The following is a 57,671-nucleotide window of genomic DNA, read 5'->3' as shown; positions in this document are numbered from 1 at the left end:
TCTTGTTCAGGATCACCACGCGCGGGCGGTCCTCGAAGTTGCCGCCGAGCGACGGGGTGTACTCCGCCAGCTCGTTCTCCAGCGCGTCGATGTCCGCGATCGGGTCGCGGCCGGGCTCGTACGTCGCGCAGTCGACGACGTGGGCGAGCACGGCGGTGCGCTCGATGTGACGCAGGAAGTCGAGGCCGAGGCCCTTGCCCTGCGACGCGCCGGGAATCAGGCCGGGCACGTCGGCCATCGTGAAGATGGTCTCGCCCGCGGTGATCACGCCGAGGTTCGGCACCAGCGTGGTGAACGGGTAGTCGGCGATCTTCGGCTTCGCGGCGGAGAGCACCGAGATCAGCGACGACTTGCCGGCGGACGGGAACCCGAGCAGGCCGACATCCGCGACGGACTTGAGCTCCAGCACCAGGTCACGCGTCTCGCCCGGCTCACCGAGCAACGCGAAACCGGGCGCCTTGCGGGCCTTGGACGCGAGCGAGGCGTTGCCCAGACCGCCACGGCCACCGGCGGCGGCGATGAGCTGCGTGCCCTCGCCGACCAGGTCAGCGACGACCTCGCCGTCCTCGGTCAGCACCACGGTGCCGTCCGGGACGCGCAGGATCAGGTCCTCGCCGTTCGCGCCGTCGCGGTTCGCACCCGCACCCGCCTTGCCGCTGGTCGCGGAGGCGTGCGGGCGGAAGTGGAAGTCCAGCAGGGTGTGCACCTGCGAGTCGACGACGAGGACGACGTTGCCGCCGCTGCCCCCGTTGCCGCCGTCCGGGCCGCCGAGCGGCTTGAACTTCTCGCGGTGCACTGAAGCACACCCGTTGCCCCCGTTGCCGGCGGCAGCGTGGATCACCACCCGGTCTACGAAGCGGGCCACGGAACTACTTCCTCTCAAAAGTTCTGAACAAGCAACGAGGGGCGGTGCCGGAAGACCGGTCCCGCCCCTCGCTGAGGTCTAACTACGTCGCGGAACGGTCTCTCAGACCGCAACCGGGACGATGTTGACGGTCTTGCGACCGCGCTTCATGCCGAACTCCACCGCACCGGGCAGCAGGGCGAACAACGTGTCGTCCTTGCCGATGCCGACGCCGACGCCGGGGTGGAACTTGGTGCCGCGCTGGCGGATCAGGATCTCGCCGGCCTTGACGACCTGACCGCCGAACCGCTTCACACCCAGGTACTGGGGGTTGGAGTCACGGCCGTTGCGGGAACTGGACGCACCCTTTTTGTGTGCCATGAGAAGTCAGGTCCTCACTTACCGGTGATGCCGGTGACCTCGACGCGGGTCAGCTTCTGCCTGTGACCCTGGCGCTTGTGGTAGCCGGTCTTGTTCTTGAACTTGTGGATGCGAATCTTCGGGCCCTTGGTGTGCTCGACCAGCTTGCCGGTCACCGAGAACTTCTCCAGGGCCGCCGCGTCAGCGGTGACGTTGGTGCCGTCGACCACGAGCAGCGCCTGGAGGGAGATTTCGGTGCCCGGCTCGCCCTCGAGCTTCTCGACCTCGACGATGTCGCCGACAGCGACCTTGTACTGCTTGCCGCCGGTCTTGACGATCGCGTACATCAGGACGGAAGTCTCCTGCTACTCGATGGTGACGGGCCATGCGCCAACCCACCTGCGAAACAGTGATTGAACAACTGCAGTCAGCAGAGGGGGCACACGACAGGACCCGTCGGATGGCGGGCCGTCGACAAGGTTACGGGAGTGGGTACAGCACAAGCAAACCGGGGTGACCTGATCACGTTTGCGCAGGCTGTGCCCTCCCTCACACAGCAAAACCGGGGCCGCCCCTGAAGGCGACCCCGGTCTCACTTTTCTCGCGTCAGCCCTCGTTGACCGGCGGTCCCGCGGGCCGCGACACGGCGCGGCGCCTGCGGGTGGTGGTGACCACCGGTGCGGGCATCTGGACCTCGGGCTGCTTCGGCACCTCGACGACCACCGGAGCGGGCACCTCGATCGCGGCGGGCGCACCGGCGGCACGCTTGGCGGCACGACGGCGCGGACGGGCCGCAGGAGCTTCCGCGACGGGCGCGGCAGCCTCCTCGACGGGCGCGGGAGCCTCCTCGGCCGCCTCCACCTCGGCAACGACCTCAGCGGCGACCTCGGCCACCTCAGCGGCCTCCTGCGCGACCTCGGCGGCCTCTTCGGCGACCAGTTCGGCGACCGTGACCGGCTCGACGAGCTCCTCGGCGGCTTCCTCGATCACCTCGGCCACCTCGGCGGCAGGCTCCTCCACCGGGGTCTCGGCCTCCGCGACCGGCTCTTCCGCGGCCTCGTGCGGCACGTGCCCGTTGAGCGCCTGCTCCTCGACCACGACCGCGTCGACGACCGCCTGCGGCTCCTTGTCGCGGCCACGACGACGGCGACGACGGCGACCGCCGTGGCTCTCGTGGTCCTGGTCGGCCGCGACCACGTCCTCCGACGTGTCCTCCGGCTCACCCGGCTCCGCCGCGACAGGTTCCACGACCGGCTCGGCGACCTCGGGCTCGGCCACCGCGGTGGCCTCGACGACCTCGGTCACCTCGGCGGCCTGCTCACCACCGCCCTTGTTGCGGCGCGACTTGCGGCCACCGCCCTGCTGCTGCGGTTGCTGCTGCTGGCCGCCACCGTTGCCACCGCCGTGCGAGTGCACGGGCTCGGTGGACACGATCACGCCACGGCCGCGGCAGTGCTCACACGTCTGGCTGAAGGCCTCGAGCAGACCGGTGCCGACCCGCTTGCGGGTCATCTGCACCAGGCCGAGCGAGGTGACCTCGGCGACCTGGTGACGCGTGCGGTCGCGGCCCAGGCACTCGGTCAGCCGGCGCAGCACCAGGTCGCGGTTCGACTCCAGGACCATGTCGATGAAGTCGATGACGATGATGCCGCCGATGTCGCGCAGCCGGAGCTGGCGGACGATCTCCTCGGCCGACTCCAGGTTGTTGCGCGTCACCGTCTCTTCGAGGTTGCCGCCCGACCCGGTGAACTTGCCGGTGTTGACGTCGATGACCGTCATCGCCTCGGTGCGGTCGATGATCAGGTAACCACCCGACGGCAGCCACACCTTGCGGTCCAGCGCCTTGAGCAGCTGCTCGTCGATGCGGTACTCGACGAACGCGTCGTTGTTGCCGACGTGCTTCTTCAGGCGGTCCTGCAGGTCCGGCGCCACGTGGCGGACGTAGGAGTCGATGACCTCCCACGCCTCGTCGCCCTGGACGACGAGCTGGGCGAAGTCCTCGGTGAACAGGTCGCGGACGACCTTCACCAGGAGGTCCGGCTCTTCGTAGAGCAGCGCCGGAGCCTTCGTGGAGCTGCTCGCGGACTTCTCCTTGATGACCTTCCACTGCGCCTGCAGACGCGTGACGTCGCGGCCCAGCTCCTCTTCGGCGATGCCCTCGGAGGCGGTGCGGATGATCACGCCCGCGTCCTCGGGGACGACCCTCTTGAGGATGTCCTTGAGGCGCTTGCGCTCGTTGTCCGGCAGCTTGCGGCTGATGCCCGTCGCGCCACCGCCCGGCACGTAGACCAGGAAGCGGCCGGGCAGGCTGATCTGGGTGGTGAGGCGCGCGCCCTTGTGGCCGACCGGGTCCTTGGTGACCTGGACGAGCACCGAGTCGCCGCTGCTCAGAGCCTGCTCGATCTTGCGGGACTTGCCCTCGAGACCGGCGGCGTCCCAGTCGACCTCACCGGCGTACAGCACGGCGTTGCGGCCGCGGCCGATGTCGATGAACGCGGCTTCCATGCTCGGCAGCACGTTCTGCACGCGGCCGAGGTAGACGTTGCCCACGATCGAGCCGCTGCCCGACGCCGTGACGAAGTGCTCGACCAGCACGCCGTCTTCCAGCACGCCGATCTGGGTGCGGTCACCGCGCTCGCGGACGACCATCGTGCGGGCCACTGCCTCGCGGCGGGCCAGGAACTCGGCCTCGGTCAGCACCGGGGCACGGCGGCGGCCGGCCTCGCGACCGTCACGACGGCGCTGGCGCTTGGCCTCCAGACGCGTCGAGCCGCGGATGCTGCGGACCTCGCTCTGGGCAGCCTCGGAGTCGGCCTTGTCGTCACGCGCGTCGCGGGACTCGCGGACGTGCACGACCGTGTTGGGCGGGTCGTCCTCGGTCACGGCGGGTTCGTCGTCCGCGCCGGTCTTGCGGCGACGGCGACGGCGGCGACGCCGGGTCGAACCCTCGTCACCCTCGTCGTCGGTCTCGTCGGCGGCGTCGGCCTCCGCAGCGGTGGCCTCGGCCTCGTCGGCCTGCCCCTCCTCGGACTCGTCGCCGCCCTGCTCACCCTCGGCGCCCTTGCCACGACCGCGGCCACGACGGCCACGACGGCGCCGGCGGCGGCCTTCGCTCTCGTCGTCACCATCGGCGTCGGCGTCCGCCTCGGCTTCGGCCTCCGCGGCGTCGAGCTCGTCGGCGGCGAGCTCGCCGACCGACTTCTCCTCGACGACGGGCTCCTCGGGCACCACGAACGGCGAGACGGCCGCCTTGGGCCGTTCGACCGGCTGAGGCGGCAGGAACACCGCGCTCGGGGCCGCGAAGATCGGCGCGAGCGCCGGTGCCTCGAACGCCGGCACGGCCGGGGCCTCGTAGTCCTCGGTGACCTCACCGGTGACCACGTCGTCCCAGTCCAGCAGCGTCTCGGCCACCTTCAGCGCGACGTCGCGGCTCACGCTCGACTGCGCGCTGCGGGCGACCTCACCGAGGTCGGCCAGCGCCGTCATCACGTCCTTGCTGGAGACGTCCAGCAACTTCGCCAGGGCGTGCACCCTCAGCTTGTCCGGCAGATCTGCCAGCTCGGGGCGTGCGGATACCACGCCCTGCCCGCCGGCCCGGCCGGCAGGCTTGTCCTTGTTCGACATGCAGCTCCTCCACCCCCGGGCGCGTCCCGTGAGGACGCGGCCGCGCAGGGGCCTCTCTTGTCTCTCTCCACCGCTGCTCGCGGCGGGAATCCTTGCCTCGCGCGCAGTGGCGTGGCGCCTCACCGGGCGCACGCTTGCGCAGGTCCCACGACGACGCTGCTGTCAGCGCCGCTCCTCCTGATGCGTTGCAGCTGAACGTTCCAGCGCTCCCCGTCAGGACTCTCTGTCCTGTTGGAGCGGGTCCACCAGCCTGCCTTCGTCGTCGAGCCGTCCCTGCGCCATCCGGGTTGCTCTCGCAGGTACCGGCGGCACGAGATCGGCGACGACACGAAGCGCATTCAGCACGTCGTCGGGTCGGACGGTAGGCGTTACCTGCCGAACGACCGTCATGAGTATCCCACACGGTTGTGACAATCCGGCCCCATCGTGTCCGGCATCGCTCGAACGGGGTTCGACCAGTGCCGACACGACCGCCGGCCGCACGTCGATGATCCTCTTGCCGTCTTTGGTCAGACGCTCGACTTCCACCCGCTCCTGCGCGAGGAAAGCCCTGACCGCGCCGGCCAGCGTCGCGGGCTCGATCCCGTCGAGCTCGATCCGCCACTCGCTCGCGTCGATGCGCTCGGTGAGGTTGCCACCGTTCGCCTGGACGATGTCGACGACGTCGATGCCGGGCGGCAACGCCTCGTCGAGCGCGATCTTCAGCGCCGCCGGGTCGACCCGTTCGACCACGGACACCTCGACGTACTCCGCCTCGCTGGCGACACCGGTCGGCGCGGCGCCGACCCATGACACCTTCGGGTGAGGGCTGAAGCCCTGCGAGTACGCCATGGGCACGCCTGCCCGGCGCAGCGCACGTTCGAACGTGCGTGCGATGTCGCGGTGCGAAGTGAAACGCAACCTCCCCCGCTTGGTGTAGCGGAGGCGCAGTTTCTGCACAGCTGCGGCAGACGGGTTGTTGGGCTGATGGCGGCTCAGGGGTGCTCCCATGGGTGTTCCGACGGGTGAGCGGTCCCATCGGCGCAGGCTGTTCGTCCAGTAGGACGGTACCGTGAACCCGATTCAGAACGTTCAGCTTGTCTAGATCGTTGCGCGTGGCTACGGTCCGGCTGTCTGGACGCCTTGCCGATCTGGAGGTCCCTGGTGCCTCTGCTCCACCGCGCACGGGCTGCGGCGATGACCGCCCTGCTCGCGGCCGGGTGCTTGGCGGTGTCCCTGCCGGCGGGTGCCGAGCCCACCGAGTCCTCGTGCATCCAGCCGGGGCCGAACCTGCGCTATCTCGTGGTGTTCTCGCAGCTCACGCCCGCTGCGGCGGCTGACGCGGAGATCACCGCGGCCTGTGGCACCACGACCGTCTACTACCCGGAGATCGGGGTCGCCGTCGCCACCTCGCCGGACCCGTCGTTCCTCAAGCTGATCGGCCCGCAGCGCGCCTACAGCGCCCAAGCCGAGAGCATCGCCAAGCGTTCGGTGAAGCGCAAGAAGGACGACACGGAGCTGTTCCGGCCATCGGGACAGCGCTCCGGCGAGCAGTGGGACATGGATCTCATCAAGGCCCCGGCGGCCCACGAGATCTCGACGGGCTCGAAGTCGGTCGTCGTGGGCGTGCTGGACTCCGGCGTCGACCCGCACCACCCCGACCTGGTCCAGGCACTGGCTCCGGAGCTGTCCGCGGGGTGTTTGACCGGTAAGCCCGATACGTCACCTTCCGCGTGGGTGCCGACGACTTCCGCGCACGGCACGCACGTCGCGGGCACGATCGCCGCCGCTGACGACGGCCGCGGCACCACGGGCGTCGCACCCGGCGTGCGCATCGCGTCCGTGAAGGTCGTGGACGACGACGGGTTCATCTACCCCGAGTACGCGGTGTGCGGGTTCATGTGGGCGGCCTCGCAGCGCATGACCATCACCAACAACAGCTACTTCATCGACCCGTACCTGTTCACGTGCCAGAGCGAGCCCGGTCAGCGCGTGATCTACGAGGCCGTGCGTCGTGCCGTCGACTACGCCACCTCTCGCAACGTGCTGACGGTCGCGGCGGCGGGCAACAACGCGGCGGACCTGTCGCGGCCCGGACGTGACTCGGTGTCGCCGACGAACGGCGAAGCGCAGACCCGGCCCGTCGACCCGACGTGCGCGGTGTTGCCGGCGCAGCTCAAGAACGTGGTCGGGGTGTCGGCGGTGGAGTCGACCGGGACCAAGGCCGGGTACAGCTCCTACGGCCTCGGCGCGATCGACGTGACCGCGCCGGGTGGCGACACGCGCACGCAGTCCGGCTGTGTGCTGTCCACCGTGCCGTCGGGCTACGACTACTCGTGCGGCACGTCGATGGCGACTCCGCACGCGTCCGGGGTGGCGGCGCTGATCGCGTCGACGCATCCGGACACCGACGCGGTGTCGTTGGGGCGCATGCTGAACGCGCAGGCGCAGACGCTGCCGTGCCCGGCGGACTACGACCTGAACGGGACCGGCGTGCAGGACGCGTTCTGCACGGGCTACTCGGAGTACAACTCCTTCTACGGCCACGGTTTGGTCGACGCGCTGGCCGCCGTCACCAAGTGATCGTCAACGCCTGCCTGCGAAACGGTCGCGGAGGCAGTCCGACCGCTGTGCTGTCCGATGGAGATTTCAGCGAGTCCGAACGCCGGGCGATGCCGGGGCGGTACGGCACTTCGCACGTGGTCTTCATCGGACCTCGTGGTTCGTTGAGGTTCTTCACGGCGGAGGGTGAGCTGCCGGGCTGCGGGCACGGAACCGTTGCGGCGCTTGCCGTTCTGGGCCGTGGCGAGCACACGCTCCGAGCTGGTGGACGCACGTTCAGCGGCTCGGCCGTCGAGGTTCCCGGTGGTGTCGAGGCCGTCTTCGATCCGGGACCGGTGCGGGTTCGACCGGCTGGCACGGCGGAGCGGGACGCGGTGGTGGCCGCGCTCGGTGCCGGTGGTTCGTGCGTGATCGCGACGCTCGGACGGCCGCGGATGCTCGTCGAGGTGCCCGACGTTGCCGGGCTGGCACCTGATTTTCGCCTGCTGCGGGCGGCGACCGACTCGTTGGGCCTGCTGGGTTGTTACGCCTACAGCCCCGGTGAACGTTTCACGGCACGGATGTTCGCGCCGTCGATCGGCGTGCCGGAGGACATCGCGAACGCCAACAGCACGGCGTGCCTCGCGGCTCACCTGGGCGCGGACATCACCGTCGACATGGGTGACTCGCTGGGCCAGCCCGCCACCGTCGTCGCCAGGGCGGGACGAGTGGGCGGGCTGGCAGCCGTTACGAGCTGAGCGCCGGGTTCTTCACCGGCGAACCGACACCGACCGGCGAGATCGGCAGCAGCTTGCGACCGGTCGGGCCGACCTCGATGTCCGTGCCCATCGCCGGGCAGACACCGCAGTCGAAGCACGGGGTCCAGCGGCAGTCGTCCTGCTCGCGCTCGTCCAGCGCGTCCTGCCAGTCGGCCCAGAGCCATTCCTTGTCGAGGCCGGAGTCGAGGTGGTCCCAGGGCAGGACCTCCAGCTCCTCGCGCTCGCGGGTGGTGAACCAGGCGAGGTCGACGCCGAGCGGCTCCAGCTGTTCCGCGGCCTTGGTGGTCCAGCGGTCGTAGCTGAAGTGCTCGGACCAGCCGTCGAACCGGCCGCCGTCGCGCCACACCGCCTCGATGACCTTGCCGATGCGCCGGTCACCCCGGCTGAGCAGGCCTTCGATCAGGCTGGGCTTGCCGTCGTGGTAGCGCATGCCGATGTTGCGGCCGAGGCTGCGGTCCGAGTTCACGGCCTCGCGGAGCTTGCGGAGCCGGTCGTCGACGGTGTCCGGGTCGCACTGCGGAGCCCACTGGAACGGCGTGTGCGGCTTGGGCACGAACCCGCCGATCGAGATGGTGCAGCGGACGTCGTTGCGGCCGCTCGCCTGCCGGCCCGCGCGGATGACGTTCTTGGCCATCTCGGCGATCTGCAGGACGTCCTCGTCCTCCTCGGTGGGCAGGCCGCACATGAAGTACAGCTTGACCTGCCGCCAGCCGTTGGAGAACGCGGCCGACACCGTCCGGATGAGGTCCTCTTCGGACACCATCTTGTTGATGACGCGCCGCATCCGCTCGCTGCCGCCCTCGGGCGCGAAGGTGAGACCCGAGCGCCGTCCGTTGCGGGACAGCTCGTTCGCGAGGTCGATGTTGAACGCGTCGACGCGCGTGCTCGGCAGGCTCAGGCCCGTGTTGGTGCCCTCGTAGCGGTCCGCGAGGCCCTTGGTGATCTCGGCGATCTCGCTGTGGTCGGCACTCGACAGCGACAGCAGGCCGACCTCCTCGAAGCCGGTCGCCTCCAGTCCCTTCTGGACCATGGCGCCGATGCCCTCGATGGACCGCTCGCGCACCGGGCGAGTGATCATGCCCGCCTGGCAGAACCGGCAGCCGCGGGTGCAGCCGCGGAAGATCTCGACGCTCATCCGCTCGTGCACGCTCTCGGCGAGCGGCACCAGCGGCTGCTTCGGGTACGGCCACGCGTCGAGGTCCATCGTGGTCCGCTTGAAGACGCGGTACGGCACCCGGTCGCGGTTCGGCACGACGCGCTGGATGCGGCCGTCCGGCAGGTACTCCACGTCGTAGAAGCGCGGGATGTACACGCCGCCGGTCTCGGCGAGCCTGGTCAGCACCTCGTCGCGGCCGCCGGGGCAGCCCTCGGCCTTCCAGTTCTTCACGATCTCGGTGATCTCGAGGACGGCCTCTTCGCCGTCGCCGAGCACCGCCGCGTCCACGAAGTCCGCGATCGGCTCCGGGTTGAACGCCGCGTGCCCACCGGCGACCACGATCGGGTCGTCCTCGGTGCGGTCCGCGGCGTGCAGCGGGATGCCCGCGAGGTCGAGCGCCGTGAGCATGTTCGTGTAGCCCAGCTCCGTGGCGAAGCTGATGCCCATCAGGTCGAACGCCTTCACCGGACGGTGCCCGTCGACCGTGAACTGCGGGACGCCGTGCTCACGCATGAGCGCCTCGAGGTCCGGCCACACCGCGTAGGTGCGCTCGGCGAGGACGTCCGGCAGCTCGTTGAGGATCTCGTAGAGGATCATGACGCCCTGGTTGGGCAGCCCGACCTCGTACGCGTCGGGATACATCAAAGCCCAGCGCACGGACGCCGCGTCCCAGTCCTTGACAGTCGCGTTGAGCTCCCCGCCGACGTACTGCACCGGCTTGGAGATCCGCGGCAGCAGTGGCTCCAACCTGGGGAAAACAGACTCGGCACTCACACGACCAGAGTAACGGCCCTCATAGCGCACGGCCGAATCGCGTGCCAGGACGGTTTTTGATCAGTCCAGCAACAACTTCCCCAGGCGCCTCGCCGCCACCACCGTTCCCGCGGCCGCCATCACCGCGAAGTACGCGACGTGGCCGAGCATCCCCCACCCGACGACGCCCAGCGTGAGCCCGCGCATGAGCTCGATCGCGTGGTAGAGCGGCGTCCACGTGACCACCACCTGCAGCCAGCCCGGGTAGACCGACAGCGGGTAGAACGTCGTCGAGAACAGGAACAACGGCAGCACCGCCAGCTGCACGAGGTCGAAGTCCTGCCACGACCTCATGAACGTCGTCGCCGCCATCCCCACCGCCGCGAACGCGAACGCGACCAGCAACGCCGACGGCAACGCGAGCAACGCCCACGGCGAGCTGATGAGCCCCATCCCGAGCATCACGCCGAGGAACCCCGCCGAGTACAACCCGCCGCGCAGCAACGCCCAGGCGATCTCACCCATCGCGATGTCCATCGGCCCCATCGGAGTCGTCAGCATCGCGTCGTAGACCTTGGCGTACTTGTACTTGAAGAACACGTTGAACGTCGCGTCGTACACCGCACCGTTCATCGCCGACGCCGCCAGCAACGCGGGCGCCACGAACGCCGCGTAACTGACCGGCCGCCCGTCCGGCCCCGCCACCGCGCTCACCATCTGCCCGAACCCGAGCCCCAGCGACCACAGGAACAACATGGGCTCGAACGCCCCGCCCACCAGCACGAACCAGGCTCGCCGGTTGACCAGCGCGGCGCGTTCCACCAGCATGCCGGCCCGCCGCCCGTACAACCCGGGCGGGATGATCCGCCACAACAACCCGACGCTCGCGGGCGCGGCCTTGGCGCGATCGAGGGTCTGCGTCATACCGCCAGCCTCCGGTGGAAGAACTTCACGCCGAGCGCGACACCGCCGGCGGTCAACGCCACGAGGTAGGCGATGTGCCCCAACGCCGGCAGGAGATCCAACGTCCCGAACGCCGTACCTCGCGCGAGCTCGATGCCGTGCCACGACGGCGTCAGCCACACGAGCGGCAACAGCCACTGCGGCAACTGGCTGACCGGGAAGAACGCCCCGGTGAACAGCGTCATCGGCATCAACACGAACCGGAAGATGGTCGTGAAGCTGTCCGGCTTGTCCAACCGGGCGCTGTAGGCCACCAACGGCGCGCTGAACGCCAACGCCGCCAACGTCGCGAACACGACGGACCACAAGATCCCAGGCCCGGCAGTGGCGCCAAGGGCCGCCGCGATGCCCACGAACACCGCGGACTTCACGAACAGCGTCGACCCGACCCACAACATCTGCCCGTAGAGCACCTGCGCCGGAGTGATCGGCGTCGCCACCATCGCGAAGTACGACTTCTGCCACATGAACTGCGACATGACCGGGTACGTCGACTCGAACGTGGCCCCTTGAATCGCCGTGACCACCACCAACGCGGGCGCGAGGTACTCCAGGTACGACACGCCCCCGATCAACGCCGTCGACTGGACCTGCGACCCGAAGCCGAACCCGAGGGCCACCAGGAACAACACCGGCGTCAGAAAACTCGACACCGCCGTGGCCCGCCAGTTGCGCCGGTACCACGTCCACGACTTCTCCAGGGCGAACCAAGACCCCCGCAACGTCGGCATCAGTCCACCAACGTCCGGCCGGTGAGCCTCAGGAACACGTCCTCCAACGAGCTCCGCCGCACCAAACTCTGCACCGGCTGCACACCGTGCTCATGCACCTTCGCCAGCGTGTGCTCACCGTCCTGCGTGTACAACAACAACCGGTCCGGCAACACCTCGACCCGCTCCGCGAACCGCTCCAGATCCGGCTTCTCAACCCCAGGCTGAAACCTCAGCTCCAACACTTCCCGAGTCGAGTACCGCCGGATCAGCTCACTCGGCGACCCCTCAGCCGCGATCCGCCCGCCGTCCATCACCACCAGCCGATCGCACAACTGCTCGGCCTCGTCCATGTAGTGGGTGGTGATGATGAGGGTCACCCCGTCCTGCTTCAACCGGAACAGCCTGTCCCACAACAGATGCCGCGCCTGCGGGTCCAACCCGGTGGTCGGTTCGTCCAGCAACAGCAGCTCCGGGTCGTTGACCAACGACCGCGCGATCGTCAGCCGCCGCTTCATCCCCCCGGACAGCGGCTCGACCTCGTGGTCCGCCCGATCCGAGAGCTGCGCGAACTCCAGCAGCTCATCGGCCTTCTCACGACACCGCTGCCGCGACATCCCGAAGTAGCGCCCGTAGATCTGGAGGTTCTGCCGGACCGTCAGTTCCGTGTCGAGATTGTCCAGCTGCGGCACCACCCCGACCCGCGCCCGAATCTTGGGCCCGTCCCGCTCGGGATCCATCCCCAGGACCTTCAGATCCCCACCGGTCCGCCCGGACACGCACGAGATCATCCGCATGGTCGACGACTTGCCCGCCCCGTTGGGCCCCAGGAACCCGAACGCCTCCCCGCGGCGCACCTCGACGTCGATGCCGCGCACGGCCTCGAACGACCCGAAGTGCTTGGTCAGAGCCTTGGCCTCGACGAGGTTCTCCACCCGCCCGACGTTAACGAACAGGTCCGACAATTTTCGACGCATTTACGATCAGCCCATGCCCGAGACGGAACTCCGCTGGCTGACCGAGGCCGACGACACCCTCCGCGCCGAAATCCACACAGTCGTGCACGACGTAGTGGCCGCAGGCGGTGCCGTCGGCTACCACGAGCCACCGACCTTCGACCGGATCTCGGCCTGGCTGGACGGCGTCCTCAAGCAGGTCCGCGACAACGACGCCGCCTTCGTCACCGCTCTGGTCGACGGCGTGGTCAAGGCCGTGGGCCTCTGGCGCCGCGGCTCCACCGCCGTCTTCCAGCACCGCGTGGAAATCCAGCAGATCATGGCCCACCCCTCGGCGCGCGGCCTGGGCTTGGGCAAGCGAGTCGTGCAAGGCCTGATCGACCACGCCCGCGAGCACGGCATCGAAATCGTCATGCTCGGCACCCGCGGCAACAACCACGGCGCGATCGAACTCTACGAATCGCTCGGCTTCCGCGAGTGCGGCCGCATGCCCAACGCCATCGCGGTGGGCACCGAACGCTGGGACGACGTCTGGATGTACCTGCCACTCGGCTACCCGGAGGGCACCATCCTCAACGGCGCCAACGCAGGCGGCCTCGGCTCGAGCCCACGGCGGCACGGCGCGCCCTGATCAGGCCGAAACGGCACCGCCCGAAAACAACGAGTGGCCCTGACCGATTCACCGGTCAGGGCCACTCACAGAACGAGAAAGCCGGAACAGCGCCAGATCAGAGGTTCGGGAACCAGATCTTGATCTCACGCTCAGCCGACTCGGCGGAGTCGGACCCGTGCACCAGGTTGTACTGGACCTCAAGCCCGAAGTCGCCGCGGATCGTGCCGGGGGTCGCCTTCTCGACAGGGTCAGTACCACCAGCGAGCTGACGGAACGCCGGGATCGCCCGCACGCCCTCGACCACCAGAGCGACCAACGGCCCACCGGTGATGAAGTCGACGAGGTCGTTGTAGAACGACTTGCCGTCGTGCTCCGCGTAGTGCTGCTCGGCAGTCGCGCGGTCAGCGGTGCGAAGCTCCAGAGCAGCGAGCTTGAGCCCCTTGCGCTCGATCCGGGCGATCACCTCGCCCACCAGACCACGCTCGACGCCATCGGGCTTAACCAGGACCAGGGTGCGCTCGGACACGACGGTGTGACTCCTCAAACAGGTCAAACAGGTACGGGAAGTGCCGACAGGGTATCGAACGCCACACCGCACGAGTCCGAGCGCCCGCGTGGGACCGGATCAGTGCACCAGCACGGGCTGCGATTCGTCCCGCGAGACCGTGACCTGCCGCAGCACGAACACCGCCAGCCCGAGAGCTACCGCCACGAGCCCGGCCGAGATCCAGAACGCCAGGTGGAACCCGGAAGTCAGCGCTTCCAGCCGGCCAACTCCGGAAGCCACCAACGACGACGTGTACGCGGTGGAGGTGGTGGCCAGAACAGCCAGCCCCAAAGCCCCGCCCACCTGCGCGGTCGTGTTGACCAGCCCGGACGCCAGCCCGGCCTCGTCGTGCGAGGCACCGGACATCGCCAGCGTCATGAGAGCCGGGAACGACAACCCGAGCCCGATCCCCAGCGGCGCCACCGCGGGCAGGATGTCCGGCAGGTACGAGCCGTCAACCGGCACCTGCGTGAACACGATCATCCCGGCCAGCATGAACAAGAGCCCGACGATCAGCATGTTCCGCTCGCCGAACCGCGAGTTCAGGCGCGCCGACAGCGACACCGAGAACACCGCGATCGCACCGGCCACCGGCATGAACGCCAGACCGATCTCCAGCGGCGAGTAGGCCAGCACCAGCTGCATGTAGAGCGTGCCCAGGAAGAACAGGCCGAACATGCCCGCGACCATCGAGATCTGCACGAGGTTCGCGCCGGTCACGTTGCGAGACCGGAACACCCGCAACGGCAGCAACGGCTTGGCAGCAGTCCGTTGGCGCACAACGAATCCGACGAGCAGTGCCAATGCGACGGCACCCAGTCCGAGCGTCTGCACCGAACCGAAGCCGTAGTGCTCCGCCTTGACGATGGTGTACACGCCGAGCATCACCGCGGCCACGATCAGCAGCGCACCGAGCACGTCCGCACCCTCGCGCAGGCCCAGGCCCTCGGACGAAGGCACCAGACGAACAGCGGCGATGGCGGCCACGATGCCGATCGGGAGGTTCACGAAGAAGATCCAGTGCCACGACATGGTGTCCGTCAGCACGCCGCCGAGCAACAGGCCGATGGACGCGCCCGCAGCAGCGACGAAGCTGAAGATGCCGATGGCACGCCTCTGCTCGTCGGGCTTCGGGAACATCGTCACGACCATGCCCAGCGTCACGGACGTGGCCAGCGCACCGCCGGCACCCTGCACGAAACGAGCAATGATCAGCATTTCGGAGCTGAAGGACACGCCGCACAGCAGCGACGCGACCGTGAAGACGCCGAGGCCGATCAGGAACACCTTCTTGTGCCCGATCAGGTCGCCCAGGCGCCCGGCGAGCAGCAGCAGACCGCCATAAGCGATCAAGTACGCGTTGACGACCCAGGCCAGGCCGGCCTGGCCGAACTTGAGGTCTTCCTCGATCGCGGGCAGCGCGACGTTCACGATCGTCTGATCGAGAACGATCATCAGCATGCCCGCGCACAGCACGATCAGCGCCAGCCAGCGCGAGTCCGTCTTCGGTCCCCCTGATGTCATAAGAGGAACCGTAGCAGATAGTTTTGTACGGGACTATCTTTTATCCAACGGCATGACGCAGGGCACGCTTGCGCGGCGGCTTCTCGCACGGCATCGGCGTGCCCAGGCGGCCTTCCAGCAGTCGCGTCAAGCCCTTGACCAGGCCGTCCCGCTCATCGGCCGGCAGCGAACCGAGGACGCTCTCGTAGACGTCGGCCACGACCTGATCGGCCTTCTCGCAGATCTCCCGGCCGAGGTCGGTCACGACGACGACGCGCGCACGACGATCCGTGGGCGACGGCTTGCGTTCGGCGTACCCGGCCAGTTCCAGGGCGTCCAGCGTCACGACCATGGTCGTCTTGTCGATGCTGACGTTCTCGGCGATCTCGGACTGGGTGCTCTCCGCGTCCAGCGCGCTCGACAGAACGCAGCGGGCCCGCGGAGTCAGTCCGATCTCCGCGAGCCTCGCCGTCAGCTCTGTCTCGAGCGCGTGCCCGGTCAGATGCAACAGCATCATCAGGTCAGTACACCCCGTCGTGCCCATGAGCACTACGGTACCAAATAATCTAGACGCAAAACTATCTGCGCTCGGAACTACCGCTCCAGCACCACGACCGAACGTGCGGCGCCCACCCTCTTCTCGCTGGTCAACGGCTTCCAGTCGCCAGGCGGCAGCGCAACGGCCTGGTCCGTCGGGTACGGGTTGATCACCACGACCAGGCCGCGCCGGCCAGGATCAACATCCGGCCCGACCGTGTCGTCGACGTGCATGACGATCACACCGGACTGCGCGGCCGGGAACGACACCTTCTGCTGCACCAGGTCGGCGGAACCCAGCGAGAACAGCGGCGACGACTTGCGGATCCGCAGCAGTTCCAAGGTCGCGTCCAGCGAGGCCTTCATGTCCGCGGACGACGGTTTAACCATGCCCAGCAACGGCTTCGCGTACGGCCACTTCGACTCGTTGTCGGCCTTGGGCGGCAACCCACGACCGAAACCGTTGTCGCGCAACGACGGGTCGTAGGAGTTGAACCAGTCGCCTGAGTCGAAGCTGTTGCGGTCCAACGACTTCGAGCGCAGGAACTCGGTACCCGCGTGCACGAACGGCCGCCCCTGCCCGAGCAACACCGGAGCCAGTGCCACCGTCTGCATCTTCACGCGATCGGCCATGGACGTCTCGGGCTTCAGCTTGTACGCCAACGCGTCGAACAACGTCTCGTTGTCGTGCGCGTCGACGTACGTGATGGCCTCCAACGGCTGCCCGGTGTACCCAGCAGACGTCCCGTTGTACTTCACGTCCCGACCCGCGACCACTGGTCCGGCCGTCGACTGGAAGCGGTACGAGGCCATGTTCCCGGCCATGCCCAGCTTCACCAGGTCGCTGTAGTTCTCCAGCCGCGCGGCCACATCTCCGTTGGCGGGCGAGGAGTTCACGTCACCGGCCAGTCCGGAGCCAAGCCCCTGCACGCGCGGGTCGTCGTCGAACGGCCCGCCACCACGAACGGCATCGCGCAACCTGTCGCTGAACGTCCCTACGCCGGTGCCGGCCATGTTCGCCTGCGTGGCCTGCTCGAACCGGGCGTTGCCGCCGACCTCGCCGAAGTCCCAGCCCTCGCCGTAGACGCCGATCTTGCGCCCGTCCACGCCGTCGCGCTCGACGGTCAGCGCGTCCAGAGCCGCCCGCACCGCCAGGATGTTCGCCTTCGGGTGGTGACCCATCAGGTCGAACCGGAACCCGTCGACCTTGTAGTTGCGCGCCCACCGCACGACGGAGTCGACTACGAGTTTGCCCATCATGGCGTTCTCGGTCGCGGTGTTCGCGCAGCACGTCGAGTTCGCGACCGAACCGTCGAGGTTGAGCCGCTGGTAGTAGCCCGGCACGACCTTGTCCAGCACCGAGGTCGGTGCGTCGCCGGACGCCGCCGTGTGGTTGTAGACCACGTCCACCACCACGCGGTTGCCGTTGTCGTGCAACGACTTCACCATCTCGCGGTACTGCTTCGACCGCGCCACGCCGTTCTGCGCGTCGGCCGTCGCGTACGAACCCTCCGGCACGTCGTAGTGGAACGGGTCGTAGCCCCAGTTGAAGCCGTCCTTCGCCGCGACCGCGCCGACACAGGCCTGCTGCTGGTCCGAGTCCGCGGGCAGCGAGCGCAGGTCACAAGCCGGAGTGGCCTGGTCGGAGCGCTTCTCGGGGATCGTCGCGATGTCGAACGTCGGCAGCAGATGCACGGTGTCCATGCCCGCGGCGGCCAACGTCTTGAGGTGCTTCATGCCCGTCGAACCCTGGTGCGTGAACGCCTTGTACGTGCCGCGCTCGGCAGCCGGGACGGACTGGTCGTTGATCGAGAAGTCCCGCACGTGCAGCTCGGTGATCGCGCCGCCAATGCCCTTCGCGACGTCGCGAGACCAGCCCTGAGGCATCGAACGGACGTCCTTGAGGTCGGCGAACTGCGAGTGCGTCGAGTTCACCGACAGCGCCACCGAGTACGGGTCGGTGACCACAACTGTGCGCTGCCAGTTGGTGACCTCGAACTGGTAGTACTTGTTCTTCCAGTCGCCCGAACCGGACCACGAGCCCGAGGCGTCGTCGCGCTTGAGCTGCACGACCTTCTTCGGTTCGCCCGTGGGTTCGTCGAACAGCCGCAGCTTCACGTTCGTCGCGGTCGGCGCCCACAACCGGATCGACGCGCGATCGTGGTCGAACGTCGGCCCGAACGTCAGTTTCGTCGCCGCGGCGGCGAAACGGTCGTCCAGCACACCCGCGATCTGCACTCCGGTTCGGTGCCTGATCGCACCGCCCGCGTCGACGTGCACGGCGGAGAGCTTGTCCCGCAACGCCTCGTCGACGAACCCGCGCACCGCGAACACCGGCTTGCCCTTGAGGTGCGGGAACTGCGCCGGCACCTCTTCAGTGGTCGGCGTCAACCGCAGCACACGGGAGCCGTATTCGATCCGGTAGCCGTCGGACTGGATGGCCGGCACGTCCCAGACGACCTTGTCGCGCGAGATCCAGATCGCCTTGGCCTTGGTCAGGTCGTCATCGGCGGCGGGACCGGCGTTGGGCGGCAGCAGGTAGGTCTCGTTGCCCTGCAACTGCCACACCTCGTTCCCCTTCTGGCCCAGGTCGAGGAACTGGTCGGGCCCGGGATCCTTGGTGTCACCGCGGTGGATGATGTAGCTCAGCCCGGCGGCACCGGCGGCGAGCGGCACCGACCAGTAGACGCCGTATGCGTCCCGTCCGTCCGGCACGCGCGACTGGTTCCAGCCCGGCGACGGCTCAGCGGAACCCGTCCAGTGGTACATCGCCCAGTCGGTGTAGTCGCCGTCCGCGCGGTTGTAGTGGATCACCGCCCGGTTCTCCGCGGCGGCCTTCGAAGCGTGCACCTTGCCGCCCGCGACCCACGAGTGGCCACTCGTGAACCTGCCGGACGCCTCGACGGTCGTCCCGCGCACCACCGAGAAATCAGTGGTGGGCGGCAACTCGGCTATCCCGTTGGAGAACGGCACGTCAGCCCGTCCGGCAACGCGCACCACAGCTCCGGTGGCGTCACCGACGTAGTGCACGACCGCCTTGCCGGTGGCGGCCTGTTCTGAGGCGTACACGGGCGTCTGGCCCTGTTTCAGCCACACTTCAGGCGTCACGCTCGGATCGACGAACCGGTCGACCGACGTGTCCTTCTCGTCGCCCTTGTGCGCGATGATCCCGACGGACTTGGCACCCGGCTTCAGCTTGATCCACGCGAACCGCCCGTAGGCGTCCTCCCCCGCGAACGGCAGCGGCGCGTTCCAGTCGACCGGCGTCTCGATGTCGCCCCAGGCGTGCAAACCCCAGCCGTCGTAGTTGTCCCGCTGGTAGTGCACGACCAGCCAGTCCGGGTTCTTCGTGCCGGGGTCGGGAATCGGCGGCGCGGCCACGAGCGTCACGAACGCACCGTCCGCACCGATCTCGCCGGACTTCGCCACTACCCGCAGCTCGACGCGCTTCCCCGCGGCAGCACCCGGAAGTGCCGACAGGTCAGCGAAAACGCGGTAAGGAGCAGCGTCATCAGTGCCGAGCACGGTCCAGTCGGAGGTCCCTTCAACGCGTGCCGCGAACGTGGCTGCCGCGTTGGGCGCGCCGATGCCGTCCGCACGGAGCTCAACGCGCTTGTCCAGCACGGTTCCGGCAGCCGGAGCGACCAGCACCGGTGCCGGCTTCGCGGCCGCGACGTTGCCGGTTCCCTTGAGCACCAACGACGACAGCGCCGGCACGGTCACCGTGACGCGACCGTTCACCACCTGCGCGTTCTCAAAAGCCGAAGAAGACACCGGCACGGTCACGGTCGCGGGCGAGGTTCCGGCGTTGGCCACGACGAGGCTCTCCCGGCCGAGAATCCGGCTGAACGCGAACACGTCCCCGTCGGCGTACCGGAGCACCTGGTTGCCGTCCCGCCACACCGGATCCTGGTCGACCTGCGCCGCCAGCGCCTTGAGCTGCTGGTACAGCGGATGGGAGGTGTTGTAGTTGTCGACCGCGCCGGTGCGGTCGGAGCCGATCAGCTTCTCCGCAATGTACTCGGGCGTCTTGGAGGCGAACATGTCCTGGCGCGCCAGCTTGTCGCCACCCGTACCCGCGAAGCCCTGCTCGTCGCCGTAGTAGACGACCGGGTTGCCGCGCCACAGGTACATCAGGGTGTTGCCGAGCTTGAGCCGCCGCAACAACTCGTCGTCGGAGATGCCCGGCCGGTCGTTGCGGATCATCCACGCGACGCGGCCCATGTCGTGGTTGCCCAGGAACGTCGGCAACGACGAAGCGTTGGAGTCGGCGTCGGTGTAGCGGTCGTCGTCGAGCAGCACCTCGCCCAGCCGCTGCGAACCCTTGCCGGACAGGAAGCTCAGCGCGCTGCTCTGGAACGGGAAGTCAAGCGTGGCCTGCATGCGCCCGGTCGTCGTGTACTTGGACGTGTTCTCCGGCGAGGAGTCGAAGACCTCGCCGAACACGAAGAAGTCCTTCTTGCCCTTGCGGTTCGCGTACTGCTTCACGTGCGGCGCCAGCGCCTGCCAGAACTCGATGTTGACGTGCTTGACCGTGTCGACCCGGTAGCCGTCGATGTCGAGCGTGTCGATCCAGCTGGTGAAGATGTCCTTCATGCCGTTGACCACGCGCGGGTGCTCGGTCATCAGGTCGTCGAGGCCGGAGAAGTCACCCTGCTCGCTCGACTCGCCGGAGAACGTCGAGTCGCCGCGGTTGTGGTAGAGCGTGGAGTCGTTGAGCCACAACGGGAACTTCGTCGGGCCGTCCTTGACCGGTGTGTACGGGAAGGACTTCTTCGCGTCGAGCTTCGGGAAGTCCTTGCTGCCCGCGTAGTCCGCGAGGTTGAACGGCTTCCCGTCGGCGTCCAGGTACGGCTGCGCACCCGTGCTGACATAGGCGTTCTTGCCTTCGGCGTACTTGATCACGTCGGCGGTGTGGTTCGCGACGATGTCGAAGAACACCTTGATGCCACGCCGGTGCGCGTCCCGGATCAGGTCGCGCATCTCCTGCGTGGTGCCGAAGTGCGGGTCCAGCTTGGTGAAGTCGACCGTCCAGTACCCGTGGTAACCGGCGGAATCGCCCTGCACCCAGCGGTTGAGGAACATCGGCGTCATCCAGATCGCCGTGATGCCCATGCCGTCGAGGTAGTCGAGCTTCCCGCGCAGGCCCTTGAGGTCGCCGCCGTGGTAAAAGCCCTTGTCAGCGGGGTTGAACCCGTTCTCGGCCGCGTTCGAACGCCCGCGGTCGTTGGTGGGATCCCCGTTCGCGAACCGGTCGGGCATCACGAAGTAGAAGCGCTCACCCCGCAGGTCGTCGCGCTTCGGTGGCAACGCGAGTTTCGCGTCCCCCTCGCGCACACCGGGCGCTATGTCCACCACCTCCCCCACGGCCAGCCGTTGCTTTGGTGCGGCAACGGCGTGGACCGGTGTCAGGGGAAGCAGAACCAGTGCAGCGAGCGCGGCGACGACCCGACGCATCGCGACCTCCTTGTCGCAACTTCTTGCAGGGTTGCTGCACGAAACCACGGCAAACAGCCGGAAACAATACGTCGGGTCTTGCAAATATTTGCGATCAGCCTGCCGGACGCTTGTAAGTGATCGCGATGCGCAGCGGGTGCGAGCGCCACTCGTTGACCGCCATGCCGGCGATCACGCCGATGCCCTCGACGGATTCCGGAGTCGCCGGCGCACTGCGGCTCGGCGACCCCGCCAGCGGCCCTCCGACCGGCGGTGGCGAGAACTGGGCGACGACCGTCTGCTGCCCCTCGTGCGGCTGCACCGCCAGCAGGACGTGCGGGTTCGCCTGCTCGCCCTGGCTCTCGATCGGTTCGAGGGAGAGGTACTCACCGCGTTCCGCCGCCTCGCCGCACATCCGGCCCGCCCACCTGAACGCGTCCATGACGTCGTCGTCGGAGAGCTCGGCGTCGGCTTCCGGCAGCGAGACCTGCACCAGGTGCGTGCCGTGCGCCGTCATGTTGCCGTTGGTGGTGTAGCGGTCGGGGATCATCGCCTCGCCGGTCTCGAGGTCGATCATGAGCATGTCGCGGAACCGGGTGTCGGCGAGCGGCGAGCGGCCCATCAGACCGCGTCCGAGCATCTCCTTGAGCTTCGGGTCGGTCATCCGCCAGTACGTGGTCAGCTCACCGATCTGCAGGCCGATGAAGTCCTTGACCGGCAGGCTCGGCAACGCCGTCATGAGGCTCTGACCGGGCGAGACCGGTGGTTGCGGCGGCGCCTGGACCTGGAACGGCGGGAGAGCCGCGAACTGCGGGTCGACCCGTGCCGTGCGCACGACGTGGTGAGCCCACGCGCGCACACGGGACAACGGGTGGTCCGGGAACCTCGCGTCGTAGCGGGGATCGTCGCCGGCGTGGAACGGCAGCACGCCCTGCAGCTCAGGCGCGTACGGGTGCGGCCTGATCCAGTTCTGGAACCCGATCTCCGCCGCCAGCACGCCCTCGCGCATGCCCGTCGTGCCGCGCTCGATCGCGCCGTACTGCAGCACGGCACTGCAGTTCGCCTTCGGGATCGTGAAGGAGCAGACGAAGATCTGCCCGCTCGCCTGGTTCCGCAACGGCATCTTGATGATCCGCAGCAACGCGGGCACGCCGGCGAGCTGGACCAGCTGCGCCTCGACCAGGCAGCCGCTCTCCCCGTGCAGCAGGGCGAGGTCGTGCCTGAGCTTCTGCAGGTCGTCCAGCCCGGCCGGCAGGTCCGGGACCAGGTTGTAGTAGGCCAGTTCTGCCTGGTCACCGTTGGGGTGCTGCCAGGAGTTCTGGTCGAGCTGGCGGAATCCGGTGGTGTCGAACGAGATGGGCACGCACCGACCCTATTGCGATCCCTACGCGGCCTTCAGCGTTTTGGACCAGAGCGATGCGCCGGTCGCGTCACGCAGCCACACCGTGAGCTCGTGGTGGTTCGCCTCGACCTCGCCGAAGTGCTGGAACCCGTCCAGCGGCGAGGTGTTCGGAGCGGGCGGGGCGTGCACGAACACGGCTTCCGGGCCGAACGTCGGGTCGAGCGTGTTCGGGCCGAACGCACCCGCGTGCGCCGGGCCGGACACGAACTCCCAGAACGGGTCGAAGTCGCCCACGGCCGCGCGGTCCGGCGAGTAGTGGTGCGCGGCGGTGTAGTGGACGTCCGCGGTGAGCCACACGGTGTTCCTGACGCGGCGCTTCTTGAGCTCGCGCAGGACCCACGCGATCTCGTGCTCACGGCCGTTGGGGGCACCCGGCAGGCCGTTGGCGACGCCCTCGATGTCAGTGCCGTCCGGGACGGTGAGGCCGATCGGCAGGTCCGCCGCGATGATCTTCCAGGTGGCGGTGCTGCGGGACAGTTCGTCGACGAGCCACTTCGCCTGCTTCTCGCCGAGGATCACGCCGGGCTGGTCCTTCGGCGAGGTGTTCTTGTCCTTGTAGGTGCGCATGTCGAGCACGAAGATCTCGACGTTGCGGCCGTAGGAGAACTTCCGGTGGACGCGGCCGTCCACAGCGCGGTGCCGGTCGATCGGCATCCACTCGTGGAACGCCTGGAAAGCGCGCTGTGCCAACACGTCCACGCGCTTCTCGGTGTACTGCGGGAGGTCGAGGATCTCGCCGGGGTACCAGTTGTTGAGAACCTCGTGGTCGTCCCACTGTGCGTAGATCGGGACCTGCGCGGCGAAGCGCTTGAGGTTGTCGTCGAGCAGGTTGTAGGCGAACTGGCCGCGGTACTCGTCGAGCGTTTCGGCAACTTTGGACTTCTCCGGCGTGACGACGTTGCGCCAGATCCGGCCGTCCGGGAGCGTCACCGACTCTTTCATCGGGCCGTCGGAGTAGACGCTGTCGCCGCTGTGGATGAAGAAGTCGGGTTTGCGGTCGGCCATCGCCTTGAAGATCGGCATACCGCCGATGTCCGGGTTGATGCCCCAGCCCTGCCCGGCGACGTCACCGGACCACACGAAGCGGACTTGGTCGCGGCCGAGCGGGGCGGTGCTGAAGCTGCCGGTCACGGGCTCACTGCAGGTGCGGCCGTGCAGGTCCTCGGCCGTGACGCGGTAGTAGGCGGGACGGCCGGGCAGCAGCTGGCCGACCCGGACCTGCCCGGTGCCGCCCGTCTCCGGCGTGAGCAGCGGGCCGCGGACGTGGCGGGAGAGGCGGAACTTCGGGTCGTTGGACACCTCGACGAGCATCCGGGACGGCCGGTCCGCGCGGGTCCACACGATGCCGCCGTCCCAGGTGACGTCGCCGGACTGCACGCCGTGGGTGAGAACGGGACGGTCGGTCTTGGCGAGGCTGATGCCCGAGGGCACCAGCGCCGCGGCCGTGCCGATTGCGCCTGCCTTGAACAACGTGCGACGGTCGAAGGTCATGCGCGGTTTCTAGTCTGCGGTTCTGACCTGCGGCCGAACCCGAGATGAACTTCAGCAGCGCTTGTCCGTGGCGCCCCACACGTAGTCGGTGACGCCGGAGCCGGTGCGGATGGTGGCGACGGCCTTCGTGCACTTGTCGAGCGTGGCCGCGCCCGCGCCCCACAGCTCCTGCTTGCCGGTGGCCTCGCCGCCGCCGTGCGGGATCTCCTCGCCGCCGCTGAACTCCGCGATCCAGTTGCTGACGTGGACGTTGCGGTGAGTGCTGTAGTACGAGTCCCACACCCACAGGTAGGGGTAGTTCTTGCCGCAGCCGGCGAACTGCTTCACAGAACCGATCTGCTTGCCCTGGTAGGTGATGGCGCCGGTGGTGCCGATCTGCTTGGCAGAGGCACAGCCGGGGACGGACTCGGCGTTGGCGGTGCCAACTCCGACGGACAGCAGCGTCGCGGCCAGTGCGGCGGCGAGGGCAAGTGGCTTTCTCACAGCCGCGACGCTGGTGCAGTCCGGTTATTCAGCGGTAAATCAGGTCAACCGCTTGAGCCAGTCGGTGATGATCTGGCGGGAGGCGGGGGTGGCGTGCACCCACGTCTGGTGGTTCTGGTCGGTGTACTTGACCACGAGCCAGCGGCCGTCCTCGAAGTCGATCGTGGTGAGGAAGGTCTTGGCGCGCTGCCGGCCCTCGCCGTTGCGCTTCGCCGCGTACAGCTTCGCCGTGCCCTTGCGGGGCTGGGCGAGCAGCTGGCGCAGCGAGATCGACGGCGACGCCTTGCCGTGCTGGTGCACGTTGATCTCGGACTCGTGCACGTTGATCGACGCGCCGCGACCCGCCGGGACGTCCGGCAGCTGCATCGCGAGGACCTCCGGCGCGTTCTCCGGCCGGATCGGGTGCAGCTGCACGAACCCGTTGTCGTGCACGGCGAGAACGCCGTGCTGCGAGTTCGCCGCGACCACCACGGGCTTGGTCTCGCTCGGCGTGACCGCGATCCACGCCGAGTAGTCGTGGTCCGCCTTGGCGATCAGGTGCAGCGTGCCCCGCACGTCCGGGTGGTCCAGCCCGACCCTGCGCAGCTCCCCGATGACGTCGCGCTCGATGAGCGCGCGCTCCTCCTCGGTCTCACCGGGCGAGTCGACGGAGAGCGCCGGGTGGTACTCCCCGAGCCGCTCCTGCTTCCACAGCACGTCGAACGCGAGGTCGGACAGCTGAATGGACGAACGCAGCACGCTCACCCCCCGATCGTCGGCGGCGCGACCATCGGCATGTCACCGATGATCTCGTTGGTGTTCTCCTCGGTGACCAGGTAGTCGGCCGACTTGTGCTCCAGGTCGTCCTCCCCCTGTCCCTTCTGACCGTGGCCGCCCATGCCGCCCGCACCGGCGGCGCCACCCCGGCCCGCCGCACCGACGCCACCGCGACCGGCCGCGTTCGGGCCACCTTCCGCGCCCATGCCGCCGAACACACCGGACTTGCCGCCGGGCTGCTGCTGTCCGGCCGTGCCACTGCTGCCCGAGCCGACGCCACCGAGGCCGCCACCGCCGAGCCTGCCGGAGCCGCTGCCGCCACCGAACTTGCCGCCCGCGCCGCTGCCACCGGGCCCACCGGGGCCTCGGCCCGCGCCGCCGCCGGGACCACGTCCGCCACCGGTGCCGCCGGGACCGTTCAACCCACCGGGACCGACGGGCACGCCGATCGGCGGGATACCCGTGTTCGGCGGCCGGTCGATCACGCCGCCGACGGGAGGCTTGCCACCACCGGGGAACTCGGTCCTCAGGGGGCTGTTGACGTCTCCGCCGACCGCCTGGGACGTGGTGGTGTCGTTGCCGCCGGTGACGCTGCCCGGCGGCGTCCACGTGGTGCCGGTCGTGCCCTGCGGGTTGCCGGTCGAGCTCGGGAACGTGGGCGTGCCGTGCGGCATGCTGGAGTTGTTGACGTTGTTGCCGGTCTTGTCCCGGCCGTCGTCGCCACCGGTGTTGATGACCTCGACGTTCAGCGTGTCCGCCGTGACGCCGGGGAACTGCTTGGGCAGCTCACCGCGGTTGGTGTTGCTCGCGCTCTGGAACTCCTTGTAGACGTTCCGGTTGTGCGATTCCTCTGAGTTGTAGCTGTTGACCGCGTCCTCGGTGTCCGTGTCCCACGGGGTCGCGTCATCCCAGAAGCCCGTTTCCGGCTTGCTCTCCGGCATGTTCTTGAGCTGACCCTTGTTCAGGTTGAACTGGTACACCTGATTGGACAGCGAGTGGTCAGCCTGCCGCAGTGCGTCCTGCATCTGGATCATGGCTTGGTTGATCGGGTTCGCGGCCGCCTGAGCCGCGTCGGCACTGGCACCGCTCCACGCCTCACCCAGGGTCTCGCCGACCTTCTTGAGCCTGGCCTCGACCCCGGCGTAGGTGCGCTCGAGCTCCGATGCCTTGTCCGCGGCGTGCTGCGCCGGCCCGGTGCCCGGTCCCCCGTGCATCTGGGCGTAGATCTGATGTCCCGTGAACGCCTCCGCACGGGAGGTGTCCTCGGAGAAACAACTGGGCGCGGGCCGTGTCATTTCGCACCTGCCTTGATCGTGGTGATTGCCAGGTTCGCGAACTCGACGACCCCAGCACACGGGTCCGCGAAGTACTTGCTCTTCTCGTCGCTGAGGATGGTGAACAGCATCGTCCTGTCGTCGGACGTGCCGACGGTGAGCTCGCAGTTGCCTTCCTTGCGCTGGTCGACGACCAGGGAGACGATCGCCGGATAGCCCTGGATCGCCGGCCGCTCCTCGAACACGGCGAACGTGTCCTTCTTGGCGTACTGGGAGTCGAGGCTCGTCCCCACCGGGAGGATCGACGCACTGAGGGACATCTCGGCCGGGGTGAACGTGCCGGACCACTGGCAAGAGGCACCCACGCTGCCGGTGTTCACCGACCCGGTCACGCCGGGCAGGCCATAGGAAGTCAGCTGTGCCGCGGTCACCGCGTTGCACGGAGCAGCCTCGACAGCCGACAGGTTGAGCGGGCTGGAGACCTTGGGCGCTCCGCCACCGTTGCTGGCGCTGGTCGGCTGGGTCGCGTTCGTCGGCGTACCGGTGGTGCCACCACCGGTGCTGCAGCCCGCCAGAAGTGCGAGAGCGGCGGTCCCTGCGACGATCGTTCGGATGCGCAACAGCTCAGTCCTTCGGCTTGAGGTTTGCCTGGTTGCCGTGCTCGGTCTGCTCGTACTGGGTGAGCGTGGCCTTCAGGTTGTCGATCCGGGTCTTCAACGTCTTGCGCAGCTGCTCGTTCGACGTCTGGTGCGCCGCACCGGCCGTGACGGCCCAGTTGTTGTAGACCTTGCTGGGCATGTCGAGCCCGGCGGCCTGGACGCGGACCAGCTCCTGGCCGGCAACGTGGGCCTTCTCAAGGTCGAGGGCGATGGCCTCGTACTCCTTGATGGCAGCGCGCAGTGTCTCGAGATCGACCTTCGTCCCGCTCATACCCCAGTACCCTCCCCATGCAGATTCGTGCGCTATGCAGCATAGCTCCGGGTCAGGGGCCTTGTCCGGGGTTCAAGGCACGAACGGGTGAACAGGACGATGTGTCACCATCGCATTGCGACATGTGAGGGTACGAAGTGCGGCATGCTTCGTTCATTGGCTCTTTTCGTCAGCGCCGCATTGCTGCTCGCTTCGTGTTCCTCGGTGGAGCCGAAGGCGGTTCCCGCCAAGCTCACCCCGCCTGCCCCTGCGGTCGGGCCGCAGGAGAACTGCGAGAACGTGCTCACGGGTGATCCGGAGTCGTGCGTCGCGTGGACCGCGCCCGAACCGCACGGCTTCGCCCAGGTGCTGCCCATCAACGGCGACGAAGCGGGCACCGGTAAGGAGGCGCAGTGGGGGCCTTATTACTGGTGTGCCGCGATCACGGATGACGTCGCCGAGAAAGTGCTGGGCACGAAAGACGTCATCCGGGTGATCTCCGGCAAGTTTTATTGCCAAATTGCGGTCAACAGGAAGACCGGCCTGAACAACACCCTGAGTATTCATCTGGCGCCCTACGAGCCCGGGAATGCCTCGTACGACTGGTTCACCGAGCCGAACCCGCTCGGCACCGTGACCCAGGTGAAGGGGCGCAACGCGGTGCGCACCGAGATGCCCAGGTTCGCCACCTCCGACCAGGCCGCGTACACGATCGAAATCCCCGGCCACGGATCGGTGTGGAGCGTCGACCTGAACCGGAGCAGCGACGCCAAGACGCCGTTCAAGGCCGACTACGACGACGCTGACCGGAAGGTGCTGGTGGCCGCTGACGCGTTGATGGCCTACGACCGGACCTGATCAGGTGGACTGCTGCTGTTGCTGCGCGGGGAGGCGGCCCTCGGCCATGCGCTTGAGCAGGTCCTTGCGCAGCCACAGCAGGTAGGCCCACACCAGGCCGAAGATCACGCCGATCACGCCCAGCGCGGGCAGCAGGAACCAGGTCGCGATGAGCAGCACGTGCAGGGCCACGACGGCGGCGATGGCCCACGGGCGGCGGACGAACGCACACATCGCGATGAACACCGCGATGAAGCCGAACGCCGTCCAGCCGACGAGGGTGCCGACGCCGCCGTGCAGCTTGGCGATCACCGGCAGGGCCAGGGCGACGACGATGACCTCGAGGATCAGGGTTCCGGCCATGATGCCCCGGAACGCCTTCATCGGGTCTTTCTTCAGAGGGGCCGGGGAGGTCATGCCGGCTCCTTTCCGAACAGCGCGCGGGCCTCGCCCGCGGTGACGACCGAGCCGGTGACGATCACGCCGCCGCCGGACAGCTCGTCCTCGGTGAGGTGGATGGCTTCCTCGATGGCGTCGTCCAGGCGCGGGCGGACCTCGAAGCGGTCCTCGCCGAAGATCGGGACGGCGATGCCGGCGAGCACGTCCGGGTCCATGGCGCGCGGCGAGGAGTTGGTGGTGATCACCAGCTCCTGCACAACAGGCTCCAACGCCGACAAGATGCCCTCGGCGTCCTTGTCGGACATGACCGCGACGACCGCGACGAGCTTGCGGAAGCCGAACTCGGACTCCAGCGCGCGAGCCAGGGCCGCGGCGCCGTGCGGGTTGTGCGCGGCGTCCACGAAGACGTTGGGCGAGGAGCGGACGCGTTCCAGACGGCCCGGCGTGACGACCGACGCGAAGCCTTCGCGCACCGCCTCGATGTCGATCTGGCGTTCGGGGCCGGCACCGAAGAAGGCCTCCACCGACGCCAGCGCCAGAGCCGCGTTGGCCGCCTGGTGCTCGCCGTGCAGCGGCAGGAAGATGTCCTCGTAGACGCCGCCGAGGCCCTGCAGCGTGATCATCTGGCCGCCGACGGCCACCGCGCGCGAGATGACGCCGAACTCGCTGCCGAAACGGGCGATCATGGCGTCCACCTCGGCCACGCGCTCGAGGATGACCTTCATCGCCTCGGGCGTCTGCTCGCCGACGATCGCGACGGAGTCCGGCTTGATGATGCCGGCCTTCTCGCGAGCGATGTCCTCGACGCGCGTGCCGAGGTACTCGGTGTGGTCCAGGCCGATCGGGGTCAGCACCGCGATCTTCGCGTCCATGATGGACGTCGCGTCCCACGTGCCGCCCAGGCCGACCTCGACGACCGCGACGTCGACCGGCGCGTCCGCGAAGGCCGCGTAGGCCATCGCGGTGAGCACCTCGAACTTGCTCAGCCTGATCTCGGACCGCGCGTCGGCCATCGCGACGTACGGCTCGATGTCGCGGTAGACCTCGACGTAGCGATCAGGGGTGATCGGCTGGTTGTCGAGGCTGATTCGCTCGGTCGCGAGCTGCAGGTGCGGGCTCGTGTAGCGGCCGGTCCGCAGACCGATGCGCGTGAACAGCGCATCGGCCATGCGGGACGTCGACGTCTTGCCGTTGGTGCCCGTCAGCTGAACCACGGGGTAGTTCGTCTGCGGGTCGCCGAGCACGTGCGCCAGCGCCTTGATCCGGTCCAGCGACGGCTCGAGCTTGGTCTCGGGCCACCGCTGGTTGAGCTCGTTCTCGACGTCGAGGAACTCGTCGAGGTTGTTTTCCACGGTACTTACGCCTCCGGCAGCGCGGCCAGGCGCTCGTTGATGCGGATGATGTCGGACTCGGCAGCGGCCTTGCGCTCCTCGATCTTGGCCTTGACCTCGGCGGGCGCCTTGGCGAGGAACGCCTCGTTGCCCAGCTTCTTCGTCGTGCCGTCGAGCTCCTTCTTCGCCGCCGCCAGGTCCTTCTCGAGACGCTTGCGCTCGGCCGCGACGTCGATGGTGCCGGACAGGTCCAGCTCGACCTTCACCGCGCCCTTGGGCAGGCCGACCTCCAGCGTCGCGGAGACGGTGAACTCGTCGCCCGGCTCGGTCAGGCGCGTGATCGAACGCACCGACGGGACCTGGTCGACCAACCCGACGCAGCATGCGCCGCGGACCTTGCCCACGACCTTCTGGCCCGGCTTGACGCCCTGCTCGGAACGGAACCGGCGGATCTCGGTGACCAGCTTCTTCAGACCCTCGATCTGGGCGAGGGCATCGAGATCGCGCTCACCACCGGAAGCCTGGGGCCACGACGCGATGACGAGCGACTCCTCGCCGGTCAGCGTGGTCCACAGCGTCTCCGTGATGAACGGGATCGCCGGGTGCAGCAGGCGCAGCAGGACGTCGAGCACGTGGCCCAGGACGGACTGCGTGGCCTCGACGCGACCTTCCGAGATCTGGACCTTCGCGATCTCCAGGTACCAGTCGCAGAACTCGTCCCACGTGAAGCTGTACAGCGCCTCGCAGGCACGGGAGAACTGGAACGCCTCGAAGTTCGTGTCCACAGTGGACACGAGTTCGTCCAGCGTGTCCAGGATCCAGCGGTCCGCGGCGGTCAGCTCGTCACGCGAGGGCAGCGGACGCGCCACCGTCGCGCCGTTGGACAGCGCGAAACGCGTGGCGTTCCACAGCTTCGTGGTGAAGTTGCGCGAACCGGCGGCCCACTCCTCCGCGACCGCGAGGTCCGAACCGGGGTTCGCCCCGCGCAGCAACGTGAAGCGCGTCGCGTCCGCGCCGTAGCGGTCCATCCACTCCAGCGGGTCGATGCCGTTGCCCTTGGACTTCGACATCTTCTTGCCGTACTGGTCGCGAACGAGACCGTGCAGGAACACGTGGTCGAACGGCTGGGTCTCGCCCATCGCGTACAGCCCGAACATCATCATCCGGACGACCCAGAAGAACAGGATGTCGTAGCCGGTCGACAGAACCGTGGTCGGGTAGAACTTCTTCAGGTCCTCGGTCTCGTCCGGCCAGCCCAGCGTCGAGAACGGCCACAGACCGCTGGAGAACCAGGTGTCGAGGACGTCCTCGTCCTGACGCCAGCCCTCACCGGTGGGCGCCTCGTCGTCCGGTCCGACGCAGACGACCTCGCCGTTCGGCCCGTACCAGACCGGAATCCGGTGCCCCCACCACAGCTGGCGCGAGATGCACCAGTCGTGCAGGTTGTCGGTCCAGTCGAAGTAGCGCTTGTTCAGCTCGGCCGGGTGGATCTTGGTGCGGCCGTCGCGCACCGCGGCCGAAGCAGCCGCGGCGATGCCCTCGACCTTGACCCACCACTGCAGCGACAGCCGCGGCTCGACGACCGTGTCGCAACGGGAGCAGTGCCCGACGGCGTGGACGTACGGCCGCTTCTCCGCGACGATCCGGCCCTCGGCGCGCAGCGCCGCGACGACCGCCGGACGTGCCTCGAACCGGTCCAGCCCCTCGAACGGGCCGTGCGCGGTGATCGTGGCGCGCTCGTCCATGATCGTGAGGTTCGGCAGGCCGTGCCGCTGCCCGATCTCGAAGTCGTTCGGGTCGTGCGCGGGCGTGACCTTGACGGCACCCGTGCCGAACTTCGGGTCGACGTGCTCGTCCGCGACGATCGGGATCCGGCGCCCGGTGAGCGGCAGCTCGACCTCGGTGCCGATCAGGTGCTGGTAGCGCTCGTCGTCCGGGTGGACGGCGACCGCGGTGTCACCGAGCATCGTCTCGGCGCGCGTGGTCGCGACGACGATCGAGCTCTCCCCGTCGCCGTAACGGATCGAGACGAGCTCGCCGTCGTCGTCGCTGTGGTCGACCTCGATGTCCGACAACGCGGTCTGGCAGCGCGGGCACCAGTTGATGATCCGCTCGGCCTGGTAGATCAGGCCGTCGTCGAACATCTTCTTGAAGATCGTCTGGACGGCCCGCGACAGGCCCTCGTCCATGGTGAACCGGGTGCGCGTCCAGTCGACGCCGTCACCGAGGCGGCGCATCTGGCCGAGGATCCGGCCGCCGACCTCCTCGCGCCACTCCCAGACGCGCTCGACGAACTTCTCGCGCCCGAGGTCGTGCCGCGACAGGCCCTCACCGGCCAGGGACCGCTCGACGGCGTTCTGCGTCGCGATGCCCGCGTGGTCGGTGCCGGGCAGCCACAGGACCTCGTAGCCCTGCATGCGGCGGCGCCTGGTCAGCGCGTCCATGACCGAGTGGTTGAGGGCGTGGCCCATGTGCAGGCTGCCGTTGACGTTCGGCGGCGGCAGCACGATCGTGAACGGCGGCTTGTCGCTGCTCGGATCCGCCGTGAAGTAGCCCCGGTCGACCCACCGCTGGTACAGCTCCGCCTCTACCTCCGCCGGAGTCCACGCGGCGGGGAGGTCAGGACGCTGGGGTGCGGTGTCGAGTTCAGTCACAGCTGTCAAGTCTACGGAGCCGGAGGTATCGACTTGAAACGAGATACCTGCTAACGGCCGGAACTCGTCGTAGCATCCCCCGTCCACGGCACCACCTGGGGGAACAACGCGGACAACCCACGAGCCCCCACGTGCGTGGTGTTCGTGAACTGAGCCGCTTTGGGGGAAGAAAGTGCCGTACGACATCGAGGACCACCCGGACTTCAAGGACGCCGGCTGGCTGCGCGCCGCGGACAGACGCGCGAAGCGGGAGATCCGCAGGCAGCGGCGGCAGGCGCGGGCGCACCGGCACGGCCGCACGGCCGTCGTCCTCACCATCGCGGTGGTCGCCGTCGGCGCCGCGGGGTTCGGCCTCTACCAGGCCGGGAAGTCCAGCCAGGCGGCGCCGCCGGAGGTGAAGCCGCCCACGACCGCCGCGCCGATCCAGGGCGTCGACGTGGACCACCCGTTCGCCGGCACGCCCGCCGAGCCGTGGGCCGACGGCGAGAAGGGCATCGTCGTGCCCGACCAGAACCCCGAGTACGCGGCCGGGTACGAGGCAGCGCGCAAGGCTCTGGTCGCCGGGCACCTCGATCCCAGGGTGATCGTCGACCACGACGTGGAGCCGTTCGTGTCGATGCTGGCGCCCTCGTTGCGGGACGCCTGGCGGGCCAACCCGAACAACGGCTCGGCGGTGACCCGCCTGAAGAAGGGCAACAAGCTGTTGCCGAACGGGATCAAGGTCGACGGCCGCATGTGGCCGGGCCGCGACCAGTACGGCCGCCCCCTCGTGCACACGAGCTACCGGTTCGCGTACGCCTTCGACCCCGGCTACCAGAAGACGATCTTCGACCAGTACGAGATCGTCGCGCTGGTCCGCTCCGACACCGACTACCAGCTCGCCGAGGACGGCGTCTGGACCGTCGCGAGCAACGGCTTTCACTACTCGATGGCGTGCGAGGCGTCGAAGGCGGGCTTCCTCGCGCCTTTGTTCACCGAGAAGCGGCAGCAGCCGACCACCGAGGAGGCGAGGCGCAAGCCGGAGGAGTGGTTCGCGGCGGACACCCCGATCCCCACCACCTTTGGCTGCAAGTGATCACCCTTTCAGAGGTGCCGGACAAGAGTGACGGCGATCACAATTGCCGTCACGGACCGTCCAACCCCTTGGGGCCCGTGACGACGACGCCGCCGCGTTCTTCGGGGGCGCTGGCGGCGCCGACGTCGATCAGCGAACAATGAAGCCATGAGCAGCAAGCCCCCGCAGCACGACGTCGACGAGTCCGCGCTCGAAGTCAGCACCCCCAAGACATGGGCGGCGGGCATTCCCGGCGTGCTCGTGTCGCTCGACCGCGCGGTCGAGCAGATGGGTGTCAGCCGGACCGTCAAGACGTTGCGCCTGCTCAACCAGCGTGAAGGTTTCGACTGTCCCGGTTGCGCGTGGCCGGAGCCGCAGGGCCACCGCAAGATGGCCGAGTTCTGCGAGAACGGCGCCAAGGCCGTCGCCGAGGAAGCCACCAAGCGACGCATCACGACGGCGTTCTTCGCCGAGCACTCCATCGAGAGCCTCCGGACGAGGACCGACTACTGGCTCGGCCAGCAGGGTCGCCTCACCGAACCGATGGTGCTCAGGCCCGGCGCCACGCACTACACGCCGATCGGCTGGGACGCCGCGTTCACCCTGATCGCGGACGAGCTGAACGCGCTTTCCTCACCCGATGAGGCGATCTTCTACACGTCCGGCCGCACCAGCAACGAGGCCGCGTTCCTCTACCAGCTGCTGGTCCGCTCGTTCGGCACCAACAACCTGCCGGACTGCTCGAACATGTGCCACGAGTCGTCGGGCGCCGCGCTCAACGAGACGATCGGCATCGGCAAGGGCTCGGTGTCGATCAAGGACTTCGAGCTCGCCGACCTGATCGTGGTCGTCGGCCAGAACCCCGGCACGAACCACCCGCGCATGCTCAGCGCGCTGGAGGACGCGAAGAAGAACGGCGCGAAGATCATCGCCGTGAACCCGTTGCCAGAGGCCGGGCTGATGCGGTTCAAGAACCCGCAGAACGTCGCGGGCGTCGTCGGCCGCGGCACCGCGCTGTGCGACGAGTTCGTGCAGATCAAGGTCGGCGGCGACCAGGCGCTGTTCCAGGCGATCGGTCACCTGATCCTGCAGTGGGACAAGGCAGACAAGACCTTCGTCGCCGCCAAGACGCACGGCTTCGAGGCCTACGCCGAGCACGTCAGGGAGCTCGACTGGGACAGCGTGCTCGCCGCGACCGGCCTCACCCGCGAGCAGATCACCCGCGTCGCCGGCATGTTCGTCGACTCGAAAGCCACGATCGCCTGCTGGGCCATGGGCCTGACGCAGCACAAGCACAGCGTGCCGACGATCCGCGAGGTCGCGAACGTGATGTTCCTGCGCGGCATGATCGGCAAGCCCGGCGCCGGTCTGTGCCCCGTGCGCGGCCACTCGAACGTGCAGGGCGACCGCACGATGGGCATCTACGAGAAGATGCCGGAGAAGTTCCTGCTGGCGCTGGAGAACGAGTTCAGCATTTCCGTGCCGCGCAAGCACGGCTTCGACACCGTGGACGCCATCAACGCCATGCGCCACGGCCGCGGCAAGGTGTTCATCGCGATGGGCGGCAACTTCGTCAGCGCCACCCCGGACACCCCGGTGACCGAGAAGGCGCTGGAGCAGTGCTCGTTGACCGTGCACGTCTCCACGAAGCTCAACCGCTCGCACGTCGTCCACGGCAAGACCGCGCTGATCCTGCCCGCGTTGGGGCGCACCGAAAGCGACGTGCAGCACTCGGGTGAGCAGTTCGTGACGGTCGAGGACTCGATGTCGGTCGTGCACCGCTCGCGCGGCCGGTTGAAGCCCGCGTCGGACCAGCTGCTGTCCGAGGTGTCGATCGTCTGCCGGCTGGCCCGCAAGACTTTGGGCGCATCGCATCCCGTTGCGTGGGAAGAGTTCGAGAAGGACTACGACATCATCCGCGAGCACATCTCGCGCGTGGTGCCGGGCTGCACCGACTACAACACGCGCGTCCGTCAGCCCGACGGATTCGTGCTGCCCCACCCGCCGCGTGACTCGCAGGAGTTCGCGACGGCGACCGGCAAGGCGAACTTCACCGCGTCCCCGATCACGGTGATCGAGGTGCCGGACGGCCGGCTGATCATGCAGACCCTGCGCAGCCACGACCAGTACAACACCACGATCTACGGCCTGGACGACCGCTATCGCGGCGTGAAGGACGGCCGGCGCGTGGTGTTCGTGAACCCTGACGACATCAAGGCTTTGGGGTTCAAGGACGGGCAGATGGTGAACATCGTGTCGGAGTGGAAGGACGACCCGACGGGCGTCGTGGAACGCCGCGCCGAGTCGTTCCGGATCGTCTCCTACTCGACCGCGCGAGGATGCGTGGCCACGTACTTCCCCGAGGCGAACCCGTTGATCCCGCTGGACTCCAAGGCGGACACCTCGGGCACGCCGACCTCCAAGTCCGTGATCGTCCGGCTCGAGGCTATTTGACGATCACGCTGTAGTTGCTGGCTCCACCGTTGGGTCCCAGTTGCACCTCACCCGCCGGGAAACCCTTGGCGTACAGGCGGAAGGTCTTCGGGGACCCTTCGTTGTTGACCAGCTGCAGGCCGCTGTCCACCCACAGCGCGTCCATCCACGGGCGCTTGCCGAGCCGGGTGTCGACCGCGACGTAGACCACCGCGTCGCGGTTGATCGTGAAGCGCGCCAGCGGGTTCTGCGTCGCCGACTTCGAGTCGTTGGCGGTGCGGACCCACTGCGAGCCCGCGACTTCAGCCGGCACCGTGCTGAAGGTGAAGTCGCGGTCGCCGTACTGCGCGACGCCGGTGCGCAGGCCGGTCTGCAAGGACCAGTCCCCCGCGTTCCCGGTGTCAGCGACGGACAACGCGCTCAGCACCAGCTCGTCCGGCGCGTCACCGATCGTCAGCCTGGCGACCGCCGACTTCGTGATCGGCCCCGCCTTGCCCGTCACGGTGATGTCGGACGTGCCCCGCGGAGTCTCCGGCAGCGTCGCGACGGTCATCGTGGCGGTGTCACCGGGGTTGACCGTCGACGGGTTGAACTGGACCACCGCGCCCGGCGGGATGTTCTCCGCGTCCAATGCGATCGGACCGGGTGAGCCCGTTCCGGTCGTGCGGATCGCGTAGGACGCGGTCTCACCGGGCTGGATCGTCCGCGCGGCCGGGTCGACTGCCAGGCTGAAGTCGTTGCTCACACCGCACTTCTCGGTCGAACCGGTGTTCTGGATCCGGGGCGATCCGCTGTTGCGCACGCAGAACCCGTTGGTGTTGCGGAACAGGAAGTCCGTCGGGCTGTTCGTGCCGCGTTCGAAGCTGAACGTGTCGAACGTGATGTCGGTCGAGTTGTCGGTGATCACGGCGGGCCGGCCGTCGTTGTTGGTGAACGACACTCCGCTGCCGTTCAGGAACTTGATGCGGTCGGCGTAGCGGATGTACCAGCCGTACGCCGGCCGCGTGCCGATGCTGTTCGGGTTGTAGTTGGTGCGGTCGTTGCTCGGCGGGTTGGTCGACATGGTGCCGCTGCCGCCCGGCACGTTGATCTTCACGTTGCTGAAGGTCACGTCGGTGACGTGGCCGTCCTGGTCACCGTGGATCGTGGGGCTGAACCCGCCGGAGGCGCCGTTGAGCGTGATGTTGTCGTAAGTGATGTTCTTGACCGTGCCGACGCCGGGGTTGTTCCCGCACCGTTTTCGCGCCCCGACCTTGATCATGATCGGCGACTTCACGTTGCTGACGGTGATGTCCTTGTAGTGCACATCGGAGATGACGGCGCCGTCCATCGACACCAGCCCGAGCCCGGACTTGTTGGAGCCCTTGATGTCGATGCGCTGGAAGTCGTAACCGGTGAAGTCACCGCACGTCTCCGAGCCGAACATCAGGGCGTTGCAGCAGCCCGCGCTGAGCTTCGAGTCGTAGACCTTCACGTTGCCGTTCGGCAGCTTCTGCCCGAGCGCGTAGTCGCTCTTGAACACCAGCGCGTCGTCGTTGCCCGCGAAGGTGCCGTTGGTGATCGTGACGTTGGTGGTGCTGATGATGTTCCAGCCGTCGCGGTCACTCGCGGTGTCGACGTTCAGCCGGTCGGACACGACGTTCTTGCAGCCGTTGATCAGCATCGCGAAGTGCCCGCCGCGCCGCAGCTTGATGCCGCTCACGGTGAGGTTCTCGCAACGGGTCAACGAGATGATCTTGTCGGCCTGGCCGCTGCCGGGGTTGCCGGTGATCAGCGCGCCACCACCGTCGATGGTGCCGGCGCCGACGAAGCCGATGTTGGTCAGCCGGTCGCCCCAGATCATGGCGTTGTGGAAGTGGCTGTGCCCGTAGTCCTGGTACTTGTCGTTGGGGTTCGGCTCGGGTTTGTCGTAGCCGCTGCCGCTCGCGCCCATGATCGTGGCGCCCGCGTCGAGCTGGAGCGTCACGTTGCTCTTCATGTGGATCGAGTTGGGCGAGCGGTAGGTGCCGGACGGGAACCTCACCGTGCCGCCACCCGCGCCGTTCGCCGCCGTGATCGCCTTGTCGATGGCCGCCGTGTCGTTGGCGCTGCCGTTGCCGACCGCGCCGTAGTCCTTGACGTTGAACTCCGCCGCGTGAGCGGGTTCAGCGAGCACTGCCACACCTAACAGTGCGGCACTCACCGCCATGCCGAGTCTCCGGAACACCGATGTTCTCCCCTCGGATCGGGTTGAAACGTGGTGAAAACCTTTACAGCGGCGGCGAGAGCACACGCTACGCCGGTCGAACGCGGCCGAACAGCCTCCAGCGGCGGCGCCCTGACGCGAGCACTCCTCCACCTGACTTGCGAGCGGGTTCCTCAGGTGCGCGAACGAGCCGCCGAGCCTCAGCGTCGGACTCCAGTTCGGCCTGCCTCATCTTCGCGATAGCAAACGCTTGGTCGTGCGACAACATGGCGAATCCCCTCAGTTTCAGTCGATCAGTCCTGCGAAACGGTCGTGCTCACGAAGAAGCGCACCGCTCGGGCGCCTTCGGGTCGCAACTCCGGGTTCTCGACGCGCGCGTCGAAGCGGTCGACCAGCGCCCGCATCTCCTGCTGGACCTCGCGCAGCTCCTCGCGCGTCATGAACGTCGTGGCGCTGCTGATGCCGTAGTGGTCGCGCCACTCGTCCGACAGGTGCTCGTGCTGGCGCATGGCGTCGCGGATGCGCTCGAACTCCTGCTCCAGGTAGGCCATCTCGGCGGCCTCCGCGGCCAGCGCACCCTCTTCGTCGAGCCCTTCGGCCGAGATCATCTGGTGACGCTTGACGATCCGCCACGGTTTCTGCCTGCCGGGGCCTTCCACCTCGGCCACGAAGCCGTACTTGGCCAGCATGTTCAGGTGGTATGAGCAGCTGGCGACGCTCTCGCCGAGCTTCGCCGAGCATTGGGTGGCGGTGCTCGGTCCCTGCTCGGTGAGCAGGTTGATCAACTTCCACCGGAACGGGTGCGAGAGCGCCCGGAGCACCTTGGGGTCAGTGATGGGAGCGTCCGTCATGCGACCACCGTACGCGTATCAATAAACCTTTAGCAAGGTTCCTTGATATATAAATCCTGATATAAAACCGCCCATGATCGGCCAAGCTGTGCGCATGACTCGGGGGCAGCTGTGGCTGTTGGGGGCGTTCGGGGCACTGGTGGCGGTCACGTGGATCAACCCGCCGTGGCCCGCTGAACAGGGCTTGCACAGTTCGTTGACCGCGGTGGCACTAGTCGCGCTGATGTTGCTGCGCAAGCGACTGGACACCGCGCAGTGGGCGTGGGCGCTGCTCTTCCTGGCGCTGCACACGATCGCGGCGCGGTGGATCTACTCGTTCGTGCCGTACGACGACTGGACCGACGCGGTGTTCGGCTTCAAGTTGTCGGAGGCGTTCTCGTGGGAGCGCAACCACTTCGACCGGCTCGTGCACTTCGCGTACGGCGTGTGCCTGACCGCGGTGCTGCGGCAGAAGTGGTTGCGCTCACTGGAGATCGTGCTCGCGACCAGCGCGGCCTACGAGCTGCTGGAGTGGGCGATCGCGATGACGCTCGCGCCTGAGGTGGCCGAGGCCTACAACGGCCAGCAGGGCGACATGTGGGACGCACACGCGGACATGGCACTGGCCGCGCTGGGCGCCCTCGTCACCAGTCTGGTGAGTTTCGCGCGACGGCGGTCACCAGCGGCAACGACTCGATGACCGGCACCCGCAACAGCTCCGCGGGCACGTCCGGATCACGCACCGGCTCGACGAGCTCTCGCAACAATGCTCCGACGACGTCGTCCGCGGACTGGTCGACCTCGTGGATCAGGTCGCGCAACTGGTCCGCCGCCTCGTTGAGCACCCGCGGCCGCTGCGGTTCCTCCAGCATCAACGCGGCCAGCCTCAGCACGCGGCGGCACGTGCGCAGCCGCAGGCTTCTGCTGGCCGACTCACGGGCGCCCGCGAGCCCCAGCCGGCCGCGGGTGCGATCGATCCACGGCTCGACCGTCTCCCGCCGCCAGATCGGCCCGGACGCCAGCTCGGCGTCCGGCTCCGGGATGCCGTGCGAGCGTCTCTTGCGCCACACAGCCACCAGTTGCCGACTGAGCCCCATGGCGTCGGCGATCTCCGCGATTCCGTAGAAGTCCCCCACGTGCGCAACTGTAACCAGAGATAACGTTTTTTGTCATCAAAAATGTCTTAGATGCGCTCCAGCACGGCTTTCGCGGCGTTGTGGCCGCCGATGCCGCTGACCCCGCCGCCACGCCGGGAGCCCGCCCCGCAGACGAAGACGTTGTCCACGTCCGTCTCCACGCCCCACTTGCCGACCTCGTCGTCGCTCTCCGCGAACGGCCAGTCGAGCTCCCCGTGGAAGATGTTGCCACCCGGCAGGCCGAGCTCCTCCTCCAGGTCCAGTGGCGTGCGGGCCTCGATGCACAACTGGCCGTTCGCGTCGGTCGCGAGGCAGTCCTGGATCGGTTCGACGAGGTGGGCGTTGAGCTGGTCGAGGTAGCGCCGCACCAGCTCGTCGCGCAGCTCGGAGTTGCGGCCCTCGAACAACGACGCGGGCAGGTGCAGGCCGAACAGCGTCAGCGTCTCGTGGCCCGCGAGCGACGGCCCGAGGATCGACGGGTCGGTCAGCGAGTGGCAGTACATCTCGCCGGGCAGCACGGACGGCACCTGGCCCGCGACACTCTCCAGGTAAGCGGTCTCCAGCTGGTCGTAGGACTCGTCGAGGTGGAACGTGCCGGCGAACGCGAGCCGCGCGTCGACCCCGGACTTCAGCTCCGGCAGCTTCCGGAGCAACATGTTGATCTTCAGCTGGCAACCGGGTGCGTCGTGGACTTCCTTGCCCTGCAACCGTCCCAGCACGGAAGGCGCCACATTGGACAGCACGAACCGCGCCTCGGCCGTCTCGCCTCCGCACGTCACCGACGCGGTCTTGCCGTCGGACTCGATCGCGGTGACCTCGGCGCCGGTGATGATCTCCGCGCCGGCCTCGCGCGCGACCCGTTCCAGCTCGGCCGTCACCGCGCCCATGCCGCCGACCGGCACCTTCCACTCCCCGGTTCCGTTGCCGACGATGTGGTAGAGGAAGCACTTGTTGGCGCGCAACGAATGCAGCGACGAGTGCGTGCCGATCAACGCGTCGGTGGCGACCACGCCGCGCACCAGGTTGTTGTCGAACAGCTCCTGCAGCGTCGCGCCGATCGGGCGTTCGAAGACCTGGTCCCACAGCCGGCCGCGCACCACCGCGTCGACGTGCACGCGCAAGTGGTCGCGGGAAACCAGTGGTTCCAGCAGAGTGGGCGCCAATGCGGCGGCCATCAGCTCCAGGTCGGCGTACCAGCGCTGCCACCGCTCCCAGTCGTCCAGCGATCCGCAGACGGCCTCGAACGACTTCACCGTCGCCTCGCCCGGCGAGCGCTCGACCAGCAGCCCGGACTTGCCGTTGGGGGTGTACGAGGAAGCCGCCCGGGACCGCAAAGTCAGGTTCAGGCCCAAATCGTCGACGATCTGGTCCGGTAAGAGGCTGACCAGGTAGGAGAAACGGGACAGCCTCGCGTCGACGCCCTCCCACGGTGACGCGCTGACCGCCGCGCCGCCGACGTGCGGCAGCTTCTCCAGCACCTTGACCGACTTCCCCGCCCGTGCGAGGTACGCGGCCGCCACCAGCCCGTTGTGCCCGCCCCCCACGATCACGACGTCGTCCATGCCCCGGAATCCCTCCCACGTAGCCTGGTCGTGGGGAACATAGCGGTCCGAAGGAGATGTGCACATGGGCCGAGTGACGGTTCGCCGAGCGGTCGAACGCGTGTCGCCGAACGGTCGGCGGCGCCGGGTGGACTCGCTGGCCGCCGAGGAACCGCTGGAGCTGAGGGTCGACGGGAAGCCGTTGGCCGTCACGATGCGCACCCCCGGCCAGGACGTCGAGCTCGCGCACGGATTCCTGCTCAGCGAGGGTGTGATCGGGTCTGCCGAGGACATCTCGATCGCCCGGTTCTGCGAGGGCACGGGGCCGGACGGGATGAACACCTACAACGTGCTGGACATCGCGCTGGCCGAGGGGGTGCCGCCGCCGGACACCGGGGTGGAGCGGAACTTCTACACCACCTCATCGTGTGGCGTGTGCGGCAAAGCGGCGCTCGATGCGGTGAAGCTCAAGACCCGCTACTCCCCCGCCCTGGACGACGTCCGGGTCACTCCGGAGGAGCTGACGGGCTTCCCGGACGCGTTGCGGGAACGGCAGAAGGTCTTCGAGAGCACCGGCGGGCTGCACGCGGCCGGGCTGTTCGTGAACGGTGAGCTGCTGGTGGTGCGCGAGGATGTCGGGCGGCACAACGCCGTCGACAAGGTGCTGGGCTGGGCGGTGCTGCAGAACCTGGTGCCGCTGACCGGCGCGGTGCTGATGGTGTCCGGGCGCGCGTCGTTCGAGCTGGTGCAGAAGGCCGCGATGGCCGGGATTCCGGTGCTGGCCGCGGTGTCCGCGCCGTCGTCGCTCGCCGTGGAGCTGGCGGAGGAGCAGGGCATGACGCTCGTCGGGTTCCTGCGCGGCGACTCGATGAACATCTACACCGGTGGGGAGCGCGTGCTTGAGACCGCTTGACGGTGTCGTGGTGGTGAGCCTGGAGCAGGCCGTCGCCGTGCCGTACGCGACACGGCTGCTGGCCGATCTCGGGGCACGTGTGGTCAAGATCGAACGGCCTGGCGCCGGCGACTTCGCGCGGCACTACGACTCGTCGTGCGGCGAGGTGTCGTCGTACTTCGCGTGGACGAACGTCGGCAAGGAGTCGGTGTCGCTGGACGTCAACCACCCCGACGGCCGCGAGGTGCTGGAACGGCTCGTCGCGCGCGCCGATGTGCTGCTGTGCAACCTGTCGCCGCGCGTGTGGGAGCGGTTGGCGCTGGAACTGCCGGACACGTTGATCGTCGGCGAGCTGTCCGGCTACGGCTGGGACGGGCCGTACGCGGACCGCAAGGCGTTCGACGCGCTGGTGCAGTCCGAGGCCGGGCTGGTGTCGCTGACCGGCGAGGGTGACGTGATGGCCCGCGCCGGCATCTCCGTGGCGGACATCGCGGCGGGCGTCCAGCTGCACGCGGCGGTGCTGGCGGCGCTGTTGCAGAAGGCTCGGACCGGAAAGGGCGTGCGCTTGCGGCTGTCGCTGTTCGAGGCGATGGCCGAGTGGATGCACCAGCCGATGCTCTACGCCGCCGGAACGGGTGCAGCGGCCCCGCGTTCGGGCGCGCACCACCCGAGCATCGCGCCGTACGGGCCGGTGGCGTGCGCGGACGGTGCCGTGCACCTGGCCGTGCAGAACGACGGCCAGTGGCAGCGGTTGTGCGGGTTGATCGGGCTCGGCACCGAGGAGAGGTTCGCCACAGTGGCCTCGCGCGTGGCCCATCGGGACGAGCTGCAGAAGCTCCTCGAACGGGCGTTTTGCGCCATGACCGCTGCCGAGCTGCTGGCCGCTCTGGACGCCGTCGACGTGCCCGCAGCGCTGACCCGCCCGATCACCGACCTGCCTGCCCACCCGCAGCTCTCCACGTGGGTTGACGTGCGGGTTCCCGGCGGAACCGTGCAGATGCTGCCGCCTCCCGTGGCCGGCTTCGAGTGGTCACCGGGTGCGGTCCCAGACCTCGGCGCGCACAATGATCACGTGTTGCGCTGGCTGGGCTATTCGGATGAGGAACTGTCCTCCTTACGCGTTCGTTCCGTCCTCTGAGAAGGAAACGAGGGCCGGTACCCGCGCGATGAGGTGAGCATGGGGGAACCGAGGTACAGCCGCCGCACACTCATCGCGGCGATGGGCGTGGTCATCGCGACAGCCACCGGCGTCGCGACGTACGTGACGGCGTCCTCCCAGGGCCCTCAGGAACAGATCGCCACCTCGGACCGCCTCAGCCGCCCCAACGGCGCCAAGCCGACCCTGCGCTTCGAGCGCGTCTACTCGGCCGCCCGCCACCGCGACGTCACGCTCGCCTTCTACCTCCCGGCCGGTGTGAACCCGCGCGGCCTGCCGATGTCGCTGCTGCTGCACGGCCTGCACGGCGACGCCCGCCACGCGGCCGTCGGTGACCTGGCGGACGTCCTGGCCTCGGCCGTGAAGAAGGGCTCGGTCCCGGCGTTCGGCTTCGTCGCCGTCGACGGCGGCGACAACTACTGGCACGAGAACATCCCCGGCGACGACCCGATGGCCATGCTGCTCGACGAGGTCCCCCAGTGGCTGCGCGAACGTGGCTACGGCGAGCCCTTCGCCATCACCGGCGCGTCGATGGGCGGCTTCGGCGCGCTTCTGTACGCCCGCCGCCGAGCCGAACGCGGCGACCCGATCGCGGCCACCGCGGCCATCTCCCCCGGCCTGATCACGACGTGGCCGGAGATGGCGAAGCGCCGCGCGTTCAAGGACGAGGACGAGTGGGCGTCGCTGGACCCGTTGCGGCACCTCACCTCCACCGGCCCGACCGCGCTCGGCGTGTGGATCGGCGACCGCGACAAGTTCATCGAGGGCACCCGCCGGTTCATCCGCGACGTGCGCCCCGAGGTCGGCACGGTGAAGGGCGGAGGGCACGACGACGGCTTCTACCGCAAGGTGACGCCGGACGTCGTGCAGTTCCTCGCCAAGTACGCCAAGCGAACCGTCTAGCCGGTTGCTTCCACGACGTTGGCTCTGTCGGCGTCTGCAAGTACCACCAACTCTTGATCAAATCGCCGCAACCGGCCCCGGAACCGGCCGTCGCCGGCTGGCTTGCGCCCTTCACGGACGTGGGCCGGGACAGCCTGTGCACGGTGCCGCCGATCACGGCGGAATGGCGTGAAGCGCCCTTGGAATCAACCGCCTAGACCCGCATCGCGGCTCGGCTCCAGTGCACCCAGCCGACGCGGCCGTGCTCGTCCCGGCCACCCAGCGGCAGGATGCCGCTCTTGTCCACGGCGATCAGCACGTCGTCCTTCAGGTGCACGTACTCGCGGTCCTCCACGGAGACCAGCGGAGCGGTGAGCGGACCGCGGCCGACCTTGCGCACCTTCACCCGGCCGTCCTCAGCCGGGGTGATGTGGATGTCGAGGGCAGTGCAGCGGTACAGCCCGACGACCTTCTCGTGATCCACGGCGGGATCTTCCGGCACGTCCGGGAGCTGCCGCTTGCGCACGCCCGCGAGCTCGTCGAGCAGGTGGTCGAAGATCGCTCCGAACAACGGCGCGGTCTCGGAGCCCCCGTTGACCATCATCGCGACGGCCACGCCTGCTGCCGGTACGACCCGCAGCACCGACAAGTACCCGACGGTCATGCCGGTGTGGCCGATGACGTCGCCGCCCTCGTAGTTCGACAGCTCCCAGCCCAGGCCCCACCACCATTCGCCGGTGCCGAAGTCCGGGTGCGTGACCTGCTTCTCCCGCATCCCGTCGAACTCGCCGGTCTCCAGATGCATGCGCACGAACCGAAGCAGCTCACGCGCGGGCATCGCCAGCACCGAACCGGCCGCCACCTCCGCCTCGAACAGGTGCGCGCTGACCGGTTCTCCCTTCAGATGCCCGTCCGCCATCTCGTACCGGGCGTACTCGGCTCGTGCCACCGCAACCCCGCGCAGCCCGAGCGGCTCGATCAGCCGCTCGCCCAGGACGTGCCGGAAAGGCTTGCCTCGCAACACTTCGACGATCCGGCCGAGCACCGCGTAACCGGCGTTGCAGTACGAGTAGAGCTCGCCGGGCGGGGCCACCTGGCCGGCTTCGGCGAGCAGCTCGACGAACCTCGCGAGCATGTCGTCGTCCGAACCCGTGTCGAACCGCAGGTCGCCCTCGAACCCCGCGGTGTGGCAGAGCAGGTGCCTCGGGGTGACGGTCCTGGTCGCTTGCTCGTCCGCGACCTTGAAGTCCGGCAACACATCCCGCACCGGGCGGTCGAGGTCCAGCAGGCCCTCGTTCACCAGCTGCATGACCAGGGTCGCCGTCCAGACCTTGGTGATCGACCCGACCTGGAACAGCGTGTCCGTGGTGACCGGCTCTTTCGTGACGGCGTTGCGCACACCTGCCGCGGCGTCAACGATTTCGCCGTCCCGCAGCACGGCGACCTGCGCGCCGACGACGCCGTGCTCCTCCAGCAGCTCCGGCAGCCTGCGTTCGATCCACTCGCTGATCATGCTTCCCCCTTGGCTGCCGCGCGGCCGAAGTGAAGCCAGCGCACGTGCCCTTCAAGTCTACAAAGGACGATCACCGCGTGCCTGCCGCCAGCAGGTTCCACGGAGATCATGGCGTCGTCGCGCAGGCCCGTGTACTCGCGTTCTTCGTCCGCCATCAGTGCTTCGCCCACCCGGTTGCGTGGCTCGTAGCGCACGCGAACCCGGCCGGGCGAGCCCGGCGTCACGTGCAGATTGACGTGACCAGATCGGTACGTGCCAACGACTTCGTCGACATCCACGGGCAGCGGCGTGCTCGGCGGGACCGGAAAGGCGGGCAGTTTGACGCCGGCCAGCTCGCCCAGCAGGTGGTCGTAGATCGCCTCCACGAGCGGGATCGCCCGGCCGCCGTTGGTCAGCACGGCCACGGCCACGCCCGCCGACGGGATGGCGCGCAGGATCGCCTGGTAGCCCATCGTCAGGCCGGTGTGGCCGATGCCCTCGACGCCGTTGTCGTAGTGCAGCAGCATCCAGCCGAGGCCCTGGTGGCCACCGAAACCGAAGTCCGGCAAGGCGATCTGGGGTTCGCGCATGGCGGCGAAAGTCGTTGTCTCCAAATGCATGCGCACGAACGTGAGGAGGTCGCGGGCGTTCATCGCCAGCACGCGCCCGGCCGGGGCGTCCCACTCGCGGAACGGTTCGACCACGGGCTCTCCGCGCAGGTGCCCGGAGGCGACCTGGTGGCCGGGGTACTCGGCGAGGTGCGTGGCGACGTGCGTCAGACCGAGAGGTTCGACCAGGTGCTCCCGCAGCACGGCGTGAAAAGGCTTGCCGCGCAACACTTCCACGATCCGCCCCAGCACGACGTAGCCCGCGTTGCAGTACGAGTGGAGCTCGCCGGGCGGGCTGATCTGCACGGCCTCGGCCAGCTGGGCGACGTAGGCCTCGATCGTGTCCGGGTCACCGCTGTCGACCTCGGCGAACTTGTCGCCCTCGAAGCCGCCGGTGTGGGTCAGCAGTTGACGAGGCGTGACCACCTCCGCCGCCGACGAGTCCGCGAGCTCGAACTCCGGCAGGACGTCGCGCACCGGACCGTCGAGGTCGAGCAGGCCTTCGTGGACCAGCTGCATGACCAGCGTCGCGGTCCAGATCTTGGTGATCGACCCGATCTGGAACAGCGACTCGGGAGTCACCATCTCGCTGGTGGTGTGGTCGAGCACGCCCGCGGCCGCGTCCACGATCTCGCCGTCCGCGAGCACAGCGACTTGTGCGCCAACGACTCCGTGCTCCGCCAGCAGTTCGGGGAGTCTGCGGGTGATCCACTCGGCCGGGGTCTCGACGCGTTCGGCGTTCTGGCCGAAGTACAGCCAGCGCCCGATCAGGCCGAGCACGGTGTGCGGCTCGTCCACGGCGATCAGGGCGCTGTCGTGCAGGGCGGTGAACTCACGGGCCGGGCGGTCCAACGACCTGGTGAGCTCGGTGCGGCCTTCGTAGCGGACCTGCACACGCCCCTCGTCGGCCGGCGTCACGTGGACGTCGTAGCCGGCGCAGCGGTAGACGCCCACGAACCGCTCCAGATCAACCGGGATCGGGACGGCCGGCGGAACGGGCCGGGGATGCGCGCACACGCCGGAGAACCGCTCGCGCAGCGCGTCGAACACCGGCTGGGCGTCGCCGCCGTTGGTCAGCACCGCGACGGCCACACCGGTTTCCGGCACGACCCGCAGGAACGACGCGATGCCCTTGTTGCCGCCGTTGTGGCCGATCACGGTGCCGTCGATGCCGTCCACGATCATCCAGCCGAGGCCCCACGAGCAGTGGTCGCCCAGGTCAGGGAGCCGGAACTGCGGCTCACGCATGACCGCGAGCCCTGGGGTGCCGAGGTGCATGCGGACGAAGGCGAGCAGGTCACGCGCACTGGTCGCCAGCGCCGACCCGGCCGGGTAGTCGGACACCGGGCCGTAGTCGCTCACCGGACCGTCCGGCAGGTGACCGTCGGCGATGTGCGGGCCCCGGACGATCTCGGTCTCGACGGTCAGGCCCAGCGGCGCCGCCAGGCGTTCGCGCAGAACCGTGTTGAACGGCTTGCCGCGCAACACCTCCACGATCCGGCCGAGCACCGAGAAGCCGCTGTTGCAGTACGACCAGAGCTCGCCCGGCAGCGAGACCTGCGCAGCGCCGGCCAGCAGCGCCACGAACTTCTCGACCGCGTCGTCACCCGTGCCGGTGTCGAAGAAGAGGTCGCCCTCGAAGCCCGCGGTGTGCGTCAGCAGCTGCCGGGGAGTCACCACCCGCGCCGCGCGCTCGTCCGCGAGCCTGAAATCAGGCAGGACGTCGCGCACCGGCCGGTCGAGGTCGAGCAGGCCCTCGTTCACCAGTTCCTGGACGAGCGTGGCCGTCCAGATCTTGGTGATGGACGCGAGCTGGAACAGCGAGCTGGCCGTCACCGGAGCACGGGTCTCGCTGTTCAGCACACCAGCGGACGCGTCGAAGATCTCGCCGTCGACCAGGACCGCCGCCTGCGCGCCGACCACGCCGTGTTCCGCGATCAGTTCGGGCAGCCTGCGTCGCAACCATTCGGCTGTGCTGTTCACGTTCCCCCCAGGAAGTGAATCGACTAGCGCGGTGAGAGCGGCACCGTCTTCGACCGCACCCACTTGAGCACCGCGGGCCACTCCCCGTACCCCGCGTCGATGTTGATGTGCGCGGCGTCGGGCAGCACGTCGACCTCGATCCGCAACGCCTCGGCGAGCTGCTTGGCGGCCGGCATCGAGCAGTACGGGTCACCGTCGCCCACGACCAGGCGGGTCTCGGTGGCGGCGCGGCGCAGTCCGGCCGGGTCGAGCGGGGCCGGGAAGAACGACTTGATGGCCGGTTCCGGGTAGTCCGGCGCGGGCGGGGCGACCAGCAGCACGCGGTCGACGTGACCGATGCCCTCGCGGGCGGCGTGGTGCAGCCAGAGGTAACAGCCGAGCGAGTGGGCGACGACGACGCGTTCGCGGTCGGTCGGCGCGGCTTCGAGGTGGGTGTCGAGCTCGCGCAGCCAGGTGTCGCGGTCCGGCTGGTCCGGGTCGCTGAAGTGCGGCATGTCGGCCAGGCCGCCGTGCTCGGACACCGTCTGGGCCAGCCAGCGCTGCCAGTGGCCGGGACCGGAACCGGTGTAGCCGTGGATCAGGAGCACGTGAGGCAGCGACATGCCTCCACCTTAGAACGCCGAAAGGGCGCCCGGCCGGAACCGGACGCCCTTCGTGCTGAAGATCGAAACTACGCCGACTTCTCCCGCCGCTCCCGGCGCGAGGGCTGCCGGGCCACGATGGTCGGGTTCACGTTCTCCTTCACCGTCTGCTCGGTGATGACGACCTTGGCGACGTCCGTGCGGCTCGGGATGTCGTACATCACCGGGAGCAGGACCTCTTCCATGATCGCGCGCAGACCGCGGGCACCGGTTCCGCGCAGGATCGCCTGGTCGGCGACCGCTTCCAGCGCGGTCTTGGTGAACTCCAGCTCGACGCCGTCCATCTCGAAGAGCTTCTGGTACTGCTTCACCAGGGCGTTCTTCGGCTCGGTGAGGATCATCACCAGCGACGGCTTGTCGAGGTTCGTGACGGAGGCGACCATCGGCAGACGCCCGATGAACTCGGGGATCAGGCCGAACTTGATCAGGTCCTCCGGCATGGAGTCGGCGAAGAAGTCCGACGCCTCCACCTCGGCCTTGGAGCGAACCTCGGCACCGAAGCCCAGGCCGCGCTTGCCGACCCGGTCCTGAATGATCTTCTCCAGGCCCGCGAAGGCACCGGCCACGATGAACAGCACGTTCGTCGTGTCGATCTGGATGAACTCCTGGTGCGGGTGCTTGCGGCCGCCCTGCGGTGGCACCGATGCGGTGGTGCCTTCCAGGATCTTGAGCAACGCCTGCTGGACGCCCTCACCGGACACGTCGCGCGTGATCGACGGGTTTTCACTCTTTCGAGCGATCTTGTCGACCTCGTCGATGTAGATGATGCCCGTCTCGGCGCGCTTCACGTCGTAGTCGGCGGCCTGGATGAGCTTCAGGAGGATGTTCTCGACGTCCTCGCCGACGTACCCGGCCTCCGTCAGCGCCGTCGCGTCGGCGATGGCGAACGGCACGTTCAGCATCTTCGCGAGCGTCTGCGCGAGATAGGTCTTGCCACAGCCCGTCGGGCCGAGCATCAGGATGTTCGACTTCGCCAGCTCAACGCCGTCATCACGACCCTCGCGCCCGCGGTCGCCCGCCTGGATGCGCTTGTAGTGGTTGTAGACGGCGACGGAGAGGGTGCGCTTGGCATCACTCTGGCCGATGACGTACTGGTCGAGGAACTCGTGGATCTCGGCGGGCTTCGGCAGCTCGTCGAGCTTCACGTCGCCGGCTTCGGCCAGCTCCTCCTCGATGATCTCGTTGCAGAGATCGATGCACTCATCGCAGATGTAGACGCCGGGGCCGGCGATGAGTTTCTTCACCTGCTTCTGGCTCTTTCCGCAGAAAGAGCACTTCAGCAAGTCGCCGCCGTCACCGATACGCGCCATGACCGCTGACCTATGTCCCCTCCGGCGCACACCTGCTGTAGTGCGCCTGCTGACTTGCTGTGGCAGTCCCACTGGCTGTGGGTGCTGAGCCCGTTCTCCTGACGGTACCTGGCCTACCCCGTTTCAGGGGAGGACCAGCGTCCCCCCGGCACGTCGATCAGGCCAGTTAACCGGTCACATCGGCGTGTCGGGTGGGCGCGCAGTGCCCGGACTCTGGGGTTTCCCAGAGCCCGGGAACAACGATCAGGACTTGGCGGAAAGCTTGCGGTACGGCAGCACCGTGTCGACGATGCCGTAGTCCCTGGCCTCGTCGGCCGTGAGGATCCGGTCGCGCTCGATGCTCTCGCGGACCTCCTCTGCCGTCCGGTTCGTGTGCCGCGCCAGGGTGGACTCCATCAGGCGGCGCACGCGCTGGATCTCGTTGGACTGGATCTCCAGGTCGGACACCTGACCGTACGCGCCCTCCATCGAAGGCTGGTGGATCAGGATTCGCGCGTTGGGCAGCGCGTGGCGCTTGCCGGGCGTGCCGGCGGCCAGGAGCACGGCCGCGGCCGAGGCGGCCTGGCCGAGGCAGTACGTCTGGATGTCCGGGCGCACGAACTGCATCGTGTCGTAGATGGCCATCAGCGAGGTGAACGAGCCACCCGGCGAGTTGATGTACATCAGGATGTCGCGGTCCGGGTCCTCGGACTCGAGCACCAGCAGCTGCGCCATGACGTCGTTGGCCGAGGCGTCGTCAACCTGCACGCCGAGGAAGATGATGCGCTCCTCGAACAGCTTGTTGTACGGGTTCGACTCCTTCATGCCGTAGCTGGTGCGCTCGACGAACGACGGCAGCACGTACCGCGACTGCGGCAGGTGGAACTGGCTCACTTGAGGTCTCCTAGCTGACGTCAGTTGTTCGAGTCGCCGACGGGCTGAGCCCTGGTGACGACCTTGTCGACGAAGCCGTACTCCAGCGCTTCCTGCGCCGTGAACCAGCGGTCGCGGTCGGAGTCGCGGGTGATGGTCTCGAGCGTCTGGCCGGTGTGCTCGGCGATCAGCTCGGCCATCTCGCGCTTGGTGCGGGTCAGCATGTCCGCCTGGATCGCGATGTCCGCGGCCGTACCACCGACACCGGCCGACGGCTGGTGCATGAGGATGCGGGCGTGCGGAAGCGCGTGGCGCTTGCCGGGAGCGCCCGCGGAGAGCAGGAACTGCCCCATCGAGGCCGCGAGACCCATCGCGTACGTGGCCACGTCCGGCTGGATGAGCTGCATCGTGTCGAAGATGGCCATGCCCGCCGTGACGGAGCCACCCGGCGAGTTGATGTAGAGGGTGATGTCCTTCTCGGGGTCCTCAGCGGCGAGAAGCAGCAGCTGAGCGGTGATCTGGTTGGCGATGCCCTCTTCGACCTGTGACCCCAGGACGATGATCCGCTCGCGGAGCAGCCGCTCGTACACCGAGTCGTTGAGGTTCATCCCGGCGGTGGCCGACCGCATCTCGGGGGTCGGGAAGGAGTGCTGCGTCACGTCTGCCTGCCTAACTCCAGGTGGAACGAATCTGGAATGCCAAAACCTTCTGCAACCGACCTTAACGAAGGCGGGCGGCGTCAGATGCCCGACACCGCCCGCGTTCGCTGACAGCGTTACTGCTGAGTGCTGTCCTCATCGGACTTGGTCTCGCCGAAGAGCTCGTCGAGGTCCAGCTTGGCGCCCGAGTTGTCGGACACCGAAGCCTGGCGCACGACGCTCGCGAGCGCCTTGCCGCGGCGCACGTCGGCGAAGATCGCGCCGAGCTGGCCGGACTGCTGCGCGCGCTTGACGTACTCGTCGGGGGAGATGCCGAAGCGCTGGGCCTGGTAGATGATCCGCTCGGTGAGCTCACCGTCGGACACCGTGACCTGCTCGGCGTCGGCGATCGAGTCGAGCACCAGCTGCGTCTTGACGGCCTGCTCGGCGGCCTTGCGCAGCTCGGCGTCGAACTCCTCCTCGGTCTGACCCTGCTCGGTCAGCCACTCGGCGAACTTCGCCTCGTCGTGGTCGAACGCGTGCACGGCGTCGTGCTTGCGCGCGTCGATCTCGCCCTGGACGATGCCCTCGGGCAGCGGGACCTCGGTGGTCTCCAGCAGCGCCTCGAGGACCTTGTCGCGCGCCTGCACGCCCTGCTGCATCTTCTTGACGCGGCCCAGGCGGGTCTGCAGGTCGGCCTTGAGCTCGTCGAGCGTGTCGAACTCGCTGGCGAGCTGCGCGAACTCGTCGTCGAGCTCGGGGAGCTGACGCTCCTTGACGGAGCTCAGCACCACGGACACCTCGGCCTCGCGGCCCTGGTGCTCGCCGGCGACGAGCGTGGTGGTGAACGTCTTGGTCTCACCCTCGGACGCGCCGACGAGAGCCTCGTCGATGCCCTCGACGAGCTGGCCGGAGCCGATCTCGTAGGACAGGCCGCTGGTGCGCGCCTCCTCGACCTCTTCGCCGTCGACCGTCGCGGACAGGTCGACGATGACGAAGTCGCCGGTCTCGGCGGGGCGGGAGACGCCGGTCAGCGTGCCGAAGCGGGCGCGGAGCTCGTCGAGCTGCGTCGCCACGTCCTCGTCGGTGACCTCCTGCTCGTCGACCGTGATCTCCAGCTCGCCGAACGCGGGCACGGTGATCTCGGGACGAACGTCGACCTCGGCCGTGAACTCGAGCGTCTCGCCGTCTTCGATCTTGGTGACCTCGAAGTCGGGACGGCCGAGCGTGCGAACCTCACCCGCGTTGACCGCTTCCAGGTACTTGGCCGGGATGGCCTCCTGGATGACCTCGTCCAGCACCGGAGCGCGGCCGATGCGGCTCTCCAGCACCTTGGCGGGGGCCTTGCCCGGACGGAACCCGGGGATGCGGACCTGCTTCGCGAGCTTCCGGTACGCCTGGTCGAAGTTCGACTTGAGCTCGTCGAACGGCACCTCGACGTTGATCCGGACCCTCGTCGGGCTCAGGTGCTCGACGGTGCTCTTCAACGTGGACTCCTCGTAACGAACAAGAACGTGCAGACAGCCGGTACCGCCTTAGGTGGCGCCCGGATTCCCAGCGAGTCTAGGCGAGACCCGCGCTGTGACCGCCGCCACCCCGGCCTGGCGAGCGTGACCGGACTGTGAGTCCGCCCGATTTGACTCTCCCCAGGGCCGCAGCGGCCCGACTTCACGAAGGGGGATCACGATGAGACGCAAGGGCACCAGACTCCTCGCGGCCGGGCTCACCGGCGCCGCTCTGCTCAGCCTCACCACCGCACCGGCCCAGGCCGCGGACCCGCGCGAGGCCACCGCGTCTCCTTACGCGTTCATCGGCACCGGCGACCAGGAAGCCGTCACCATCGAGAACCAGTGGTGGAGCGTCCCGGAGCACATCTCGGGCCGCACCCCCGCGCACCAGGGCTGGTCCATCCACCTGTCCGACGAGAAGCTGGGCGCGGGCCTGCCGCGCCAGGACTTCCGCGTCCGGACGGGCCAGACGGAACCGCAGATCTACGCCAACGCCCAGGGCTTCATCTCGATCATCGACCAGAACACGGCCGACGTACCTTTCCTCGTCGTCAAACTCCCCGCCCGCAGCGTCAGCTGCGGCGACTTCGTCGAGGTCCCGGTGAACCGCCCGCGCGTCTTCCTGCGCAAGCGCGACGGCGAGCTGCACGAGGCCACCGACCCGTGGCAGGCCGAGAACGCCGAGGGCGTCACGTCCGCCGACAGCGCGACCGACTCGACGAGCTACGACGTCTCCGCGGAGGTCAGGCCGGTGACCTCCGCCGCCCAGCTCACCCCGTACACCCCCTTCGCGAAGTACACCGGCCGCCGGGTGGTCCGCGCCAGCGGCTTCGAGATCGTCCTGACCCAGAAAGACCGCTCCACCAGCACGTCGACGACCTACCGCCTCCTGGCAGGAGCCGTGGCCGCCAGCTGCTGACACCGCCTCCGAAGCGCCGTCGCCCGCACCAGGGTGACGGCGTTTTTGTTCGCGTAGCGAAAGGCTTCACGGAAAAGAGTCGCGCAACTACCGCCTGTCGAACCGCTCATCTCAATTTCACTCTTTCGGCCGCAACACCGATTCCAGACCGATCAAGATGACTCCGTTAGCACTAATCTGCCGCGCGCGAGTGACAGGTAGCGTTACGACGCCCGCACCATGCGTAACAGGACCACGGGAACGAACGAGAAAAAGTCGTCGCACCGTTTTACTCCGAGGATCCGCCTGATGGAGACACGCCAGCTTCTCGCGTTCACGACCGTGGTTCAGACAGGGAGCTTCACCAAGGCCGCTGCCACGCTCAACTGCTCGCAGCCGACCATCACGACCCGCATCAAGGCACTGGAGGAGGCCTTGGGAGTCGTCCTTTTCCGACGCCTCCCGCGAGGTATCCAGATGACGTCCGCAGGCGTAGAACTGCTCCCGTTCGCGCGAAACATCATCAACCTCACCGAAAAGGCCCGAAAAGCCATAACGATGAACGGCGAGCCGCACGGCAAACTCGTCATCGGCTCCGCACAGAGTTTGACCGACTACCGTCTGCTACCGCTCATCGAATACATGTGCTGGCGCTACCCGTCCGTCCAACTCTCGCTGCACTCCCGAAACACCCTGAACAACCTGAACTCCGTCCGCGACGGTGCCCTCGACTGCGCCTTCTTCATCGGCGCCATCGAACCCCGCGAAGGCCTCGAGACCACCGTCCTGTGCCCCGAGCCCCTCGTCATGGTCGCGGGCCCGAGCCACCTGCTCACCCAGCGCCAGTCCCTCACCGAGGACGACCTCACCAGCAGCACCCTCATCCGAGCCGAGAACGGCGCCTCCTACCACGAACTCTTCGAACACTCCCTCGGCTACGACGACACCCGCGCCCCCGTCCTGGAGCTCGACTCGGTGGACGCCGCCAAACGAGCCGTCGCCTCAGGCCTCGGCATCGCCCTGATGCCCGAAGTCACCGTCGCCTCCGAACTCGCCGACGGCAGGTTGGTCCGCTTGCCCTGGTCCCCGACGTTCCGCGTCTACACGCAGTTCGGCTGGCGCCAGGACAACTCGACGAACCCGGCGGTAACGGCCCTGGTCTCCGCAGCAGCCCAGGTGGTGAGCGACCAAGTCGCCTCCCTGACCTGACCTGACTGCTTTCCACGCGGTTCCGGTGGGTTCCGTGACGGGAACCCACCAACGGAACCGGAGGACGGCCACGAAACCTACGCGCGCGCCGAAGTACTCCCCCGAACCACCAACTCGGGCAGAACATCCTCGACATCAGTGGGCGAAGCTCCTTCGAGCACCGCCAGCAAAGCCCGAGCCGCCCGCGCCCCGAACGCGAACGTGTCCCGTGACAACGCGGTCAACCGCCCGTGCTGGCACAACACCGAGTCGTCCCAAGCCACGATCGACAGTTCCCCGGGCACAGAAACCCCGAGCCCAGCAGCAACTTCGGCCCCGGCCACCGCCATCACGTCGTTGTCGTAAACGATCGCCGAAGGCGCGTCCCCGGACTCCAGCAGCGCACGAGTGGCAACAGCCCCGGCCTCAGCCGTGTAGTCCCCGGCCACGATCACACCGTCCACAACGGACGCCAGGAACGCCTGATCCCTCCGAACGGTGTGCAACAACGAGGACAACCCGGCCACCCTGGCAATCCGCCGATGCCCCAACGATTTCAGGTACTCCACAACAGAAGTCATGGCGGCGTAGTCATCAGCCCACACCGACGCCAGCGCCCCGTGATGCCCAGCCCCACCGACAACAACGGCCGGCAGCCCCAGCGACGACATCAGCTCGACCCGCGGATCGTCCACCAGCAGATCCACGAGGAACACCCCGTCCACCCGGTGCTCGGCCCACCACCGCCGGTACAACTCGATCTCCGCGTCCCGGGACGACACCACCTGCAGCAACAACGCGGATGACATCTCCGACTGCATCCCGGCGATCAGCTGGAAGAAGAACGCCTCGTCCCCGAGCGCCCGAGGCGGCCGCACCAACACCAGTCCCACCGCGTCAGCGGACGCGGACGACAACGCCCGCGCGGTGACCGACGGCCGGTACCCGAGGGACGAAGCCACCTCCAGCACCCGGGCACGAGTGGCGTCGGAGACCCCGGCCCGCCCGTTCAGCGCGAGCGACACAGCCCCCTTCGACACCCCGGCCGCGGCCGCGATGTCCATGATGGTCGGCCTCTTCAAGCGCACCTCTCAGACCCGCAGCGCACTACCTGGGCATCTTGTACCCGAGGCACCGCTCTGCTGGGGCGAACCCTGTCCGGAACGAGACAACAAGACGTTCGGAGGCTAGCCGGAGATAAACCGGTTTAGCTAGGGTCCGCGACCAAGGAGGTGGGTGTCAATGAAGAGGCGCACGTTCCTCGCAGGCCTGGCGGCGGTGCCTTTCGCGGGGACTCTCGCGAGCTGCGGACTGTCCGGCAACACGGCAAGCAACTCATCGGCGAGCGGGCAGGTGACCGGCGAGATCACGTTCCAGACGTGGTCGCTGAAGCCGAAGTACACCGACTACGTCAACGGTGTCATCGACGCGTTCCAGAAGCAGCACCAGGGCACCACGGTGAAGTGGGTCGACCAGCCCGCGGACGGGTACCTGGCCAAGGTCATGGCCGACGCGAGCGCGGGGAGCCTTCCCGACGTCATCAACGTGCCGCCGGACCTCAGCTTCCCGCTCGCCAAGGCGGGGCAGCTCGTCAACCTCGACGAGTC

At 68.1% G+C, this 57,671-nt stretch carries 48 protein-coding genes (1 of these 48 running past the window's edge); 13 read left to right on the top strand and 35 right to left on the bottom strand.

The window, feature by feature from the left end:
* The 5 genes from obgE to ABZX92_RS09880 all read right to left on the bottom strand — a co-directional run.
* Positions 1–865 carry the 5' portion of a GTPase ObgE gene (obgE, locus tag ABZX92_RS09900; protein WP_355555928.1) on the bottom strand. It extends 587 nt beyond the left edge of the window, so only the first 865 of its 1,452 coding nucleotides appear in the window; the start codon lies at positions 863–865; its stop codon lies off the left edge, out of view.
* 102 nt (positions 866–967) lie between these two features.
* A complete protein-coding gene (rpmA, locus tag ABZX92_RS09895) occupies positions 968–1,225 on the bottom strand; it encodes a 50S ribosomal protein L27 (RefSeq protein WP_030468120.1) in 258 nt (85 codons plus the stop codon).
* 14 nt (positions 1,226–1,239) lie between these two features.
* Positions 1,240–1,551 (bottom strand): 50S ribosomal protein L21, encoded by a 312-nt coding sequence (gene rplU / locus ABZX92_RS09890; protein WP_045316485.1) that lies wholly within the window; start codon positions 1,549–1,551, stop codon positions 1,240–1,242.
* 259 nt (positions 1,552–1,810) lie between these two features.
* Positions 1,811–4,828, bottom strand: a complete 3,018-nt coding sequence (locus tag ABZX92_RS09885; protein ID WP_355555924.1) for a translation initiation factor IF-2 N-terminal domain-containing protein — start codon at positions 4,826–4,828, stop codon at positions 1,811–1,813.
* 213 nt (positions 4,829–5,041) lie between these two features.
* Complete coding sequence (locus tag ABZX92_RS09880) at positions 5,042–5,767, bottom strand: TIGR03936 family radical SAM-associated protein (RefSeq protein WP_355556019.1); 726 nt, start codon at positions 5,765–5,767, stop codon at positions 5,042–5,044.
* A 237-nt stretch (positions 5,768–6,004) separates the two neighbouring features.
* Here ABZX92_RS09880 and ABZX92_RS09875 point away from each other — a divergent pair, with 237 nt between their 5' ends.
* Together ABZX92_RS09875 and ABZX92_RS09870 are read left to right on the top strand one after the other, a co-directional pair.
* Positions 6,005–7,390: a S8 family serine peptidase gene (locus tag ABZX92_RS09875; RefSeq protein WP_355555923.1), complete on the top strand. Its 1,386-nt coding sequence runs from the start codon at positions 6,005–6,007 to the stop codon at positions 7,388–7,390.
* A complete protein-coding gene (locus ABZX92_RS09870) occupies positions 7,387–8,106 on the top strand; it encodes a PhzF family phenazine biosynthesis protein (protein ID WP_355555921.1) in 720 nt (239 codons plus the stop codon). The genes ABZX92_RS09875 and ABZX92_RS09870 overlap by 4 nt, the downstream gene beginning before the upstream one ends.
* On the opposite strand, the gene ABZX92_RS09865 is transcribed toward ABZX92_RS09870, so the two are convergent.
* From ABZX92_RS09865 to ABZX92_RS09850, 4 genes are read right to left on the bottom strand one after another with little or no spacing between them, the layout of a single operon-like run.
* On the bottom strand, positions 8,096–10,057 hold the full coding sequence (locus ABZX92_RS09865; protein ID WP_355555919.1) for a TIGR03960 family B12-binding radical SAM protein: 1,962 nt from the start codon (positions 10,055–10,057) through the stop codon (positions 8,096–8,098). The two genes, ABZX92_RS09870 and ABZX92_RS09865, sit on opposite strands and share 11 nt — an antisense overlap.
* 60 nt (positions 10,058–10,117) lie before the next feature.
* The gene (locus ABZX92_RS09860) at positions 10,118–10,960 is read right to left on the bottom strand and encodes an ABC transporter permease (protein ID WP_355555917.1); all 843 of its coding nucleotides are present in this window, start codon (positions 10,958–10,960) and stop codon (positions 10,118–10,120) included.
* Positions 10,957–11,730 carry an ABC transporter permease gene (locus ABZX92_RS09855; protein ID WP_355555915.1) on the bottom strand — a complete coding sequence of 258 codons (774 nt, stop codon included), beginning with the start codon at positions 11,728–11,730 and terminating at the stop codon, positions 10,957–10,959. Before ABZX92_RS09855 ends, ABZX92_RS09860 begins: the two co-directional genes overlap by 4 nt.
* The gene (locus tag ABZX92_RS09850) at positions 11,730–12,644 is read right to left on the bottom strand and encodes an ABC transporter ATP-binding protein (RefSeq protein WP_355555914.1); all 915 of its coding nucleotides are present in this window, start codon (positions 12,642–12,644) and stop codon (positions 11,730–11,732) included. Before ABZX92_RS09850 ends, ABZX92_RS09855 begins: the two co-directional genes overlap by 1 nt.
* A 55-nt stretch (positions 12,645–12,699) precedes the next feature.
* Here ABZX92_RS09850 and ABZX92_RS09845 point away from each other — a divergent pair, with 55 nt between their 5' ends.
* Positions 12,700–13,296: a GNAT family N-acetyltransferase gene (locus tag ABZX92_RS09845; protein ID WP_355555912.1), complete on the top strand. Its 597-nt coding sequence runs from the start codon at positions 12,700–12,702 to the stop codon at positions 13,294–13,296.
* Positions 13,297–13,393: 97 nt separating this feature from the next.
* Here ABZX92_RS09845 and ndk read toward each other — a convergent pair whose 3' ends face one another.
* The 11 genes from ndk to ABZX92_RS09790 all read right to left on the bottom strand — a co-directional run bounded on the left by ndk (position 13,394) and on the right by ABZX92_RS09790 (position 27,637).
* Positions 13,394–13,804 (bottom strand): nucleoside-diphosphate kinase, encoded by a 411-nt coding sequence (gene ndk / locus ABZX92_RS09840; RefSeq protein ID WP_355555910.1) that lies wholly within the window; start codon positions 13,802–13,804, stop codon positions 13,394–13,396.
* Positions 13,805–13,903: 99 nt separating this feature from the next.
* Positions 13,904–15,349, bottom strand: a complete 1,446-nt coding sequence (locus ABZX92_RS09835; RefSeq protein ID WP_355555908.1) for a DHA2 family efflux MFS transporter permease subunit — start codon at positions 15,347–15,349, stop codon at positions 13,904–13,906.
* A 40-nt stretch (positions 15,350–15,389) separates the two neighbouring features.
* Entirely contained in the window at positions 15,390–15,872 is a 483-nt protein-coding gene (locus ABZX92_RS09830; protein WP_355555906.1) for a MarR family transcriptional regulator, read from the bottom strand.
* Positions 15,873–15,922: 50 nt separating this feature from the next.
* Positions 15,923–21,322, bottom strand: a complete 5,400-nt coding sequence (pulA, locus tag ABZX92_RS09825; protein ID WP_355555904.1) for a pullulanase-type alpha-1,6-glucosidase — start codon at positions 21,320–21,322, stop codon at positions 15,923–15,925.
* 94 nt (positions 21,323–21,416) lie between these two features.
* The gene (locus tag ABZX92_RS09820; RefSeq protein ID WP_355555902.1) at positions 21,417–22,664 is read right to left on the bottom strand and encodes a hypothetical protein; all 1,248 of its coding nucleotides are present in this window, start codon (positions 22,662–22,664) and stop codon (positions 21,417–21,419) included.
* A 21-nt stretch (positions 22,665–22,685) separates the two neighbouring features.
* Positions 22,686–24,194, bottom strand: coding sequence for an alkaline phosphatase D family protein (locus ABZX92_RS09815; protein ID WP_355555900.1), 1,509 nt, complete (start codon positions 24,192–24,194; stop codon positions 22,686–22,688).
* Between the two features lie 51 nt (positions 24,195–24,245).
* Complete coding sequence (locus ABZX92_RS09810) at positions 24,246–24,677, bottom strand: hypothetical protein (RefSeq protein ID WP_355555898.1); 432 nt, start codon at positions 24,675–24,677, stop codon at positions 24,246–24,248.
* Positions 24,678–24,716: 39 nt separating this feature from the next.
* Positions 24,717–25,421, bottom strand: coding sequence for an ESX secretion-associated protein EspG (locus ABZX92_RS09805; RefSeq protein WP_045316832.1), 705 nt, complete (start codon positions 25,419–25,421; stop codon positions 24,717–24,719).
* A complete protein-coding gene (locus tag ABZX92_RS09800) occupies positions 25,418–26,728 on the bottom strand; it encodes a PPE domain-containing protein (protein ID WP_355555896.1) in 1,311 nt (436 codons plus the stop codon). The genes ABZX92_RS09805 and ABZX92_RS09800 overlap by 4 nt, the downstream gene beginning before the upstream one ends.
* Positions 26,725–27,327, bottom strand: a complete 603-nt coding sequence (locus tag ABZX92_RS09795; protein ID WP_355555894.1) for a DUF3558 domain-containing protein — start codon at positions 27,325–27,327, stop codon at positions 26,725–26,727. Before ABZX92_RS09795 ends, ABZX92_RS09800 begins: the two co-directional genes overlap by 4 nt.
* Before the next feature lie 4 nt (positions 27,328–27,331).
* The gene (locus ABZX92_RS09790; RefSeq protein ID WP_355555892.1) at positions 27,332–27,637 is read right to left on the bottom strand and encodes a PE domain-containing protein; all 306 of its coding nucleotides are present in this window, start codon (positions 27,635–27,637) and stop codon (positions 27,332–27,334) included.
* Between the two features lie 144 nt (positions 27,638–27,781).
* Here ABZX92_RS09790 and ABZX92_RS09785 point away from each other — a divergent pair, with 144 nt between their 5' ends.
* The gene (locus ABZX92_RS09785; RefSeq protein ID WP_355555890.1) at positions 27,782–28,474 is read left to right on the top strand and encodes a hypothetical protein; all 693 of its coding nucleotides are present in this window, start codon (positions 27,782–27,784) and stop codon (positions 28,472–28,474) included.
* Here the strand turns inward: ABZX92_RS09785 and ABZX92_RS09780 are convergent, their stop codons facing one another.
* The 3 genes from ABZX92_RS09780 to ABZX92_RS09770 are packed head-to-tail and all read right to left on the bottom strand — an operon-like array spanning position 28,475 to position 32,837.
* On the bottom strand, positions 28,475–28,870 hold the full coding sequence (locus tag ABZX92_RS09780) for a DUF4233 domain-containing protein (RefSeq protein ID WP_355555888.1): 396 nt from the start codon (positions 28,868–28,870) through the stop codon (positions 28,475–28,477).
* Positions 28,867–30,204 carry a folylpolyglutamate synthase/dihydrofolate synthase family protein gene (locus ABZX92_RS09775; RefSeq protein WP_355555887.1) on the bottom strand — a complete coding sequence of 446 codons (1,338 nt, stop codon included), beginning with the start codon at positions 30,202–30,204 and terminating at the stop codon, positions 28,867–28,869. The genes ABZX92_RS09780 and ABZX92_RS09775 overlap by 4 nt, the downstream gene beginning before the upstream one ends.
* A 5-nt stretch (positions 30,205–30,209) precedes the next feature.
* Positions 30,210–32,837, bottom strand: coding sequence for a valine--tRNA ligase (locus ABZX92_RS09770; RefSeq protein WP_355555885.1), 2,628 nt, complete (start codon positions 32,835–32,837; stop codon positions 30,210–30,212).
* A 172-nt stretch (positions 32,838–33,009) separates the two neighbouring features.
* Between ABZX92_RS09770 and ABZX92_RS09765 the strand changes: the two genes are divergently transcribed.
* On the top strand, positions 33,010–33,912 hold the full coding sequence (locus tag ABZX92_RS09765) for a hypothetical protein (RefSeq protein ID WP_355555883.1): 903 nt from the start codon (positions 33,010–33,012) through the stop codon (positions 33,910–33,912).
* A gap of 147 nt (positions 33,913–34,059) precedes the next feature.
* Entirely contained in the window at positions 34,060–36,345 is a 2,286-nt protein-coding gene (locus tag ABZX92_RS09760) for an FdhF/YdeP family oxidoreductase (RefSeq protein ID WP_355555881.1), read from the top strand.
* Here ABZX92_RS09760 and ABZX92_RS09755 read toward each other — a convergent pair.
* Entirely contained in the window at positions 36,338–38,530 is a 2,193-nt protein-coding gene (locus tag ABZX92_RS09755) for a glycosyl hydrolase family 28 protein (protein WP_355555879.1), read from the bottom strand. The genes ABZX92_RS09760 and ABZX92_RS09755 overlap by 8 nt on opposite strands.
* A gap of 272 nt (positions 38,531–38,802) precedes the next feature.
* Complete coding sequence (locus tag ABZX92_RS09750; protein WP_355555877.1) at positions 38,803–39,360, bottom strand: helix-turn-helix domain-containing protein; 558 nt, start codon at positions 39,358–39,360, stop codon at positions 38,803–38,805.
* A 94-nt stretch (positions 39,361–39,454) separates the two neighbouring features.
* Between ABZX92_RS09750 and ABZX92_RS09745 the strand changes: the two genes are divergently transcribed.
* Complete coding sequence (locus tag ABZX92_RS09745) at positions 39,455–40,039, top strand: DUF2238 domain-containing protein (protein ID WP_355555875.1); 585 nt, start codon at positions 39,455–39,457, stop codon at positions 40,037–40,039.
* Here ABZX92_RS09745 and ABZX92_RS09740 read toward each other — a convergent pair.
* Together ABZX92_RS09740 and ABZX92_RS09735 are read right to left on the bottom strand one after the other, a co-directional pair.
* Positions 39,984–40,475, bottom strand: a complete 492-nt coding sequence (locus ABZX92_RS09740; RefSeq protein ID WP_355555873.1) for a hypothetical protein — start codon at positions 40,473–40,475, stop codon at positions 39,984–39,986. The two genes, ABZX92_RS09745 and ABZX92_RS09740, sit on opposite strands and share 56 nt — an antisense overlap.
* A 47-nt stretch (positions 40,476–40,522) precedes the next feature.
* Complete coding sequence (locus ABZX92_RS09735; RefSeq protein WP_355555871.1) at positions 40,523–42,037, bottom strand: NAD(P)/FAD-dependent oxidoreductase; 1,515 nt, start codon at positions 42,035–42,037, stop codon at positions 40,523–40,525.
* Between the two features lie 64 nt (positions 42,038–42,101).
* Here ABZX92_RS09735 and fdhD point away from each other — a divergent pair, with 64 nt between their 5' ends.
* The 3 genes from fdhD to ABZX92_RS09720 are packed head-to-tail and all read left to right on the top strand — an operon-like array spanning position 42,102 to position 44,967.
* Positions 42,102–42,929 carry a formate dehydrogenase accessory sulfurtransferase FdhD gene (gene fdhD, locus ABZX92_RS09730; RefSeq protein WP_355555869.1) on the top strand — a complete coding sequence of 276 codons (828 nt, stop codon included), beginning with the start codon at positions 42,102–42,104 and terminating at the stop codon, positions 42,927–42,929.
* A complete protein-coding gene (locus ABZX92_RS09725; protein ID WP_355555867.1) occupies positions 42,916–44,046 on the top strand; it encodes a CaiB/BaiF CoA-transferase family protein in 1,131 nt (376 codons plus the stop codon). The genes fdhD and ABZX92_RS09725 overlap by 14 nt, the downstream gene beginning before the upstream one ends.
* Before the next feature lie 39 nt (positions 44,047–44,085).
* The gene (locus ABZX92_RS09720) at positions 44,086–44,967 is read left to right on the top strand and encodes an alpha/beta hydrolase-fold protein (RefSeq protein WP_355555865.1); all 882 of its coding nucleotides are present in this window, start codon (positions 44,086–44,088) and stop codon (positions 44,965–44,967) included.
* A gap of 193 nt (positions 44,968–45,160) precedes the next feature.
* Here ABZX92_RS09720 and ABZX92_RS09715 read toward each other — a convergent pair whose 3' ends face one another.
* The 7 genes from ABZX92_RS09715 to tig form a co-directional block, all read right to left on the bottom strand.
* Positions 45,161–46,459 carry a serine hydrolase domain-containing protein gene (locus ABZX92_RS09715; protein ID WP_355555863.1) on the bottom strand — a complete coding sequence of 433 codons (1,299 nt, stop codon included), beginning with the start codon at positions 46,457–46,459 and terminating at the stop codon, positions 45,161–45,163.
* Positions 46,456–49,029 (bottom strand): serine hydrolase domain-containing protein, encoded by a 2,574-nt coding sequence (locus ABZX92_RS09710; RefSeq protein ID WP_355555861.1) that lies wholly within the window; start codon positions 49,027–49,029, stop codon positions 46,456–46,458. Before ABZX92_RS09710 ends, ABZX92_RS09715 begins: the two co-directional genes overlap by 4 nt.
* A 23-nt stretch (positions 49,030–49,052) precedes the next feature.
* Entirely contained in the window at positions 49,053–49,631 is a 579-nt protein-coding gene (locus ABZX92_RS09705; protein WP_355555859.1) for an alpha/beta fold hydrolase, read from the bottom strand.
* 68 nt (positions 49,632–49,699) lie between these two features.
* Positions 49,700–50,980, bottom strand: coding sequence for an ATP-dependent Clp protease ATP-binding subunit ClpX (gene clpX / locus ABZX92_RS09700; RefSeq protein ID WP_045316808.1), 1,281 nt, complete (start codon positions 50,978–50,980; stop codon positions 49,700–49,702).
* Positions 50,981–51,223: 243 nt separating this feature from the next.
* Entirely contained in the window at positions 51,224–51,853 is a 630-nt protein-coding gene (locus ABZX92_RS09695; protein ID WP_355555857.1) for an ATP-dependent Clp protease proteolytic subunit, read from the bottom strand.
* A 20-nt stretch (positions 51,854–51,873) separates the two neighbouring features.
* The gene (locus ABZX92_RS09690) at positions 51,874–52,461 is read right to left on the bottom strand and encodes an ATP-dependent Clp protease proteolytic subunit (protein WP_189160236.1); all 588 of its coding nucleotides are present in this window, start codon (positions 52,459–52,461) and stop codon (positions 51,874–51,876) included.
* 146 nt (positions 52,462–52,607) lie between these two features.
* Entirely contained in the window at positions 52,608–53,957 is a 1,350-nt protein-coding gene (gene tig / locus ABZX92_RS09685) for a trigger factor (protein ID WP_355555855.1), read from the bottom strand.
* A gap of 199 nt (positions 53,958–54,156) precedes the next feature.
* Here tig and ABZX92_RS09680 point away from each other — a divergent pair, with 199 nt between their 5' ends.
* Positions 54,157–54,897 carry a hypothetical protein gene (locus ABZX92_RS09680; RefSeq protein ID WP_355555853.1) on the top strand — a complete coding sequence of 247 codons (741 nt, stop codon included), beginning with the start codon at positions 54,157–54,159 and terminating at the stop codon, positions 54,895–54,897.
* Positions 54,898–55,185: 288 nt separating this feature from the next.
* On the top strand, positions 55,186–56,085 hold the full coding sequence (locus ABZX92_RS09675; RefSeq protein WP_355555851.1) for a LysR family transcriptional regulator: 900 nt from the start codon (positions 55,186–55,188) through the stop codon (positions 56,083–56,085).
* Positions 56,086–56,162: 77 nt separating this feature from the next.
* On the opposite strand, the gene ABZX92_RS09670 is transcribed toward ABZX92_RS09675, so the two are convergent.
* A complete protein-coding gene (locus tag ABZX92_RS09670; protein ID WP_355555850.1) occupies positions 56,163–57,146 on the bottom strand; it encodes a LacI family DNA-binding transcriptional regulator in 984 nt (327 codons plus the stop codon).
* A gap of 160 nt (positions 57,147–57,306) precedes the next feature.
* Here ABZX92_RS09670 and ABZX92_RS09665 point away from each other — a divergent pair.
* A partial coding sequence (locus ABZX92_RS09665) for an extracellular solute-binding protein (protein ID WP_355555848.1) occupies positions 57,307–57,671 on the top strand: 365 nt, incomplete at its 3' end.

Origin of the sequence: Lentzea sp. NPDC006480, from assembly GCF_040611995.1 — a bacterium.
In the GTDB taxonomy this organism is placed as follows: domain Bacteria; phylum Actinomycetota; class Actinomycetes; order Mycobacteriales; family Pseudonocardiaceae; genus Lentzea.
This window is presented reverse-complemented; position numbering and strand designations above follow the sequence as displayed.

What these genes read in the sequence shown, in the direction of transcription:
- ABZX92_RS09815 (WP_355555900.1), bottom strand. Translation starts at nt 24,194, where the DNA reads ATGACCTTCGACCGTCGCACGTTGTTCAAGGCAGGCGCAATCGGCACG.
- ABZX92_RS09790 (WP_355555892.1), bottom strand. Translation starts at nt 27,637, where the DNA reads ATGAGCGGGACGAAGGTCGATCTCGAGACACTGCGCGCTGCCATCAAG.
- pulA (WP_355555904.1), bottom strand. Translation starts at nt 21,322, where the DNA reads ATGCGTCGGGTCGTCGCCGCGCTCGCTGCACTGGTTCTGCTTCCCCTG.
- ABZX92_RS09830 (WP_355555906.1), bottom strand. Translation starts at nt 15,872, where the DNA reads ATGGGCACGACGGGGTGTACTGACCTGATGATGCTGTTGCATCTGACC.
- ABZX92_RS09780 (WP_355555888.1), bottom strand. Translation starts at nt 28,870, where the DNA reads ATGACCTCCCCGGCCCCTCTGAAGAAAGACCCGATGAAGGCGTTCCGG.
- ABZX92_RS09750 (WP_355555877.1), bottom strand. Translation starts at nt 39,360, where the DNA reads ATGACGGACGCTCCCATCACTGACCCCAAGGTGCTCCGGGCGCTCTCG.
- ABZX92_RS09745 (WP_355555875.1), top strand. Translation starts at nt 39,455, where the DNA reads ATGACTCGGGGGCAGCTGTGGCTGTTGGGGGCGTTCGGGGCACTGGTG.
- rpmA (WP_030468120.1), bottom strand. Translation starts at nt 1,225, where the DNA reads ATGGCACACAAAAAGGGTGCGTCCAGTTCCCGCAACGGCCGTGACTCC.
- ABZX92_RS09705 (WP_355555859.1), bottom strand. Translation starts at nt 49,631, where the DNA reads ATGTCGCTGCCTCACGTGCTCCTGATCCACGGCTACACCGGTTCCGGT.
- ABZX92_RS09860 (WP_355555917.1), bottom strand. Translation starts at nt 10,960, where the DNA reads ATGACGCAGACCCTCGATCGCGCCAAGGCCGCGCCCGCGAGCGTCGGG.
- ABZX92_RS09715 (WP_355555863.1), bottom strand. Translation starts at nt 46,459, where the DNA reads ATGATCAGCGAGTGGATCGAACGCAGGCTGCCGGAGCTGCTGGAGGAG.
- rplU (WP_045316485.1), bottom strand. Translation starts at nt 1,551, where the DNA reads ATGTACGCGATCGTCAAGACCGGCGGCAAGCAGTACAAGGTCGCTGTC.
- ABZX92_RS09760 (WP_355555881.1), top strand. Translation starts at nt 34,060, where the DNA reads ATGAGCAGCAAGCCCCCGCAGCACGACGTCGACGAGTCCGCGCTCGAA.
- clpX (WP_045316808.1), bottom strand. Translation starts at nt 50,980, where the DNA reads ATGGCGCGTATCGGTGACGGCGGCGACTTGCTGAAGTGCTCTTTCTGC.
- ABZX92_RS09885 (WP_355555924.1), bottom strand. Translation starts at nt 4,828, where the DNA reads ATGTCGAACAAGGACAAGCCTGCCGGCCGGGCCGGCGGGCAGGGCGTG.
- ABZX92_RS09835 (WP_355555908.1), bottom strand. Translation starts at nt 15,349, where the DNA reads ATGACATCAGGGGGACCGAAGACGGACTCGCGCTGGCTGGCGCTGATC.
- ABZX92_RS09735 (WP_355555871.1), bottom strand. Translation starts at nt 42,037, where the DNA reads ATGGACGACGTCGTGATCGTGGGGGGCGGGCACAACGGGCTGGTGGCG.
- ABZX92_RS09680 (WP_355555853.1), top strand. Translation starts at nt 54,157, where the DNA reads ATGAGACGCAAGGGCACCAGACTCCTCGCGGCCGGGCTCACCGGCGCC.
- ABZX92_RS09855 (WP_355555915.1), bottom strand. Translation starts at nt 11,730, where the DNA reads ATGCCGACGTTGCGGGGGTCTTGGTTCGCCCTGGAGAAGTCGTGGACG.
- ABZX92_RS09675 (WP_355555851.1), top strand. Translation starts at nt 55,186, where the DNA reads ATGGAGACACGCCAGCTTCTCGCGTTCACGACCGTGGTTCAGACAGGG.
- ABZX92_RS09720 (WP_355555865.1), top strand. Translation starts at nt 44,086, where the DNA reads ATGGGGGAACCGAGGTACAGCCGCCGCACACTCATCGCGGCGATGGGC.
- ABZX92_RS09690 (WP_189160236.1), bottom strand. Translation starts at nt 52,461, where the DNA reads ATGCGGTCGGCCACCGCCGGGATGAACCTCAACGACTCGGTGTACGAG.
- ABZX92_RS09800 (WP_355555896.1), bottom strand. Translation starts at nt 26,728, where the DNA reads ATGACACGGCCCGCGCCCAGTTGTTTCTCCGAGGACACCTCCCGTGCG.
- ABZX92_RS09785 (WP_355555890.1), top strand. Translation starts at nt 27,782, where the DNA reads ATGCTTCGTTCATTGGCTCTTTTCGTCAGCGCCGCATTGCTGCTCGCT.
- ABZX92_RS09875 (WP_355555923.1), top strand. Translation starts at nt 6,005, where the DNA reads ATGACCGCCCTGCTCGCGGCCGGGTGCTTGGCGGTGTCCCTGCCGGCG.
- ABZX92_RS09845 (WP_355555912.1), top strand. Translation starts at nt 12,700, where the DNA reads ATGCCCGAGACGGAACTCCGCTGGCTGACCGAGGCCGACGACACCCTC.
- fdhD (WP_355555869.1), top strand. Translation starts at nt 42,102, where the DNA reads ATGGGCCGAGTGACGGTTCGCCGAGCGGTCGAACGCGTGTCGCCGAAC.